Consider the following 56546-nt stretch of genomic DNA (forward strand, 5'->3'; position numbering starts at 1 on the left):
GGCGCCTGCGGGGGCTCGCGGGCCGTGGGAACCACCCGGGAAATGGCTTTGCGCCGCGAAGCCCGGCGATGACAGGGTGCTCGGCGTGCCGCCGCAGCATCAGGTCCGCGCCGACTACGACGCCGAGACGATCGTGGTCTATCAGGCGTACCCGGCCGGCGTGGCGGACCCGGCACTGAGCGCCAGGCGGTTCGTGCCGCCCTTCTCGTTCACCCGCATGACATGGATCAAGCCGTCGTTCCTGTGGCTGATGCACCGCAGCAACTGGGGGCGCAAGGCCGGGCAGGAACGCGTCCTGTCGGTACGGATCACGCGGCAGGGATGGCACGAAGCCCTCTCCCGGGCGGTGCTGACGACCGCGGACCCCCTGACGGTCGGCCGGGCGCCGGTGCACGTCCAGTGGGACCCCGAGCGCTCGTTGCGCGGGGCGCCGCTCAACCACTACAGCATCCAGGTCGGCATCGGCCGTGAGCTGATCCGTACGTTCGCGGACGAGTGGGTCGTGGACCTGGCAGACCTCACCCCACGGGTCCGCAGGATCGCGAGCCTGGTGCAGAGCGGGCAGGCGGCGAAGGCCCAGCGGCTGCTGCCGCCGGAACGGGTCTACCCGGTGCCCCAGGAAATCGGACGGCGGCTGCTCATCCACCCGTGAGGACGGACCTCACGGCCGCTCCCGTCCCCCGCGACCGCGTGTGAGCGCGCGCACGTAGGCTCTGGGCATGGCGAACGCGATCATCACGGCCCGCGGGGTGGGGCTGGACCTGGGCGGAGTGCCCGTGCTGCGCGGCGTCGATCTCACCGCGGCTCCGGGTGAGATCGTCGCCGTCATGGGGGAGAACGGCGTCGGGAAGTCCACGCTGCTGCGATGCCTGGCCGGCCTGCACCCCTCGCCGCGCGGCGAGATCGACGTCCTCGGCGGGCCGCCGGCGGACCTGCCGGACTTCTGGCGGCACGTCGTGCAGGCCGGCGACGAGCCCGCCTGGTATCCGGGCCTGAGCGTCCGCGAACACCTCGAGCTGATGGAGGCCGTGCACCGGGACGCCCGCCTGACGGTCGGCGAGGCGCTGGAGACATTCGAGCTGACCGCCAGGGCCGATCTCGCCCCGTTGTCGCTGTCCACCGGCCAGCGGCAGCGGCTGTCGCTGGCGATGGCGCTGCTCCGGCCGAGCCGCCTGCTCCTGCTCGACGAGCCGGAGCGCGGCCTGGACGCCGGGTTCAGACGGCGGCTCGCGGCGATCCTGCGCGGCTACGCCGCCGCGGGCGGCACGGTCGTGATGGCCACCCACGACGCGCTGCTCGCGCGGGACACGGCAGCCCGAGTGATCACGCTGCGAGCGGCGTCGTGATCCCGGCGACCGCACGGACGCATCCCGCCTTCGCCTACCTGCGCGCTCACCGTGGGCGGCCGGCGACCTGGTCGGACCGGTACACCAGCGTTTTCGGCCTGCTCGTCGCCGCCGCGGTGCTCGGCCGCCCGGTCGCCGAGGCGCTCGCCGGGCTGGCCCGGCACGCCGATCCGGCGCGGCTCGGCGCCGGGCTCGCGCTGGTCGCGGCGGCGTACGCGGGGTTCCTCGCTCTGGCGCGGGCGTTCGGCCCCGTCATGCTGCCCGCCGCCGACGCCGCATGGCTGGTGACCTCGCCGCTGCCCCGCCGGGCCGTGCTGAGCCGTACGGCGCTGCTCCTGCTGTCGGCGGCGGTGCTCGCCGGGGCGGCGCTCGGGCTCGCGGCGCTGTCGGTCTTCGGAGCTCCCGGCGAGCTCGGCGTGCGCCTCGCGGCGGCGCTGGCGCTCGGCGTCGCCGCGGGCGTGGGCGGCATGGCCACGGCGGTGCTCGGCCAGCAGTCCCCGGCGGCGGACACCCGGCTGCAGTTCCTGATCGCCGGAATGTTCTCGGTGGCCGTGCTCGCGGCCGTGTCCGGCTCGGGCCCCGGCCGGCGGATCCTCGCCGCCGTCGCCGAGGCGCCCGCGTCTCTGGGCGCGGCGGTCGCGGGCGTCGCCTCCGTGGTGGCCGCCTTCCTGGCACGGCGGGCCTGGGCGGCGCTCGACCGCATCCCCGCCCGCCGGATCCTGGCCTCCTCCACCCGGACGGCGCGGGTGACCTCGGCTGCGACCATGCTGGATCCCGGGATGCTCACCTGGGTCGCGGAGGACGTCCACTGGCGCGGCCGGGCGCTGCGCTCCCGCCCCTGGCCCCGTCTGGTGTCGCGGCTCGGCCCGGCGGCCGCGCTGGCGTGGCAGGAGTGGCTGCGGGTGGGCAGGCGACCGGGCCGGCTGGCGGCGCTGTTCGGTGTGGCGGCGCTGCCCGCCGTCTGCGCGGACGCCGTCGGCGGCTCGGCGCCGGCCGCCGGGGTGCTGCTGTGCGGGGCGCTGACCGCCGCCGCGATGTGCACCGGAGGGGCCCGGCGCGATGGTGGCGACCCCGCCCTGGCCCGGATGCTGGCCGTGGACGGCAGAGCCGCGACAGCCGCCCGGGCGGTGCTGCCCGCGCTGCTGGCCGCGGCCTGGTCGGCGCTCGCCCTGGCGGGCCTCCAGGCCGCGGGCGCACTGCCCGCCGGGGCATGGTGGGCGCTCGGCCCGGCGGCCGCGCCCGCGCTGGCGGCGGGGGCGCTGCGGATGGCCCGGCGCCGGCCCGTCGACCATTCCATGCCGGTCATCGACACTCCCGGCGGCGCGGTGCCGACCGGCCCTCTCATCTGGGCGGCGACGGGGCCGGACGTCGCCCTGCTGGGGTCCCTGCCCGCGCTGGCGGCGCTGGTCACGCGGCCCGCCGACGTCGTGCCGTACGTCGCGGCGCAGGCCGTCGCCGGGGCCGCGGTGCTCGCCGCCTTCGTCCTGCGGTCCGTCAGGAGAGCCCGAGAGTAGCTACCGTCGCCGGCCCACCAGGCCGGACTCGTACGCGGCGATCACCGCAGGCGCGCGGGTGCGGGCGCCGAGCTCGGCGAGCAGGTGGCCGACCGCCGCGATCGGGCGTCAGTCGGGAAGTGACAGCGGACCGCCGTGACCGGGCACGCCCCGGTCGGCCGGGATCGTCTCCTCGACCGCCCCGTCGGCGGTGATGCCCTGGCCGCGGGTCTGCTCGGCGAGGCGCTGGTAGTAGGACGAGACCGCGGCGAGCGCCTCGCCCGCCGCGTTCAGCAGCGTGGCGCCCGCCTGCTCGACGACGTCGGCCTCGTGGATCTCGAACGCCCGGATTCCCTCCAGCAGAGCGGTTTTCAGGTCGCGCAGCAGTTGGACGTCGACGTGCGCGTAGGTGTGGCACAGCGCCGTGACCCGCCGGAAGTCGTCCCCGGCGAGTAGTAGCTCCTTGACGGCGGACACGGAACGCCGGACCAGCTCGACCTCCGGTCGCGCGGACATGGCGGCGAGATCGTTGTCGAAGGACCGGATGTCCATATGCGGGTCGCAGAAGCCGACGGTGAGCCGCCACAGGGTGCGCAGGTCCTCGTGCACCAGCCCGTCCAGATAACTGACCAGGAACCGCCAGTGCGCCTCGAGGACGTACTGCGCCTTGAAGGGCGTCAGCTCCCGGGGATCTTCGTCAGACGTGGTGACCGAGGTGGTGAACCCGTAGTCGGCGGTCAACGCGTTCTCCATGCCGACCAGCAGGTACACAAGGCGTACCCAGGTCCGGAACAGTTCTTCCAGCGGCAGCGCGCGCAGACCGTCCTCGGTGAGCACCACGCCCCACCGGGCGCCGAACCGCAGCCGGCGCAGGTGGCCGATCTGGTACATCGCGAGTTGCGCGTCGATCTCGGCGTGCGAGTGGTGCAGCACCTTCCGGTACGCCGCGGTCGCGTCGAGCCCCACGTGATTGCGGACGATGTGCGGCCCGCCGATGTGCAGGTGCAGGAATTCACCGACGTCGAAAACGGCGCCGCCGATCGCCATCCAGTAGCCGGCCTCGGAGGTGTTGTGCCGCGCCAGATCCGACACCTCGAAGCGGGGACCCTGCTGCGCGTGGCCCAGGTAGGTGGTGAAGACGTCCTGGCCGAGACGTCCTTCGGCCACCAGCCGGCGGAGGAACTCGCGGCCGTCGCCGGGCATGATGTCGGTCAACGCCTGGAGTACGGAGACGGCGAACGGCGCGCTGCCGCACACGTAGACGAACGCGCCGCGGCCACCGTCTTCGGTGGGGCGCAACAGCTCCCAGAGCGCGTCCGCCTCGGCGCGGATCACGTCGTCCACCCGGCGCCGCTGTCCGGCCTGGACGACGTGGCGCCGGCCGTCGAAGCCGATCGCGGCGTCGGCGCGCGAGAACGCGACGGAGAGCTTCAGCCGGCCCGCGGCCGCGGCTGCGTCCAGGTCTGCGTGCTCGACGAACTCCTCCGGCGTCCGGATCCCCAGGTAGAGCCGGTTCTCGCCCGGCGCCCTGTTCCCGGCGGGCCCTGTGTTCCCGGCGGGCCCTGTGTTCCCGGCGGGCCCAGTGTTCCCGGCAGGCCCTGTGTTCTCAGCGGGACCGGTGTTCTCGGCCGGCCGCGTGCGCGCGGCCACGAAACCCAGGAACGGGGCGATGCCGGAACCGGCCGCGAACATGACGATGGGCCGGGTGGGATCGGCCGGCAGCCGGAACCGGGGCGTGGGGACGATCTGCAGCGACAGCCGGTGCCGGCCCTCGGCGCTCGCCCGGCGCAGGAAGTGCGATGCCGTGCCCTGCCGTTCCCGGGGGTACGACCACGGCGTCTGAGCGGAGGTGTAGCCGAGGCCGGCGACCACCAGTCGCAGCGTGGTGGCCGGTTGGCCGGGCGGCGGCGCCGAGGCGATCGAATACAACCGGAACGGCTCGGGCGGAACCACGGTGCAGAACGCGTCGTCCTCGTGCGGATCGGCCTTCCACAGCCGGGTGACGTCATACCCTCCCGCGTACAGCAGGTTCAGGACGTCCCACAGCTCCCACTGGTCCTCCATCCGGGCGTCCACCACCCGCTGCCACGAGCCCACGGCTGTCAGTTTCACCAGCCGTTTCGCCACCTCCCGTCCGATCGGCCGGAGCCGGGCGAAGCGCAGCAGTGTCCGCAGCGGCAGCACGTCGACCTCGCCGTAGCCTGCCCGGCAGGCCACCGCCGCTCGCCACTTCGGGGTCAGCCGCACCAGCTCGTCGCCGGTCGCCTGCAGGGCGGCGACGGTCCGGCGCACCAGATCGTCGTCGTTCTCGGCCAGCACGCCGACCCGGTCGCCGGGCAGGTGGTGGACGCCCTGCCCGGTGACGTCGACATCCAGGTAACAGGTCCAGGCGCCGGACTCGCCGGTGACGGCACGACCCCGGCGGGCGGTCCCGAACACCACCGGCGGACCCACCGGTGGGCGGCGCTCGTCGCGGACGACGGCCAGCTGGTCGTCCACCTTGTCCCAGGTCCGGTCCTTGAACAGTCCGGTGAACCGGGCGCCGGTCGTCACCTGCCGGCCGACCTTGAACGCCACCTCCAGGAAGCCGTATGCCTTGATGCGGTGCAGGCCCATCCAGCCGCGGTCGCCCAGGTAGGCGTCGAGCACGGCGTTGTAGACGCCGCGCAAGGTGCTGTTGCGGGTGTCCTCGATGTACTGGCGCACCGACACCTCGCGCAAGGCGGCCACCAGCTCCCGCCAGTGCCGAGGGAAGAAACCGGCGAGGTAGACGCTCTGCCGCCCGACCAGCGAGCCGTAGTCCCGGCGTTCGAGAAACGCGTCCAGCGCGTGGATCTGCGGTTGCGCGGTGCCGCTCGGGCTGGGCGCGCCGTCGAAGATCGGGACGCCCGCGGTGCCGACCGTCTTGGCCCACAGCACCTGGTCGAGCGGATGCCGGGCGCGGGGGTTCGGGTCGATCTGCGGATAGATGGCCTGGGTGACGTGCTGCAGCCGGTCGAGGATCACCAGTAGCGCGCTTTCCAGGGCGGCCGGGTCGTCCGCGACGACGGCCTCCTGAGCGTCCAGCATGGCGCCGAGAACGGGCGTGAGCCCCATCGCGAATTCGGTGGTGACCAGGTAGAACACCCGCTCCGCCGCGTTGTTCCAGGTCGGCACGAGCAGGTCCATGTTGTCCAGTGCCCGCGGCCCGGCGGGATCGCGCAGCCGCCAGTTGTAGAAGAACAGATCGATGTAGGAGACGGCCGGCATCTGCTTGCCCAGCCGGCGCGAGACCGTGGTCCACGGTCGCAGCAGCGACTCGGGCAGAGCGGTCGGCGGATCGATCGCCATGTACTGATAGGCGTGGGCGTAGACGCCGAGCAGAGTCGAGGCGCGTAACAGGTATCGGTCGGGCAACGCCTCGGGCCGCGCGTCGAGCACCGGCATCGCGTCGAACGCCCGGCGCAGCGACAGGCGCCGGAACAGCTCCGGGAGCCGGTCCGACATCTCGTCCCAGGCTCGGTGTGATTCCGGGAAGGCCCGCAGCGGCGGCTCGGCCGGCAGGAACCCGTGCGCGAGCGACAGGAAGCCGTCGAGCTCGTGCCCGACCCGCCGGTTGTGCGCCTCGGCGGCCTCCACCACGCGTCGTGCGGCGATGCGCGGCGGCGCGACCGGCCGCAGCACGGTCAGCTGGCTCGGATCGATGAGGCCCGTCGCCTCCGGGTCGAGGAACGTCCACGTGAATTCGTATCGGCCGATGCGCACGCGATCCCCGGGGACGAGCACCCGGCGTGTCGCCCGCGTGTCGTTCACGTAGGTTCCGTTGGAGCTGCCGAGATCGGTGAGCACCAGCTGGTCGTCGACGATCTCCAGCCGCGCGTGGCGCCGGGAGACGGTGCCGTCGTCCAGCACCACCGCCGCCGCACCGCTGTCCCGGCCGAGAGTCGCCGGCAGCGCGCACACCCGCTCGCTGGTCTCCCGGGTGTGCCGATCGGTGAGGATCAGCCGGAGTTCATGAATGGTAGATCACCGCCCGGCACAGATCGGCTCGGGACAGCGTGCCCACGAGGGTCCCGTCGTCGACCACGGGAAGCCTTCGGATCCCGCGGTCGAGCATCACGATCGCCGCCCGGGCGAGTTCGTCGGCCGATCGAACCGTCACCGCGTCGCGCACGACGAGGGGGTCGATGACACGGTCGGCGAGGGCGTGCCCCCGTTCCAGGAAGATCCGGAACGCGTCGGCGAGCGTGCCGCCGGCCGCGGTCACGTCGTCGAAGCCGGGCAGCATGGCCCGCACCAGGTCTTCCTCGGACAGTGACCCGACGAACCGGCCGTCGTGGTCCACGACCATCAGCTGGCCGACCTCGGACACGCTGACCAGTTCAGCCGCGCGCCGGATGGTCGCGCCGAGCCGCACGTAGGCCGGGAACGCCGTCATGACGTCGCTGACCAGCACAGCGCCTCCCAGGTCCACCCTGCGGTCGTCCCGCGCGGTCGTCCCGCGCAAATTGGGTCAGCTGGCCGCCTACCCGAAACGATTTTCCGCGAGTATAAATCCCGCAATATGTGCTGTACAGCCCACCGCATGCGGACGGCACGGAGATCGGACCGCCGCCCGACGCAGGTCCGGCCCCGGCGTCGGAATCGGATCAGAGGCGGGTGAGGCCGGTGACGTGGAGGACGGCGTGGCCCTCCTCGTCGGAGGCGGCCAGGTCGACCTCCGCGCTGATGCCCCAGTCGTGGTTGCCGGCCGGGTCGTCGACGATCTGACGCACCCGCCACAGCTCCTTCTCCTCCTCGATGAGCAGGAGGGCGGGGCCGCGGGCGGCCGGGCCGGTGAGGACCTCGTCGTGCTCCTCGTAGTAGGCGTCCATGGCCGCGCCCCAGTCGACGTCCGGGTAGAGCTCGACCAGCTCCTCCTCCCGGTCCAGCGCTATGAGCTCCACCATGCGGAACATCGCGTTGCGGACCAGCACCCGGAAGGCGCGCGCGTTGGCGGTGACCGGACGGGCCCTGGTCTCCAGCTCCTCCCCGGCCGCCAGCGCCTCGGCGGGGTTGGCCAGCTTCTCCCACTCGTCGATGAGGCTGGAGTCGACCTGGCGCACCAGCTCGCCGAGCCATTCGATGAGGTCCACCAGGTCGTCGGTCTTCAGGTGCTCGGGCACCGTCTTCGACAGTGTGCGGTAGGCGTCGGCCAGGTAGCGCAGCACCGTCCCCTCCGAGCGGGCCAGCTCGTAGAACTGGATGTACTCGGTGAAGGTCATGGCCCGCTCGAACATGTCGCGCACGATCGTCTTGGGGCTGACTACATGGTCGCCGACCCACGGGTGGCCGCGCCGGTAGGTCTCGTACGCGCCGAAGAGCAGGTCGGCCAGCGGCATCGGGTGGGTGATCTCGGCGAGGCGCTCCATCCGCTCCTCGTACTCGATGCCGTCGGCCTTCATCTGCGCGACCGCCTCGGCCCTGGCCTTGTTGAGCTGGGCGTGCAGGATCTGGCGGGGGTCGTCCAGCGTGGACTCGACGATCGAGACCATGTCCAGCGCGTACGTCGGGGAGCCGGGGTCGAGCAGCTCGAAGGACGCCAGCGCGAAGGTGGACAGCGCCTGGTTGAGCGCGAAGTCCTCCTGCAGGTCGACGGTGAGCCGGGCCATCCGGCCGTGCTCGTCGGGCTCGGCGAGCTTCTCCACGATGCCGCCGGCCAGCAGCGAGCGGTAGATCGCGATGGCGTGGCTGATGTGGCGGCGCTGCGCCTTGTGGTCCTCGTGGTTGTCGGTGAGCAGCCGCTTCATCGCCTGAAAGCAGTCGCCGGGCCGGTTGATGATCGACAGCAGCATGGCGTTGCTGACCTTGAAGCGGGAGGTCAACGGCTCGGGCTCGGCCGTCTGGAGCTTCTCGAACGTGTCCTCGCTCCAGCCGACGAACCCCTCCGGCGGCTTCTTGCGCGCGTAGCCGCGGCGCCGCTTGGGGTCGTCACCGATCTTCGCGAGCGCCCGCTCGTTCTCGATGACGTGGTCAGGCGCCTGGCAGACAACGTATCCGACCGTGTCGAAGCCGGCCCGGCCGGCCCGCCCGGCGATCTGGTGGAACTCCCGCGCCCGCAGGCGCCGCACCTTGGTGCCGTCGAACTTCGACAGCGCCGTGAACAGCACGGTGCGGATCGGGACGTTCACTCCCACGCCGAGCGTGTCGGTGCCGCAGATCACCTTCAGCAGGCCCGCCTGGGCCAGCCGTTCCACCAGGCGGCGGTATTTCGGCAGCATCCCGGCGTGGTGCACGCCGATGCCGTGCCGTACGAGCCGGGACAGGGCCCGGCCGAAGCGGGTGGTGAAGCGGAAGTTGCCGATGAGGGCGGCGATGGCCTCCTTCTCGGCCTTGGTGCACATGTTGATGCTCATCAGGGCCTGGGCGCGCTCCATCGCCGCGGCCTGGGTGAAGTGCACGACGTAGACCGGGGCCTGCTGGGTGGACAGCAGCTCCTCCAGCGTCTCGTGCAGGGGAGTGGTCCGGTAGGAGTAGATCAGCGGCACCGGCCGCTCGGCGTGCTTGACGACGCTGGTGGGGCGGCCGGTGCGGCGGGTGAGGTCGGTCTGGAACCGCTCGACGTCGCCGAGCGTGGCCGACATCAGCACGAACTGCGCCTGCGGCAGCTCCAGCAGCGGCACCTGCCAGGCCCAGCCGCGGTCGGGCTCGGCGTAGAAGTGGAACTCGTCCATGATCACGGTGCCGACGTCGGCGTCGGCGCCGTCGCGCAGCGCGATCTGGGCGAGGATCTCGGCGGTGCAGCAGATGACGGGCGCGTCGGCGTTCACGGTGGCGTCGCCGGTCATCATGCCGACGTTCTCGGTGCCGAACAACGCGCACAGGTCGAAGAACTTCTCCGACACCAGCGCCTTGATCGGCGCGGTGTAGAAGCTGATCTCGTCTCGGGCCAGCGCCGCGAAGTGCGCCCCGGCGGCGACGAGGCTCTTGCCCGAGCCCGTCGGCGTGGACACGATCACGTTGTTGCCGGAGACGACCTCGATCAGCGCCTCCTCCTGGGCCGGGTAGAGCGTGAGCCCCCGATCGGCGTTCCACGACGCGAACGCGTCGAACAGCGCGTCGGGTGCGGAGTCGGACGGAAGACGGCGGAGGAGGCTCATGCTTTCGCTCACGCCTCTTATCCTGCCCAAGACGCATGACTGTTTCGACCGCCCCGTCGTACGGCAAGGTGTGGCACAGCTACGTCAAAGGGGTGTGGCGCTGCACGAAGCCGCAGGTCAAACCCACAAACTAGCGGTATGGGGGAGAAGTGGGCCGGGCTCGCCGCGCGCCGGGAGGCGGCGGCCGACGTGCTGCTCGCCGTCGCCGTGCTCGCCTTCGCGGTTCCGGCGGTCGTGTTCGGCCGCTCCTTCCCGGCCCTGCCGTTCCTCGCCGTGCCGTGGTGGGCGCAGATCGCTGCGGCGGTCGCGGCGGCCGTGTCCATGCTGGTGCGGCGCAGTGTGGCCTGGCCGATGCTCTCGGCCACCGCCGCCTGTGCCCTGCTCGCGGGCCAGACGATGCCGCTGATGCTGGCGGCGTACTCGATGACGGCGCAGAACACGGTGCGCCGATGGCCGTGGGTGACCGCCGTCCTCACGGGGATCTACGCGCTGGCCGACTACACGAGCCCCTACACGGACCGGCTGCCCGTCGTCGTGGCGGTGCGGGCGGTCACACTGATCTTCCTGCCCGCACTGGTGGGCACCTGGGTGTGGCGCTACCGCTCGATGATCCGGGAACTGCGGGCGGGCGTGCGGGCGCGGGAGGAGCGCGCCGCCGCCCAGGAACGCCGCCGCATCGCGGGCGAGCTGCACGACACGGTGACGCACGCGGTCACCGTGATGGTCCTCAACGCCGGTCTCATCCAGGACGCCGACGAGCTCGACGAGATCCGCAAGCTGGCCAGGAACATCGAGGACAAGGGCGTGCGGGCGCTGACCGAGCTGCGCGAGCTGCTCACGGCGCTGCGGCGCAAGGACCTGCCGCCCTCGGCGGAGAGCGTCGAGGGGATACCACGCCTGGTCGAGGAGGGCAGGGCCACCGGCCTGCGCGTCGCCCTGCACTACGACGTGCCGGAGGCGGCGCTGCCGCGGCAGGCCGGCCACGCCTGCTACCGCGTGGTCCAGGAGGGCCTCAACAACGTGCGCAAACACGCGCCCGGGGCCGACGTGCAGGTGGTCTGCGAGGCCCACGGGGACGTGCTGAACGTGTCGGTGGTCAACAGCGGCAAGAGCCGGGCCGTGCCGGTCCGGGTGCCCGCCGGCGCGGGGGGCGGCTACGGGCTGCCCGGCCTTCGCGAGCGCGTCGCGCTGGTGGGCGGACGGCTCACGTACGGGCCGACCGCCGAGGGCGGGTTCGCGCTCACCGCCAGCGTCCCCTTCCACCCGCCCGACCCCGGCGAGCCCTGATCCCGTCGCCCGGCAGCGGCGCCGGCGCCGCGAGCACCGGGCCGCGCTTCCAGGGGCACGGCCGGGAGGGGGCGGTCACTGCTGCATCCTCGGGTCCTGGGTGGGGTCGGCATACATACGCGGGCAACCACGGTCGATCGCATCGGTGCGCAGTTCGTAGTGCCAGGGTTCGTTCCTGTAGATCTGACACAAGCCGTACTCGGCGCCATGGCCGGACAGCCACGCCGTCGCATCGGAGGGCCCGATGTCGACCGCGTCGCCCGTCACGTGAGAAGACGTCGCCGGGGTGGCCACCCATCGCGCGGCCTCGTCTTCGGACCCGTACTTGGAGACCGCCTCGCGAAGAAGCCGGTTCTGGTACTCCGGAGAACGCCAGCCGCTGTTGACGTGGAACTCGACTCCGTCGTCCGCGGCGTCCGTCGCCGCCTGGCGGAGGGCCTTGAGCAGATCTCGGTCGAGGTTGGCCACGCCCGGGATTCGGTCGTCGAAGACCGTCACGCCGTCCGGGACGACACCGTCGGCTTCGTCAGGCGCACCGCGGCGCTCATCGTGACAAGCGTTCGATGACGATGCCGGGGAGGTCGTGGCAGGCGGTGGCGCCGGGGAGCGCTTCCGGAGTGGTGCGGCCGTGGAGGACTTCGCGAGCGGTGCCGCCGAGGGGTGCTCCGCTGGGGATCCGGCCGAGAGGGACGAGCAACACTGCGAGCGGTGGCCGAGGACGGTGATGACGGCCGCTGCGACGACTATCAGGCCGGTGACCAGGAGCCGGCGCGTCCGGCGGGTCTTCGTCGCTGACGGTGGGGTTTGAGCCATGCGGCCAGTCAAGGCAGTGAGCCGTTGCCGGCACGTATGGGGTTTTCGATATGCCGACGACATGCGCCGGCTCTAGAGATCAGGGATCAGAGACCGAGGTCCTCGATCTCCTTGAGCAGAGCCGACCGCGAATCGGGCGGGGCGGCCCTGTCGGGGGCGGCAGCGCTCCCGGTCGTGCCCTTGGCCCGCCGGTCGCGGAACAGGTAGCCGCCGAGGATGCCGCCCGCGAAACCGAAGACGTGGGCCTGCCAGCCGATGCCCTCGGCCGGCAGCAGCCCGGCGAACTGGTAGGCGAAGCACAGTCCCATGACCAGGCCGATGACGATGTCGATCAGGTGCCGGTCGAAGGCTCCGCGCACGAGGACGTACCCGAAGTAGCCGAACACCAGCCCGCTCGCGCCCGCGCCGACCGTGGAGGAGTCGGCGGTGAACCACGAACCGAGCCCGCTGGCGACGGCGATCAGCCCGGTCACGCCGAGGAAGCGCCGCACGCCCCGGTAGGCAGCGAGGAACCCGAAGATGAACAGCGGACCGGAGTTGCCCTCGATGTGGGCCCAGCTCCAGTGCAGAAGTGGCGCGGAGACGACCCCGGGGAGCCGCTCGAGGTCCCACGGCCTGATGCCGTAGCTGTAGCTGAGCGAGTAGTCCGCGGCCCAGTTGGCCACCTGCACGACCCAGATCAACCCCAGGAAACCGACCATGACCCAGAAGGCCTTGCGGGCCTCGGCGATCATGATTTCGGCGGTGCGGCCGTCGCTCACGGGACCTCCCTGTGCCTGAAGGCCACGCGGTCGCCGAAGACGGCGCGGCTCCTGAGGATCACCCGGGAAAGATACCGCCGACGGCCGCACGAGTCACTGAGCGCCGGCGCCAGGAGCGCGGCACCGCGGTGGTGCCGCGCGGCGGGACCGGGCTTCAGGGGCGGCGAGCCGGCCGGCGGCGGGGTGAACCGGGCGCCGGGCGGCTCCTGACCGCCGGCGCCCGGCATCCTCACGCGGCGCGGCGCCCTACACGCGTTCGATGACGACGACCGGGATCTCCCGGTCGGTCTTGGTGACGTACTCGTCGTAGGCGGGCCAGGTGGCGGCCATCGTCCGCCACATGTCCGGACGCTCCTCCGGGCTCGCCGTACGGGCCCTCGCCTTGAACCTGTCCCCCCTGATCTGGAACTCCACCTCGGGGTCCGCCTGGAGGTTGAGGTACCACAGCGGGTGCTCGTCGGCCCCGCCCTTGGAAGCCACCACCAGATAGGCGTCGCCGTACGGCTGGTAGATCAGCGGGGTGCTGCGGGGCTGTCCCGACTTGCGGCCCCGGGTCGTGAGGATGGCCACGGTGGTGCCCTGCCAGTCGTGGCCCTCCTCGCCGTCGGTCTCGATATAGCGCTTGACGTGTTCCTGTCCGAAAAGCATGTCGATCACCTTCCCATCAGAGGGGGATCAACCGCCTGAACCCTCGGCCAATTCCAGGGCGACCTGCAGCCCCGCCGCGGCCCGCTCCTCCTCGGACGTCGACTCGTCCCTGACGAAGAACCACGCCGCGTGCATCGCGAACAGGGCCATGGACCGCCTGAGCTTGACCGGCAGCGGATCGTCCGGCTCGTACAGCGCCCGCATCAGCTCGCTCATGCGCTCACGCATGAGGTCCACCTTGGCGTGGCCGCGCAGCGCCGTCTTGTTGCGGTCCATGAAGTGCATGACCTCGTGGGCGCGCCCGCGGGTCATCAGGGCGGAGTAGCGGGTGATCAGCTCCCCGCGGGTCTCGGCGTCGCGGGGGTGCCGGTTCGCCCACGCGATCAGCTCGTCCAGCGCCTTGATGCGGTCCTCGACCAGGCTGGCGACGATGTCCTCTTTCGTCCGGAAGTGGTAGTAGAGGGCCGCCTTGGTGACGCCGAGGGCCTCGGCTATCTCCCGGAGCGACGTCGCCTCGTACCCCTGCTCGGTGAAGAGCCTGATCGCGACCTCCTGGATGCGGCTGCGCGTGTCGGTATGAGCACCCATTTCCAGCTGTTTCCTAATTGACTTGACGGCCGGCAAGTAAGGACAATACCGTGCCCCGGGCACTAGCCTGTCGGCAAGTAAGTAAATTCCTTCAAGGGGGCACCCATGACTACGGAGACCGCGGCCGCGCCCGGCCGGTCCCGGGAAGTGATGATCGTCTTACCCGGTCTGATGCTCGCCATGATGCTGGCGATGCTGGACAACATGATCGTCGGCACGGCCATGCCGAGGATCGTCGGGGAACTCCAGGGCCTGGACTACTTCACCTGGGTCACGACCTCGTACGTGCTGGGCACGACGGTCTCCACGCCGATCTGGGGGAAGCTCGGCGACCTCTACGGCCGCAAGAACATCTTCCTCGGCTCGATCGTCATCTTCCTGGTCGGCTCCGCGCTGTGCGGCATGGCGGGCTCGTCGCTGTTCGGCGGCACCGGCGACGGCATGATCGAGCTGATCGCCTTCCGCGCGCTGCAGGGCCTCGGCGCCGGCGGGCTCATCGTCGGCGTGATGGCGATCATCGGGGACCTCGTCCCGCCGCGTGAGCGTGGTCAGTACCAGGGCATCATGGCCGCGATCATGTCGCTCGCCATGATCGCGGGACCTCTGGTCGGCGGGTTCATCACCGACAACCTGAACTGGCGCTGGGCCTTCTACGTGAACCTCCCGCTCGGCGGCGTGGCGCTGATCTGGCTGATCCTCAAGCTGCACCTGCCGAAGAACCGGACCCAGCACCGCATCGACTGGCTCGGCGCGGCCGTTCTCACCGTGGCCATCACCGCGATCGTGCTGATCACCTCGTGGGGCGGCCAGAAGCACGGCTACCCCTGGGACTCCTGGCAGATCCTGGGGCTGGCCGCCCTGGCGGTCGTCGCGCTGGCCGTGTTCATCCCCATCGAGCGGCGGGCCGCCGAGCCGATCCTGCCGCTGCACGTGTTCGCCAACCGCAACTTCACGCTGATCAACGTGCTCGGCTTCCTTCTCGGCTTCGCGATGTTCGGCGCGATCACCTTCCTGCCGATGTTCCAGCAGTTCGTCCAGGGCTCCACGGCCACGAACTCCGGGCTGCTCCTGCTCCCGATGATGGCCTCGTCCATGGTCGTGTCGCTGTTCGTCGGCAAGGCGATCACCCAGACGGGTAAGTACAAGAGCTTCCCGGTGATCGGCGGCGTGATCATGGCCATCGCCATGTGGCTGCTGTCGACGCAGGACGTGCACACCCCCGCCTGGCGGACCGGCGTCTACATCGCCGTCCTCGGCCTCGGCATGGGCTTCCTGATGCAGACGACCATGCTGATCGCGCAGAACAGCGTCGAGCAGAAGGACATCGGCGTGGCCAGCAGCGCCTCGACGTTCTTCCGCTCCATCGGCGGTTCGTTCGGCATCTCGCTGTTCGGCGCGATCTTCAACAGCCGGCTCGGAGACGAGCTCGCCGCCAAGTTCGGCCCGAAGTCGGCCGAGATGGTCGGCTCCGGCGGCGCTCAGATCAACCGGGAGATGCTCAGCCAGCTCCCGCCGGCGGTCAAGGGGGGCTTGCTGGAGGCGCTCGCCACCGCGATCGGCTCCGTCTTCCTGTGGTCCGTCGTGTTCGCCGCGATCGTCCCGGTGATCGCCGCCTTCATCAAGCACGTCCCGCTGCGCGGCGGCGCTCCCGGCGCCGCCGGCGGCGAGAAGGCGGAGCCGGTGGCCGCCGCCCTCGAGTAGCCGTAGTAGCCGAACCCACGGCCGGTACGGCGCACGCCCCCGCGCGGGCGTGCGCCGTACCGCGTTTCCGGGAGGTCAGGCGGGCCGCTCGGCCCGGTCCGCCGACCAGTCGGTGTGGAAGGAGCCCTCCCGGTCGACCCTCCGGTAGGTGTGGGCGCCGAAGAAGTCGCGCAGCCCCTGCAGCAGCGCGGCCGGCAGCCGGTCGCGCCGCAGCCCGTCGTAGTAGGCGAGCGCCGAGGAGAAGCCCGGCGTGGGCACCCCGATCGTCGCCGCCGTCGCCACGACCCGGCGCCACGACTCCTGGGCCTCCTCCAGCGCCTGGGCGAAGGTGGGGTCGACCAGCAGCGTCGGCAGGTTCGGGTCGGCGTCGTAGGCCGCCCTGATCCGGTCGAGGAAGCGCGCCCTGATGATGCAGCCGCCGCGCCAGATCGTGGCCATCGAGCCCAGCTTCAGGTTCCAGCCGTACTCCGCGCTCGCGGCGGCCATCTGGTCGAATCCCTGGGCGTAGGCGACGATCTTCGAGGCGTACAGCGCCCGCCGCACGTCCTCGACGAGGCCGGAGTCGCCGGCCGTGCCGGACGGCCCGGCGAGCGAACGGGCGGCGGCCCGCTGCTCCGGGTGGCCCGACAGCGCCCGGGCGAACACCGCCTCGGCGATGCCGGTGACCGGAACGCCGAGGTCGAGGGCGCTCTGCACGGTCCAGCGACCGGTGCCCTTCTGCTCGGCCTGGTCCACCACCACGTCCACGAACGGCCTGCCGGTGGCGGCGTCGGTGTGGCCCAGCACCTCCGCGGTGATCTCGATGAGGTACGACTCCAGGTCGCCCCGGTTCCACTCGCGGAAGATCTCGGACAGTTCCTTCGGGTCCAGCCCGAGGGCCTGCCGGAGCAGGTCGTACGACTCCGCGATGAGCTGCATGTCGGCGTACTCGATGCCGTTGTGCACCATCTTGACGAAGTGGCCGGCGCCGTCGGGGCCCACATGGACGCAGCAGGGCACCCCGTCGACCTTCGCCGCGATGTCCTCGAGCAGGGGGCCGAGCGTCTCGTACGCCTCGGGGTCGCCGCCGGGCATGATGCTCGGGCCGTTGAGCGCGCCCTCCTCGCCGCCGGAGATGCCGGTGCCGACAAAGTGGATGCCCCGCTCACGGAGCGCGGCCTCGCGGCGGCGGGTGTCCGCGTAAAGGGCGTTTCCGCCGTCAATGATCATGTCGCCGGGTTCCATGACGGCGGCGAGCTCCTCGATCACCGCGTCGGTCGGTGCCCCGGCCTTGACCATGATGATCGCCTTGCGGGGACGTTCGAGGGAGGCCACGAACTCCTCGATCGTGCTCGCCGGCAGGAACGCGCCCTCGTCGCGGTGCTCCTCCATGAATCGGGTCGTACGGCTTTCCGAGCGGTTGTGCACCGCGACCACATGGCCGTGGTGGGCGAAGTTCCGGGCGAGGTTGCGTCCCATGACGGCCAGGCCCGTCACTCCGATGTCTGCCTTATCCATGTGCACAGTCATACCGCTTCCCGGGAACCGGCGACCGGCCGAGGGTGGGTGTTTCGGCGGCCGGTCGCGCTGAGCCGCGCGTTCAGTAGTCGTGGCCGCCGGCAGGGCGGGAGGCAGGGTGCGAGGCAGGATGCGAGTTCGACGGCGCCGGCCTGGCCGAAGCCGCGGGTGTGGGCGTGGCGGTACCCGTGGCCGTGGCCGGGCGGATCAGGCCGTGCCGGGCGCCGGAGACGCCGGCCGAGAATCACACGGCGTCGGTGCCGCCGTTGGCGGCCGTGCCGGGTTCGAGGTCCCACAGGCCCTCGACGGCGATCGCCCTGCCGTCCGCCCCGCGCAGCGGGCCGAGTGACGCCCGGTCCGCGGGTCGTAGGCGTTGATCCATCCGTCGCCGGACCTCGGCGAACCGGGCGGCCGTGCGCGCCGTGTCCGCGGACCGGTGGAGCCGGTGGCAGGAGCCCTGCCCGGAGAGGGAGGCGTGGGGGGACGAGGCGGGGTGGGCCGGTGCCGCGCTGCTCCGGGTTCGGCCCACTTCTCCGCAGGTACGGGAGGCGAGCACGGCCCATCTGCCTTATCCTGACAAAACCCGCAAAGCAAGCGGGTTTTATATAGACATGGTCGCCTGATGGCGAGGACGCTTGGCCTCCCGCCGGGCCGCTGATAAGTCACTACAGCCAAGAAGTGCCGGCACCCAGCCGGCAGCCCACCGTCGTCGCGCACCTACGGAGAAGAGACGTGTTCGCACCGAAGCCGGAACGGTCAGTCGTCGCGGTTCCTCCGCCCGGAGACGGGCCCGGATGCTGGGCGGGCGCGCCCAGCGCCGTGAGCCGGGACGGATGGATCTACCTGGCCTACCGGCTGCGCCGGCCGCTCGACGAGGGGCGCGGGTACGCCGTGGAGATCGCCCGCTCGGCCGACGGCGAGCGGTTCGAGAGGATTCTCACGATCACCAAGGAGGAGATGAAGACCGAGTCGCTGGAGCGCCCCACGCTCGTGGTGACTCCGGAGGGCAGGTGGCGCCTGTACCTGAGCTGCGCCACCTACGGCACCAAGCACTGGCGGGTGGAGATGATCGAGGCCGCCGGACCGGCGGAGTTCGACCCCGCTGACGCGCAGGTCGTGCTGCCCGGCGACCTCAAGACCGGCGTCAAGGACCCGGTGATCCTCCACCACGGCGGCGTCTGGCACCTGTGGGCGTCGTGCCACCCCCTGGAGGACCCCGACGAGGCCGACCAGATGGTGACCGACTACGCCACCAGCGCCGACGGCGTCGAGTGGGCCTGGCAGGGGACCGCGCTCGACCGGCGGCCGGGCGAGTGGGACTCGCGCGGCGTGCGGGTGAGCGCGGTCACGTTCAGCGGCGAGACCGTCATCGCCTACTACGACGGCCGCGCGTCGGCGGAGGAGAACTACGAGGAGCGCACGGGCGTGGCCATCGGCCCCGGCCCGTCCACGCTCACCGCCACCGGGACCGCCCCCGTCGCCCGATCGCCGTACGCCGGGGGAGGGCTGCGCTACCTGTCGATCGTGCCCGTGCCGGGGGGCCACCGCCTGTACTACGAGCTGACCCGCGCGGACGGGTCCCACGAGTTGCGTACCGAGCTGCGCTGACCTCGGCCCGGCCGGGCGGCGCCGGGCCTTCGCGGGGGACGGCCGACAGGGGAACGCCTGGCCGGGAGGCGAGGGACCGGAGGGCGAGGGGCCGGAGGGCGAGGGCTGGGCGACGCGTTCAGGTGGCGTCGGGCGTCAGGTCGTCGTCGTCCGCCGCCCGGCTCCGCGAGGCCGCCCGGAGACGGGCTCCGTCGCGGGAACGGCCGTTGCGGGCCTGCCGCTGGCCGGACGGCCGGGCGCCTACCAGGCCGCCGGACCGCTCCCGGGGGCGCAGCCAGTCGCCGAAGTCCTCGCCGAAGGAGTCGCGGTCCAGCACGTCGCGCAGCAACGCGATGTCGGCGGCGAAGTAGGCCAGCAGCTCCTGGCGCTGCTCCCAGGTGAGCGGCCGCCGGGGCTGCGCGTCGCGCTGCAGCAGCCGCTGGAGCGGCGCGGTGAGCCGCTGGCCCAGCACCGGGTCGCCGAGCCGGACGAGCCGGGCCAGGACGCGGTGCGTGCGGCTGTGCGGCGGATGGGCGGTGACGTTCTCCCTCGGCACCTCGCCGACGAGCCCCTGCTCCACCCCGAGGAACGCGCAGATGCGGTCGAGCGTGGCCGCGGGGCGGTCGACCAGGTCCCGGTAGCGGAAGACCAGCACCTGCTCGCGGGGGAACAGTGTGAACAGGTGCGCCAGCTGCTCGCCGTACCGGCCGAGGCCCACGTAGTGCCAGAACGGCGACCAGCCCTCGGCGACCCGGCGCTTCTCGGCCGCGCAGGCCTCGATGACGTCCCCGATCGGCTCGAGGCCGGCCGACCACAGGTGGGTCCAGTTCGAGTGCGCGCGCTCCACGGGGTCGCGCAGCGAGACGATGAGTTTCGCGTGCGGGATCGCCTCCCGGATCCGCCGCTGGGCGTCCCGGTCGTACAGGTAGAAGGGGGTCGACTCGCCGCGCAGCGCCCCCGGCGGGGCGTCCGCGAACAGCGCCTCGTAGTCGGCGCGCCGCCACACGTGCTCACGGTAGGTCTCGGCGTCCCCCGGCCCGCCCCTGTCGGGCGGCGGGCCGTCGGTGAGGAAGAACTTCGGCTCCTTGACGGGCGACATGAAGAGCCGGGGGTGGCGGGCCAGTGCCGCGTGCAGGGCCGTGGTGCCGGCCTTCGGCACTCCGATCACCAGGAAGTCGGGCAGGGCCATGCGGGAGTCCTCCTACTTTCCCGATTTATTTAATAGGTTTTGCCCCTTCCGTGCGAGAAATCACCCGTAGGTGGTGTACCACTCATCACGCTTGTGTCACTTCGCGGCGTGGCTCGCGGATGTGGCCCCCGGCCGGACCCACGCGGCCGTTCGCGAGCGGGCGAGCGCCGCGCGGCGGCGGTCGCCTTCGGACCAGATCTCGAACCACACCTCGTTGCGGCCGCCCTCGCGGACCAGCCCCCAGCGGTCGGCCAGCAGGTCCAGCAGCGGCAGGCCGCGACCGCCCTGGCTCGACCCGTTCGGCAGCGGATGACCGGCGCACGGCGGTCCGGCCGAGCCGTCGTCCTCGACGCAGACCCGCACGCGGTCGGGCAGGCACGAGACGGTGACGGTGAACGTGCCGCCGTTCCCCGAACGGGAGTGCACGACCGCGTTCGTCGCGATCTCGCTGGTCAGCAGCACGCAGTCGTCGTGGCGGGGATGGTCTCGCCCGAGCGCGGCCGACACGAGCCTGCGCGCCCGCCCCACCTGGTCGCGTCCCCCCGCGAGGCGGGCCACGCGGTTCCCCGCGCCGTCCCCCGAGATCTCCATGAGCCCTCCCGTGCCTGAGCGGTGTGGCCGTCCAGGAGAGGACGTCCGCCCCCGCGCCCGCGATGTCACGGGAAAGTAGGAGTGTCCTTGCCCCGCTATGTCAGGAAAAACGAACCGCGTCGAAGGGCGGAGTCCGGCGCCGGGTACGCGCGTGCGGCGGTGCGACGTGAGCGGGCGCTTGCGGAGCGCGGAGCGCGGCCGGATGCCGGCGGAGGAACGCGAGCACGACCGGGGGCGGGCGCCGGAGAAGGCACGCAGGCACGACGGGGGCGGCGGGTCCGGTCCGTCCGGGCCCGCCGCCCCCGTTCGTCCCGCCGTCGGCCGGGCGGGGCCGCCTCGGTCAGGAGTCGTGCGCGGCCGCTCCCGCAGCGGAACCGTTCACGACGAGCACGCGCTCACGCTCGGGCACCTCGATGGCCGGGAACGTGCCGGTGTCGACGATGCCGTGCTCCCGGTACGCCGCCTCGATCAGCGCGTACGCCTGGGGTTCGAGCTTCCACAGCGCCCGCCACTCCCTCGCCACGAGGAGCGGGATGCCCACCTCCTGGGCGATGTCGGCGGCCCGGGGGACGTACTTGCGCGCGATCTGCTGGTCCCAGTACTGCCGGGCGGTCCGCAACTGGGCCGCGCGCTGGGCGGTGTCGACGACGGGCGCGGGCTCGGCCGCGACGTCCTCCTCCTCGTCGTCGATCAGCTCGGCGATGGTCGCGGCGGGCAGCGCCGCGGCAGCCGGGGGCTGCTCGGGCTCGGGCGCCCAGGGCACCGGCGGAGCGAGGTCGATCAGCGCGGAGGTGTTGTAGAGCGCGCCGATCTGGGACAGCAGGGCCTCCTGCCGCTTCTCGTCCACCGCGAGGCCGGTGTACTCCACGGCCTGGTCCATCGCCTTGTCGAGCCTGGCCATCGCGGTCCGCAGCTTGCGGCCGGACGCCCCCGCCTCGCGCAGCGCGCGGACCCGCTTGGCGGCCAGCGCCACCTTGGTCAGCCTGCGGTGGGCGTCCACCTCGCTCGCCGTACGGTCGCTCGCCTCGGCCAGGCCGACCCGGACCAGCACCCGCTCGGGGGTGAGCCGCCAGTTGATGCGGCCCCTGCCGGTGATGCGGACCCGCTCGATGGCCATGCCGCGCTCCCACAGCCAGGCGGCCACGAGCGGGGCGGCGAGACGGAAGACGGCCTCGGCGACGCTGCGGGCGTCCATGCTCGACAGGACGGCCGACAGGGAGGTGAAGACCCACACGGCGATGCCGTCGATGCCGGCCGAGTAGTTCTCCCGCATGTTGCGGCGCGCCCGTACGGCGCTCGTGATGACGGCGACCTCGATGAAGGCGAACAGCAGCAGCCGCAGCGGCCCGTCGAACCCGAGGACGTCGCCGGAGAAGCGCCACATGCCCTGGGCGGAGACGCCCGTGGCGATGCTGGCGGCGACGATGGTGAGGATGTCCTCGGTGGGCCGGCCTGCCGCCCAGCGGCGGAACAGGCGGATCAGGGCGCGCAGGGCGAAGAAGGTCAGGACCAGCAAGACCAGGGCGATGACGCTGATGATGACTGTTCCGACCGGATGGGCCGACGCAAAGGCGGTTATTTGGTCAATGGGGGGCATCAGTCACGGTCTCTCGACGTCCGATGGTTTTCCTCGGGATCATCCCAGAACCGCGTCGTCCTGTGGTGCCAAACACCCCTCCCCGTGAGCAGTCCGCGTCACTACGGTCACACCCGCTCGTCATCGCGCGGGGGCGGCGAGCCAGGCGGCCACCTCCTGCCGCAGCGCGCGCTTGGTCTCCTCGGGGGCGAACGACGCGTCGATCGAGGCGCGGGCGAGCCCGGCCAGCACCGCGTCGTCGTAGCCGAAGGCGTCCCCGGCCCGGGCGTACTCCTCGGAGAGGGTGACCCCGGTGATCGACGGGATGTCGGTGTTGAGCGTGACGGTCAGGCCCGCCTCGATCAGCCGGGGGAGCGGATGGGCGGCCAGGCCGTCCACGACGCCGAGCGCGACGTTGGACGACGGGCACACCTCCAGCGGGATGCCCCGATCGCGGACCTCGGCGGTCAGGTCCGGGTCCTCCAGCACCCGGACGCCGTGGCCCAGACGCTCGGTGCGTCCCGTCGTGATCGCCTCGCGGACGCTGGCCGGGCCCTCGCACTCGCCCGCGTGGTGCACGACGTGGACGCCGGCGCCGGCCGCGGCGGCGAAGACCTCGGCGAACGGCGCCAGCGGGTAGGACTCCTCCCCGGCCAGGCCGACACCGATCACGCCGTCCTCCGCGTACCGGGTGGCGAGCTCCACCGTGCGCCGGGCGCGCTCGACCGAGCGCCGCCGCGAATGATCGAGCAGCACCCGGCACTCGACGCCGTACGCCGCGCCGCCCTCGGCGAGCCCGGCCAGCACGGCCTCCAGCGGCATCTCGATGTCGCCGAGCCGCTCCCCGTGCGCGGCCGCGGTGAAGGTCACCTCCGCCCACCGGGTGCCCTGGGCCGCCTCGTCCGCGCAGAACTCCACCGCGATCCGGTGGAAGTCCTCCGGCCTGATCAGGCACTCCCGTACGAGCGCGTTGTGGTCGGCGAACTGGCGGAAGCCGTCGAAGGGGGCTCCGGGGGCCGAGTCCGGGACCGGCCTGCCGTTGGCCGCCGCGATCTGCGCCAGCGTGTCCGGCCGCACCGTGCTCTCCAGGTGGACGTGCAGATGGGCCTTGGGCAGCAGGGTGAGATCGCGCACGGCCGCGAGCCTAGAAGCGAGCCGCGGGCCGGCGCACCCGATTATCGGGCTCAGATGTCCAGGTTGAGGCGGGCGATGGGCTCCACGAGCTCCTCCTCCTCGTAGCTCAGGTGCGACAGCAGCACGTCCGACAGCAGGTCCACCTGGTCGCGTACGCCGTCGAGCCGGTCCGGGTCCTCGATCATGGCGACGAGGGCGGCGTCCAGCTCCGTCAGCACCCCGGCGATGACCTCGTGCTCCTGCTCCAGCCGGGCCACGACCGGCGCCAGCGACTCCTGCGCCGAGGCCAGCATCGGGAACATGTGCTCGTCCTCGATCGTGTGGTGGGTGGTCAGCAGCCGGCAGTACGACGCGCAGAACGTGCCGAGGGTCCAGTAGTTCTGCCGCATGGTGAGCTCGTTGATCATCGAGCGGAGGGCGGCGGCGTCGGAGCGGCCCGCGGCGACCTGCTCCAGGGCGTCCTTGATCTGGGTCAGCTCCCGGCGCAGGTGGTCGTGGATGAGGACGAGCCGCCGGCCGTTGGCCTGCTGCTGGGGCGTGAGCGCGGCGATGTCCCGCTTGGGCAGCCGGGGCCGGGTGGACTCGTCGAGCACCGCCCCCGCCGGTGTCCCGCCCGCGACCCGGATCGGAGCCTCGGCGCCCGCCTCCGGCGGCCGCCCGCGCTCCCGCGTCACGGCCTCGCGTACGGCGGGGGCGACCTCCTCGGCGAAGACCTTGAGGTCCCTGTCGTCGTCCACGGCGAGCACGAACACGCTCATGCCGTGGCGGAGCGCGAGCTCGGTCAGCTGTTCGGCCCAGACGGCCGGCGGCCCGTCGAGGAAGCCCTCCCTGGCGGCGGCGGAGAAGCGGCCGTCGATGTTGTAGACGCGGCGGATCTCGCCGGGGTCGCGCCCGGCCCGCTCGGCCGCGGCGTCCAGGATCTCGCTCATCGCGCCCAGCTCGCCCGGCGCGGCGTACCCGGACGAGGGCACCCACCCGTCGCCGAGCCGCCCGGTCAGCTCCAGCATGCGCCGCTTGTACGCGCCGATCCACAGCCCGATCGGATGCGGGGGGAACGGCCCGGGACGCGCGCCGTCCAGCCGGTAGTGCCTGCCGTCGAGCCGTACGCGCTCGCCCGGCGTCCACAGCGCGCGAAGGACCGCGACGGCCTCCTCCAGCGCGTCCACGGCCTCGCCGGGGCTGCGGCGCGGGCCGCCCATGGCGGCGATGCCGTCCCAGAACGCGCCGGAGCCGAGGCCCAGCTCGACCCGGCCACCGCTCAGGATGTCGAGGGACGCGGCGGCCCGGGCGAGCACCGCCGGCGGCCGCAGCGGCAGGTTCACCACGTCGGGGAACAGCCGCACCCGCTCGGTACGCCCCGCGAGCGTGGCCAGCAGCGTCCAGGTGTCCAGGAACGACGGCTGGTACGGGTGGTCCTGGACGCCGATGACGTCGAGCCCGATCTCGTCGGCCAGCACGGCCTGCCGGACGATCCGGTGGTGTCCCGCCGCGTCCGGCGTGAGAAACGCCCCGAACCACAGCTCATGTCCGAAGTCGGCCATTAATTCGCTACCTTTCCGCGTCCCGGACCGGGAGCCTACCTTCGTGACGAGATCTGGCGACGTGACCCTGGCGGCCCCCGCCGGCACCGTCCTGTCGGTCGTGATCGGCTCGCGCGCGTACGGGTTGGAGACCGACGAGTCGGACGTCGACAGGCGGGGTGTGTTCGTGACGCCCACCCCGATGTTCTGGCGGCTCGACAAGCCGCCGGATCACGTGGAGGGGCCGCTGCCCGAGCAGTTCTCGTGGGAGGTCGAGCGGTTCTGCGTGCTCGCGCTGGAGGGCAACCCGGTCGTGCTGGAGTGCCTGTGGTCACCGCTGGTGGAGCTGGCCACCCCGCAGGGCGAGCGGCTGCTGGCGCTGCGCCGCGCGTTCCTGTCCGGGAAGGCGGAGCGGGCGTTCGCGGGGTCGGCCGAGCGGCAGTTCCGCCGTCTCGGGCCGCAGGACCCGCCCCCGCCGGGCGGCGACGTCAGGCGGTGGAAGCTGGCGATGCACATGATCCGGCTGCTGCTCGGCGCCGTCCACCTGGCCCGGCACGGGGAGCCGCTGGTCGACGCGAGCGCCTGCCGCGACCGGCTGCTCGCCGTACGGCGGGGCGAGACGCCCTGGCGGGAGGTGCTGGAGTGGCGCGGGCGGCTGCTGGCCGAGCTGGACGAGCGGGCCGGGAGTGCGCTGCCCGACCGGCCGGACCGGACGGCCGTCGAGGAGTTCCTGATCGACGTGCGGCGGTCGGCCCTGTGACCGCGCGTGCGCGGCGTGCACGTGCTGCCCGCCGAGGAGGTCGCCGGCCCGCGAGGCCCTGCACGACCTCGTCGTACGCGCCCGCCTGACGGGCCGCTGATCCGGTCAAACGGGACGGGACACGCGAACAACGCGGGTGCCGCCCCACGTCGCGACGCCATCGCGGATAATGGTGCGACGCCGCCACATCCCAGGAGAACGCTTTGACCACTCAATTCGGCAAAGACAACCTCGACCTGGCCGCGAGCGCGCAGGCACTGGCCGACAGCGCGCCCACCGGATCGCTGCGCCACGCGGCCGCCAAGTCGGTCGCGATCACCTTCGCCACGACCCGCGACGCCGCCCAGGCCCGCAGCACCCTGAACGGCATCTCGCCCGACGACGTGCGCCGGGCCGCGCTGGAGCTCTTCGACGAGCTCTCCACCCGCGCCGACTGACCCGCGCGCCGTCCAGGAGACGGCCGCTCCGGGTGCCCGGACGGCCGTCCCGCCGCCGTGTCTTCACCGGGCCGACGAGGATCACCCCGGGAAGGAGCGCGGGATGAGCGGGCCGGTGCCTGAGGGCGTCGCCGAGGGCGAGAGCGGCGATAACGCCGATGCCCGCGTGACGCTGCTGACGTTCGGGCACGGCACCGCGCCGCGCGGGCACCTGATCCCGCTGCTGCACGCTGCCGATGTGCGGGAGGTGGTCGACGTCCGGACCGCTCCGGGCAGCAGGCGCAACCCCGACGCCGGCCGCGCGGCGCTGACGGCCTGGCTGCCCGAGGCGGGGATCGGCTATCGATGGGACAGGCGCCTGGGCGGGTTCCGCAGGGCGGCTCCCGACTCGCCCGACGTCTTCTGGGAGAACGCCTCGTTCCGGGGATACGCCGGTTACACCCGGCATCCCGACTTCCTGACGGCCATGGACGAACTGCTCGCGCAGGCGCGCGCCGCCCGGACCGCCGTGATGTGCGCGGAGGCCGTGTGGTGGCGCTGCCACAGGCGGATCATCGCCGACTTCGCCGTCCTCGCGCGGGGAGCGCGCGTGCTGCACCTGTCGCACGACGGAAGGCTCGCAGAACACGCGCCGACCTCCGGCGCCCGCCTGCGCGACGACGGGCTCCTCGTCTACGACCGGCTGTGAACCTGGCGGGCCGGACGAGCGAAAGGCCGGACCCGTGATCTCGGGCCCGGCCTTCCGGTGGTGCGTGGTGGGCGATACTGGGATTGAACCAGTGACCTCTTCCGTGTCAGGGAAGCGCTCTCCCGCTGAGCTAATCGCCCTTGGACGAGCCAAGAGGTGGAGACGGGATTTGAACCCGTGTACGCGGCTTTGCAGGCCGCTGCCTCGCCTCTCGGCCACTCCACCGTGTCACCTGCACAGTGACAAGCTGCACAGTGTCAAGCTCCGAGCGGAAGACGGGATTCGAACCCGCGACCCTCACCTTGGCAAGGTGATGCTCTACCACTGAGCCACTTCCGCGTCCCGGCTCTCGGCCGGACTCACGTGGAGCACTTTATCCAATCTCCCGCGACTCCCCAAATCAGCGGCGTTCTCCCTGCTCACGTCGCGAGTCGCGGCCGATGCTTCCAGCTCCGTCGAACCGTCCCCGGGTTAGCGTCGGAACATGTCCGTGACGCACGACCGCACCCACGCCGCGATTCCCGGCGCCGCCGGGGGCACTCCGCAGCCCACCACGGCCGAGATCGAGGGCGACGCCGACATCGCCCCCGTCGCGGCCCTGATCGCGGACGGCGCCCGCGCCGCCATGCTCACCGCGCTGCTCGACGGCAGGGCGCTGGCGGCCGGGGAACTGGCCAGGATCGCCGGCGTGAGCGCCCCCACCGCGAGCTCCCATCTGGCCAGGCTCCTCGACGGGGGCCTGGTGACCGTGGCCAAACAGGGACGGCATCGCTATTACCGCCTCGCCCGGCCCGACGTGGCCGGCGTCATCGAGGTGCTGGCCCGGGTCAGCGGGCGCGTCGCCGTACGGTCCCTTCGGCAGTCGCGGCGGGCCGGGCTGCTGCGGGAGGCCCGCAGCTGTTACGACCACCTCGCCGGACGGGTGGGTGTCCAGCTGTACGACGCGCTGGTGCGCGAGGGGCGTCTGGTCGAGGCCGACGGCGGCTGCCTGCTCACCGCGAGCGGCGCCGAGGCGCTGACGGAGCTGGGCGTGGACGTGGAGCGGGTGCGCCGCGCCCGCCGCAGGTTCGCCCCCGACTGCCTCGACTGGCTGGAACGCCGGCCGCACCTGGGCGGGGCGCTCGGCGCCGCGGTCCTGGACCGGCTCCTGGCCCGGGAGTGGCTGGTGCGCGGCACGGTGCCCCGGGCTCTCCGGGTGACCGCCGTGGGGCGCGAGGGACTGGAGAGGACCTTTGGATGTAAGGACCTAAGCTGAGATACGCTGGTTACCCACTATGCGCGTGCACGCGCGTACCGACGTGAAAGAGTGGGACGATGCACGACAACGAGGTCGTGGCCGTCGGCCCCGGGCCGCTCGCCTTCGGCGACGTGGTCCGGGTCGCGAGGCACGGCGCACCGGTCCGCCTGACGGACGACGCGATCGCCGAGATGGCGGCCTCCCGGGGGCGGATCGAGGAGCTCGCGGAGGCCGACACCCCCGCCTACGGCGTCTCCACCGGTTTCGGCGCCCTCGCCACCCGGCACATCGACCCCTCGCTGCGCGCTCAGCTCCAGCGCAGTCTCGTCCGCTCGCACGCGGCCGGTTCCGGACCCGAGGTGGAGACCGAGGTCGTGCGGGCCATGATGCTGCTGCGCCTGCGCACGCTCGCCACCGGGCACACCGGTGTGCGCCCGGCCACAGCCCGGGTGCTGGAGTCCCTGCTCAACGCCCGGCTCACCCCGGTCGTCCACGAGTACGGCAGCCTCGGCTGCTCGGGAGACCTCGCCCCGCTCGCCCACGTCGCCCTGACGGTCATGGGCGAGGGCGTCGTGCGGGACGCCGAGGGACGCCTGCGTCCCGCCGCCGAGGCGCTCAAGGAATGCGGCGTCGAGCCCGTCGAACTGGCCGCCAAGGAGGGGCTCGCGCTCATCAACGGCACCGACGGCATGCTCGGCATGCTGGTGCTCGCGCTGCACGACCTGTCCCGGCTCCTCACGACCGCCGACATCAGCGCCGCGATGAGCGTGGAGGCGCTGCTCGGTACCGACTACGTGTTCGCGGCGGACCTGCAGGCGCTGCGGCCCCATCCCGGCCAGGCCCTGGCGGCGGCCAACATGCGGACGCTGCTGGCCGGCTCGGGCGTGATGGCCTCGCACCGCGACGGCTCCTGCACCCGCGTCCAGGACGCCTACTCCCTGCGCTGCGCCCCCCAGGTCGCCGGGGCCGCCAGGGACACCCTCGCCCACGCGTCCGCCGTCGCCGCCCGCGAGATCGTCAGTGCCGTCGACAACCCCGTCGTGCTCGCCGACGGGCGCGTGGAGTCCAACGGCAACTTCCACGGCGCCCCGGTGGCGTACGTCCTGGACTTCCTGGCCATCGCCGTCGCCGACCTCGCCTCGATCGCCGAACGGCGCACCGACCGCATGCTCGACGTGGCGCGCAGCCACGGGCTCCCGGCCTTCCTCGCCGACGACCCGGGGGTGGACTCCGGGCACATGATCGCGCAGTACACCCAGGCCGCGATCGTCTCCGAGCTCAAGCGGCTGGCGGTGCCGGCGAGCGTCGACTCGATCCCCAGCTCCGCCATGCAGGAGGACCACGTCTCGATGGGCTGGTCGGCCGGCCGCAAGCTGCGCCGCGCCGTCGACGGGCTCACCCGCGTGCTCGCGATCGAGCTGCTGACCGCCGCCCGGGCGCTCGACCTGCGCGCGCCGTACGCACCGGCGCCGGGGACCGGCGCGGTCGTGGCGGCGCTGCGCGAGTCCGTCGAGGGGCCGGGGCAGGACCGCTTCCTCGCCCCGGAGATCGAGGCGGTCGTCCGGCTCGTCGGGAGCGGCGCCGTGGTCGCCGCCGCCGAGTCCGCCGCCGGCCCCCTGGCGTAGGGCTTCAGCGGGCTTCAGAGGGCGGCGACCACCTCGACCTCGATCATCAGTCCCGGCTGGAACAGCCGTTCGACCTCCACGGTCGTGCTGGCGGGCGGCTCGCCGGTGATGAAGCGGCCGCGGACCTCGCCGTACTCGCGCAGCCGGTCCATGTCGGTCAGGAACGTCCTGATGTGCAGGATCCGGCCGAACGAGGAGCCCTGGTAGGCCAGGATGCGGCCCAGGTTCTCCATGACGACCTCGGACTGCCGGGCCAGATCGCCCTCGCCGACGACCTTCCCGTCCTCGTCCAGCGCCACCTGCCCGGACACGAACAGCAGATCCCCGAAGCGCACGGCGTGGGAGTAGTAGCCGTTGGTGGCCGGCACCGAGGGCGGGTTCACCGCGCGCACGTCCTTCGAACCGGGTGTCCGCGCCGCCCGGGACGCCGCGAACGGGACGACGGCGGTGAGATCGTGCCCCGCCAGCCCGGCCGCGACCGCCCCCGTGAGCAGGTCGCGGGCGGCGGCGGTCACCGTCTGGCGACTCCCCGGCCCCTCGGTGGCCAGCCGCAGGTCCTTGGCGGCCAGGCCGAGGGCGTACCGCGTCTGCGACGGGCCCGACTCGGCCACGGGCCGCAGGCGCTCCGCCAGCCCGGCCAGCGGTGTGGCCCCGAGGACGTCCAGGAGGGCGGTGCGGCCCACCCCGAGCGCGTCCGCGTAGGCCAGCGTCTCCGCCAGCCCCACCTGGGCGGTCACCATCGCGCTCATCACGGCGAGCTTGGTCGCGGCGCCCGCTCCCGGCCCGCCCGCCTCGTGGACCGTCCCGAAGACGCGCAGCACGTCCGACACCCGGTCGAGGTCCTCCCTGCGGCCCCCGGCGAGCACGACCAGCGTGCCCTCGGCGGCCGGGCCCACGCTGCCAAGCACGGGCGCGTCGACCAGGCCTGCGCCCGCGGGGAGCAGGCCGCGCAGCCGCCGCACCGCGTCGGGGCCGATCGTGGACATCTCCACCAGCACCGACTCCGGCCGCAGCCCCGGCAGCGCCGCCCGCACCACCCCGGACACCGCGTCGGGATCGCTGAGCATGGTGATCACGATGTCCGCACCGGCGACGGCCGCGGCGGGGGAGGGGGCCGCCTCCGCGCCCGGCACGTCCCGTGGCGTACGGTTCCACACGGCCACCTTGTGGCCGGCGGCGACGAGGCGGCCGGCCATCGGAACGCCCATGCGCCCCAGGCCAAGAAAAGCAATCATGTCCCTGGACGTTATGGGAGGAAAAAACCATTCCACCAGCGACTAGATTGCATGACACTCATTCCCCTCGCTCATGGATCGGAGCATGTTCGACACCGACGCGCTTGTGCTGCTCGACGTCGTGGCCCGTACGGGGTCGTTCACGGCCGCCGCGGTGCAGCTCAACTACACCCAGTCGGCGGTCTCCCGGCGCATCGCGTCCCTGGAGGCCCAGGCGGGCGGCCCGCTGTTCGCACGGCTGCCCAGGGGGGTGCGGCTGACGCCCGCGGGCCGGACGCTGCACCGCTACGCCCGCGAGGTGCTGGAGCGGCTCGGCCGGGCGGGGGAGGAGCTCGCCGCCATCCACCAGGGCACCGGCGGGCGGCTGCGGGTCGGCGCGTTCGCCACGGCCAACGCCGTGCTTGTCCCGGCCGCCCTGCGCGAGCTGCGGGCGACCCGCCCGGAGGTGGCGGTCAGCATGGTGGAGGGCCTCAGCACGGCGCTGATGGACGGCCTCGGCCGGGCCGAGATCGACATCGCGGTGGTGAGCGACTACCCCTCCGGCCTGGGAGCGGGCCCGGAGGTGGAGGTCACCCCCCTGCTGGAGGACGAACTGCTCGTCGCCCTCCCCGCCGACCACCCGCTGGCGGGGTGCGAGAAGGTTGACCTGCGCGACCTGCGCGACGAGAGCTGGATCGAGGGTGCCCCTCCCGGCACGGTGACCATGCTCGGCGCCGCCTGCGCCCGGGCCGGTTTCGCGCCCAGGGTCGACCTGCGGATCGGGGAGTGGACCGGCAAGCTCGGCTACGTGGCCGCCGGGCTCGGGGTGACGCTGGTGCCCGCCATGGCCGCGCCCGCCGTACGCGGGGACGTGGCGCTGCGGTCGCTCGGCGAGTTCGCGCCGCGCCGCACGGTCTACGCGGCCCTGCCGCGCACGGCGCCGCTCCCGGCCGCCCGCGCGCTGCTCGGCCTGCTGTCCCGATCCGTCCCCGGCTGACCTTCCGGCCCCGGCGGGGGAGCGACAATGGACACGTGTACGACGCCTTCGCCCACATCGGGGGCCGCCTGGCCACGGGCCTGAGAGAGGTGACCACCGACCTGGCCGCCCTCGACGGCTCCGGCTGGTGGGCGGTGGTCGTGTCGTACGAGGGAAAGGTGGTCTGCGCGCGGTTCGACCGGGTGCGGCCCGCTCCGCTGCCCCCGTCGCGCGGCCCGTGGCGGGGACCCGCCCGCGACGCCTGGGCCACGTCCCTGGACCGGGAGGGCTACGAGCGGGGCGTCCGGCGGATCAGGGACTACATCGAGCGGGGGGAGGTCTACCAGGCCAACCTCTGCCGTGTCCTGTCCGCGCCGCTGCCCTCCCCGGACGTGGACCCCCTCGCGCTCGCCGTACGGCTGGCCGAGGGCAACCCCGCGCCGTACGCGGCGGTGGTCGGCGTGCCCGGGCTGACCGTCGTGTCGGCCTCGCCGGAGCTGTACCTGTCCAGAAGCGGCGAGGTGGTCGAGTCCCGGCCGATCAAGGGCACCGGCGTGACGGCGGACGATCTCCTCGACAAGGACTACGCCGAGAACCTCATGATCGTCGACCTCGTTCGCAACGACCTCGGCCGCGTGGCGGAGGTAGGCTCGGTGACCGTGCCCTCGCTGTTCGCGGTCGAGGAGCATCCCGGGCTCGTGCACCTGGTGTCCACGGTGCGGGCACGGCTCGCCGGCGGCGCCGGCTGGCCGGAGCTCTTCGCCGCCACCTTCCCCCCGGGTTCGGTGACCGGAGCGCCGAAGTCGTCGGCGCTGCGGATCATCAACGAGCTCGAACCAGAGCCCCGGGGGCCGTACTGTGGGGCCGTGGGCTGGGTCGACGCCGACCGGCGCGAGGGGGCGCTGGCGGTCGGCATCCGCACCTTCTGGATCGAGCACGACACGATCCGGTTCGGTACGGGAGCGGGCATCACCTGGGGGTCCGACCCCCGGAGGGAATGGCACGAGACCGAGCTCAAGGCCGCCAGGCTCATCGGCCTCGCGTCCGGGGACGGCCCGCGACATCGGTAACGAACGGAGCAGGAGATGTCTGTACCCATCTGGGTGAACGGGGAGCTGTACGAGCCCGACAGGGCCGTGGTCTCGGTGTACGACCACGGGCTCATGGTCGGCGACGGCGTGTTCGAGACGGTCAAGGCGGTGAACGGGGAGTCCTTCGCGCTGACCCGCCACCTCGACCGGCTGGCGCTGTCGGCCAAGCGGATGGACCTGCCCGAGCCCGACCTCGCCGCGATCACCGACGGGGTGGGCCGCTGCCTGGCGGCCGCGCCGAAGTGGCCGCTGGCGCGCGTCAGGATCACCTACACCAGCGGCCCCGGCCCGCTCGGCTCCGACCGGGGGTCGGCCGGCACGAACGCGATCGTCATCGTGGGCGAGCAGGCGCCGTTCCCCGCCACCGCCGACGTCGTCGTGGTGCCCTGGCCGCGCAACGAGCGCGGCGCGCTGGCCGGCGTCAAGAGCACCTCCTACGGCGACAACGCCAAGGCCCTGGCGTACGCCAAGGAGCGCGGGGGCGCCGAGGCGATCTTCGAGAACCTGGCCGGGCACCTGTGCGAAGGCACGGGGAGCAACATCTTCATCGTCACCGGCGGGCGCCTGATCACCCCGACGCTCGCCTCCGGCTGCCTGGCCGGCGTCACCCGCGCGCTCACCCTCGAATGGTGCGGCGGCGATGAGGCCGACGTGTCGATCTCGGCGCTGTACGAGGCCGAGGAGGCCTTCCTCACCTCCACGACCCGTGACATCCAGCCGATCAGGGCCGTGGACGGGAAGGTGCTGCCCCAGGCGCCCGGGCCGGTCACGCTGGAGGCCATGAAGGTCTTCGCCGAGCGTTCGGCGGCCGACGTCGACCCGTGATCCTCAGTAGGAGCGCTGGCTCTGGGCGTTGAGCTCCTTCATGCGTACGGCCTTGGCGGGATCGGTGCGGGGGTCGTCCACGCGCAGCACGTCGAGTCCCTTGGTGATGTCGCTGGAGTAGATGTAGCCGTTGTAGTAGTAGGCCGACCAGGAGCCGCCGAGGTGGAGCTCCGGCGCCAGCGGCCCGCGCTCGAAGTAGGCGATCTCCTGCGGGTGGGCGGAGTCGGTGAAGTCCCAGACCGAGACTCCGCCCATGTACCACCCCTGGACCATCACGTCGCGGCCCGGGACGGGCACCAGCGCGCCGTTGTGGGCCACGCAGTTCTCCTCGGCGTCCTGGGCCCGGGGAATCTTGAAGTAGCCCTGCCGCACGAGCCTGCGCTCCGGCGTCAGCGTGTAGATCGCGTCCGCGCCCTTGGTCGCGCTCACCGAGGGCAGGCAGGTGGCGGCCACCCCGCCGCCCATCTCGTCGCTGAAGACGACCTTGGTGCCCTCGTTGTTGAACGTGGCCGAGTGCCAGATGGAGAAGTTCTCCTCGTCGCGCACGGTCTGCAGCAGCTTCGGGCGCACCGGGTCGGAGATGTCCAGCAGGACGCCGTCGCCGAAGCAGGCGCCGGCGGCCAGGTCCTTCTCGGGGTAGACGGTGATGTCGTGGCAGCCGCCCAGGCCGTCCTCGCCCGCCGCCCTGCCCGCGAACAGCTCGGGCTTGGCCACGACCCGTGCCTTGCCGGGGTCGCCGACGGGAACCTCCACGATCGAGATGTTCTGGTGGGGCGGTCCGCAGTTCGTCGTGTCCGGCTCCGGGCCGGGGGAGGACACGTACAGGTAGACCGTCCCGGCGTCCTTCCCCGGCACGACCGCGTGCGTGTGCGAGCCGCACTCCGTGCGTACGGACTTCAGATAGCGCGGGTGGGCCTTGTCGGAGACGTCGAAGACGCGGATGCCCTCCCACGCGCCCGCGGCCGCCGGGTCCCCGGCCTCGCTCGCACAGGTGTCGTCCGTACGGGGCTCGTCGACGGACAGGAACAGCAGGTCGCCGGAGACCGAGATGTCGTTCTGCCCGCCGGGGCACTCCACCCGCGCGACGGCCTTCGGATGCTCGGGGTCGCCGATGTCGTGCACCGTGAAGCCCCCGTAGTTGCCCACGAACGCGTAACGGCCCTGGAAGGCCATGTCGGTGCCCCAGTCGTCCGGGCCGTCGAACGGCGCCGCCAGAGGGACGTTGGCGACCACCTTCATGTTGGGGCTGTGCCTGATCTGGTCCTGGGCCGGAATGCCCTCCGCGGCGGCCGTCGGCGACGGCGCGGGCTCGGCGGGGGCACATGCCGGGGCCAGGAGGACAACCGTCGCCACCAGCGCGCCCTTCAGCCTCGGTCTGCTCACATCGCCCCCATGTCCGCGGATCATCGCCCACTATGGAAGTTATGTCGAGCCCGCGGCCGGTGCGGACCGGTTTGGTAACGGTTGTGCTGGCAGTTGCGCCCGCGCTGGCCGCCTGCTCGTCCGGCGCCGCTCCACCGGCGCGCGCCGACGCCCCGGTGATCGCGCCCGGCGCCCCCGGGCAGTCCGGTTCCCCTACGGCCCCTGCAGCCGCGCGGACAGGGCCGGTGGCCGCGGACGTCCGGTTCGCCGAGGCGATGATCCCGCATCACCGGCAGGCGCTGGAGATGGCCGGGCTGGCCGCGGCGCGTACTGATGATCCGCTGGTGACCGCGGTGGCGAACCGCGTGATGGACGGGCAACGCCCGGAGATCGCGGTGATGGAGTCGTGGCTGCGAGGGCTGGGCCGTACGCCGCCGTCCGGCCACGACCACGGCACGAGTGATCTCGGGATGGGCGGCTACGGCATGGCCGGTGAGGAGGAGCTCAGCCGGCTGCGCACGGCGCGGGGGCGCGGCTTCGACAGGCTCTTTCTGGCGCTGATGATCCGGCACCACGAGGGCGCGGTGAGCATGGCGGCGGAGGAGCTGCGCCGGGGACGGGACCGCACCATGCGGACGATGGCCCAGGACGTCGTCTCCGGCCAGCAGATCGAGATCGCGCGTATGAGAGGGATCCAGCGGAAGCTGGGCTGATCCCTAGGAACTCCAGAGCATGTTGGTGAGCTCCTCGTCCAGGTCCATGAAGTCGGTCTCACGGCCGGCGGAGACGAGCTCGTAGGTCCGGTGCAGGAACTCGGTGAGAGGGGCCAGCGGCACCTCGAACAGGGCCTGGCCGAAGGGTGAGGTGAGGCTGATGTTGAGCGTGCGCTCGCCGTCCGACCGGGCCGGCCACACCTGGACGTCGCCGTCCCCGACGCGCCGCACGATGCCGACGGTCAGCAGCTCACGGGCGAAGATCCACTCGACCGGCTCGTCATTCCCCACGTGGAAGGCCATCCGGATGGCGTACGGATCCTCGGCCGTGTAACTCAGGCCGGCGAGCAAGGGGACGGTCGTACGGTCGGGGACCACAAGCCGAAGGCCTAGCTCGGCAGAGACGGTGGTGCTGTTCATCGTCAGCCAAACCTTTTCGTCGTCGGGTCCCCTGTCAGGGGCTTTCACTGCGTCTTCACTGTCCGGTCGGGCCTCGCCGGGCTCTCGCGCTACGAGACGAACGAAGAGACCCGTAGGAAAGATTCCGCCTCCAGGCCCTTCTGTAACGCACATCACAGCTTGACATTCGGTCATCTACCAGCTCAAACATCACCAACAGGCTTGTCCTTACCTCTGCTTTGCGTGTCGGCGGGGCCGCGCCGGGCGATGCCATTGCGGGCGAATGATCTCAGGTCGTGCGTATAGGTCGAGCATGGAGCATCACGATGCTATGACACCACACCCCCACGCCGGGGACGGTCTGGCGAACCTTTCGAAGGTGTTGACGAAGGCGGGACGATCGAGCCGACCGGGCCGTGCTTTCGCCATCACCCCCTCGGGTGCGGTATGGTTTTCCCCGTCGGCGCCGCGAGGCGCAGACGATCCCGGGCGATTAGCTCAGCGGGAGAGCGCTTCGTTCACACCGAAGAGGTCACTGGTTCGATCCCAGTATCGCCCACACGATCAAGGCCCGTCGGAGACCACCACTCCAACGGGCCTTTTCGCTGTTCAAAGCTTTGGCTCTAGCTGTCGTCCTCCTGTCGGCCGAGGTCAGCGGCGCTGACCGCGTCCGGCTCCTGGGGCCGATCGGGAACAGGAGTCAGCGAAAAGTCAGCGAATGCCGCCCGAGCCCTGCCGTAGCGGTCGCGCGAGGAGTGTGTGTAACGGTTGAGCGTCGTGGACATCTGCTCGTGCCCGAGGAGGCGCGCCACGTCGTTCACGGGAACGCCGTCGGAGACGAGCCACGTGGCGTAGCAGTGCCGCAGATCGTGGAACCGCAGCCCCTCGGCGGCATGCTTGGCGACGTGCGCCACGGCCTCCCGGTGGGTCGGGAACTCCTGGCGGTGCTCCAGGCCCTCCTTGTCCTGCCAGACGCCGAGGAAGACACCCGGCCCGGCCTCCACGACCTTGCCCAGCAGTCCGGCCCGGACGAGGGATGGGCGCCAGTCCCGAGACCGGAAGAGCGTCCGGCGGAGCGGACCGCCTGCCGCGTTGGTGAACACCTCTCCGACCGGTCCGGCCGGGTAGCGCTCGCGGTGCGCGGCGAGCAGCTCGACGACGAAGGGCGGAAGGGGCACCTCCCGCCGTCCGGCCTTGGACTTGGGGTAGGGCTTGTGCGTCACCGTGCCCGCCACCTCGACGGCCACCCGCTCCACCCTTACGGTATCGGCGTCGAGGTCGACGGCGTCCCAGCGCAGGCCCACGCATTCACCCCAGCGGAGGCCGGTGCCGGCGGCGAGGCCGACGAGCGCCCGGTAGCGGCCAGGGACGTGGGGGAGCAGCACGGCCAGGTCCTCACGGCTGATGATCCGGTCGTCGCCCGCCTTGCGCCGTCGCTTGGGCAGCCGTACGCCCTCGCACGGGTTGGCACCAACGATCCGGTCACGTACGGCCGACTTGAGCACGGTTGACAGCAGCCGGTGGCACTCGGCCACGGTCGCGGGGGCGAGCCGCTTGCTCAGGTCGCTGACCCACGTCTGCACCGCGCTGTGGTCGATGCGCCCGAGGGGGACATCTCGCCAGCGCGGCAGCACGTGCGTCCGCATGATCGAGTCGTCACGGGCCACGGTGGTGATCTCGTGGTTGCGCGACAGCATCCACTTGGTCGCGTACGGCCCGAACTTGGTCTTGCCCGCGTGGGGGTCGACGTAGGTGCCGCGGTTAAGCGAGCTGCTGATCTCGGCGAGGAAGGCGGTGGCCTCCTTCTTCGTGGCGAAGGTCTTGGACCGCTGGCGGTCGGTGTGGTCGCGCCAGTTGGCCCGGTAGGTGCCCGCCTTGGTCTTCACGATGTGCCCCATCTCAGCGGCGCCCTTCCTCAGTCAGGCCGTCCAGCCAGGCGTGGAACCGCCGCTTGGGGATGATCCACCGGCCGCCCATCCGCAGGGCCGGGATGGTGCCCTCCCGGACGAGGGCGTAGGCGCTGCCCCGCGAGAGCGACAGCAGCCGTGCGACCTCTGGCACCGTGTAGACGGCCCGGTCGTCCTCTGCGGCCTAGGCGGCAGGAGTGCCCTGCCGGGGAACGAGCGAGATCACGTTGTTCATGACGAGTTACCTCCTGCTGTGTCGTCAGTGAGCTGCATGGCGAGCGCCGCCTCCCCGGAGGTGAAGCCTTGGCCGGCATAAGCCCAGGAGCCGACGACGAGAGTGCTCTCGGGCTCGTAGGGCAGCCGGGCGAAGGTCATGCGCAGGCGGAAATCGGCCCGGGCCTGGCGCAACCGGGTCAGGGTGGTCGAGTAGGTGCGGCTCTTGGTGGAGAAATGGCCGCGGAAGCCGAGCATGTGCGCCCAGTCCCGCAGCCGCAGCCCCGTGAGCACCGGGTACGTGTCGGGGTCACCCAGCGTCCAGGCGGTACGGATGAGCCGGGCCGCGTGCTCGGAGACGCCCTGCTCGTGGAGCCTGGAGCAGGTCCCGCAGCTTAACCCGCCGGTCGAGGGTGCCGGAGGTCTCCGCCGCCTTCGTGGCGTACTTGGCGACGTAGGCCGCCACGGCCCGTTCGGACAGGTGCTGTCCGTCGTGGAGGTCGCCGGGGTCGATCGGCCGTACGTCGACCTGCTCGCCCCACACCAGGTGCCGGGTCGGCTGGCCGAGGTCGGGGGCATCGAGCCGTACGGCCGTGACGGCGGTGCGGATGGCGTCGGTGAGCAGGTCGACGGTGGCCCAGGCCGGAGGCGGGATGACGCCTTCGTCGCTGCGGCCGTCGAGCCGGATCACGGCGTGGAAGTGGACGACCCCGCGCGCCTGGAACTCGGCGACCTTGGCGAAGGACACCCGGACCATACGGTCGAAGTCCTTGCGGGTGAGCCCGGCCGAGGCCGCCAGGTGGCGGCGCAGGTAGATGGTGAAGCGGCGCCACAGGTTCCCGGCGTGGGCGTTCCACAGCACGTGGCCCACGTAGTCGTAGGTGCCCGGGTCGAGGGGTTGGCCGATGCACGGGTCGCCCGCAGCGTGTCGTTCGAAGCAGGCCGGGCCGGTGCGGCGTGGGTGGCAGATGACGGCCTGGCCGTCTTTGCCGGGGCCGCGATGCACCGGGCCGAAGGACGGCGCGGTCAGCGTGGCGAACACGCGCGGATGAGTGCGGACCGTTTCGGGGACGCCCTTGTCGCCGCCGAGCAGGCCGGAGCGGATGAGGTGGAAGGTGTCGCGGCGGTAGACCTCGGCGCAGGCGGGGCAGCGGGTGGCGCGGCGGTTGCCGCAGCGGAAGAGCAACTGTCCGTGTGGTTCGGCGTAGGTGGTGTAGTGGCCGAGGATCTCGCCGGTGTGGGTGTCGAGGGTGTGGGTGTGTCCGGTCAGGCGGATGGGTTCGCGGCAGCCGCCGAGGCGGTGGACTTGCTGGAGCCACCGGGTGAGGTCGTGGCCGGAGCGGCGGGTCAGGTCGCGGATGACGGGGCCGACCAGGTCGCCGATGCGGGCGGGAAGCTCGGGGGCTTGGGTCACCGGGCCTCCGTTCCGGTGCCGGAGCAGGCGGGGCAGGTGACGGTGGTCAGGGTGTAGGTGCCGGTGCGGTTGTCGGCCTGGCGGACGACGACGGAGCCGCAGCCGCCGCAGTTGCGGCAGCAGGGGAGGTCGTTCTTGGACATGACGGGGTCTCCTGGTGAGCGGTACGGGATGAGCGAGCAGGCGGGTGGGGCGGTGGAGCTGGCAGGCGTGGACCGCCCCGCGCCGGGGTTCAGGTCAGGGGGAGTGGCCGGCGGTTAGTTGAGGTAGCCGGAGCCGTTGCAGACGCCGCAGGTGCCGCGGGTCGTGCCGTAGGCGATGGTTCCGTGGCCGCCGCACATGTGGCAGGGGCGGCGTCGCAGCAGGCGGAAGCGCTTCATCGTGGTTCTCCTCGTGGTGAGCGATACGGGTTGCGATGGGTGGCGGCCAGGAGGCGGCAGGCGGGGCCGCGCCGGGTGGCGTCTATGCGCCGGGGATCGCGGCGGGTGGCCTGCAAGGTGATCCGGCCGGGCCGCCAATCGAGCACCCGCACGGAGTGGACCCGCCGGGCGTGGGCGAGGTTGGGCAGCTTGGCCGTGTAGTCCTCCGGCGTCTGCCCGTCCGCCAGGCCCACCGTGACGCGGAACCCGTTCGGCAGGGGGCGGATGAACCCCAGGTGGGGCGGCTTGTCGACCGCCACCCGCCGCAGCTTGCGGTTGTGGGACAGGGCGGCGCCGGCATGCAGGGCTGCCCCGAGCGCGGGGACGCCGTCGAAGGTCCACCGCCAGCGGCGCCGCTGCGTCGTGAGCCCGCATCCGGCCGCGACGTTCCCCCACGTCAGGTAGACCGAGACGGCTTTACGCGGGTAGCCGACCAGCAGCCAGAACGAGACCGGGTGCAGCCGGTTCCAGGCCACCAGGCCCAGGATCACGGTGAGGGTGAACAGGCACGGGATGATGTAGACGAGCGCGTCAGCGGTCATACTGGAGACCTCTCTTCGGTGAGCGAAGGGAACGCCCCGGGAGCGGCGGAGCTGGCAGGCTTAGGGCCACTCCCGGGGCACCAGACGCGACCGCCGATCAGGCGGCCTTGACGGCGGCGGGGACGATCGCCTCGGCCCGAAAGCCGAGCCCGGACCGGCCGTTCATCTGCCAGAAGAACGCCGACAGGCCCACCGGCCGGACCTGCACCCCCTCGGGGATGGTGGGGAAGTCGATCGAGGGGAACGTGACGTTGATGACCGGGTTACGCCGGTCGTCGTTCGGCTTGGGCAGCAGCGGGATCGTGTACAGGTCCCGCCCCTCCGCGTCCTTCTTGATCTCGCCCGTCGCCCGGTCCACGATCTTCGGCTCGGGCTCGCCCGCGACGGTGAACGACAGGGCCGACAGGTCCACGGGGATGTTGCGCATCTCGAACCTCTTCCTTCCGGCCATCTCGGCCAGCTAGCCTCTAGCTGTCTACTCGTCTAGAGGAGTTGAGCAAGACCGAGGGAAGGCATGTCAAGTCAGTGAGCAGGAAGCTCGTAAGAAAGTTGGTACGCGTCACCGGACATCACGGTGTCGCACACCTCCACGGCCCGCCCGTTGACGTCGAACGCAGTGCGCACGAGGCGGAACACCGGGATGCCAGGACCGAGCAGCAGCAAACGGGCCTCCTCGCGCGTGGGCATCCGCGTGAACACGTCCTCCACGAACCGCTCCAACGTATGGCCCTGCTCTTCCAAACGGGCGTAGATGCCACCAAGCCCGGGGTTGGCGTCCATGATCTGCGTACCCCGCGCCAGCTCGGCGGGTATGTAGGACGTGGCAGTCTCCACCGGCCGCCCGTCCAGCGAATACCGCCGGCTGCGAACCACCACGACCTCACCAGGAGCGACCTTGAGACGCTCGGCGATATCGGCCGGGGCCGCAGCCTCCGTAACTTGGATCATGTCGACGGCCGGAGCGGCTCCAGCGGCCTCAGACTCCGCGATGAAGGCCGCCTTGCCCTCCTTACGGTGACGACGCGCGAAGCGATCAGACGCAAGACGCTTCACTTGAGGACGCGGCCGGACGAAGACGCCGCGGCCGTGTTCGGACACGACGAGTCCCTCAGTCTGCAGCTCCTGGATCGCGTTGCGGACCGTCATCCGGGCCACCGCATAGTGATCCATCAGCTTCGCCTCGGAGGGCAGCTTGTCACCCGGGCTCAGGCGCCCTCGTTCGATTGCCTCACGGAGGTGGTCGGCTATCTGCCGGAAGACGGCACGATCACTTGCCGGGTCCAACTGACCCACAAGGATCTCGTCACCGGCCATGCCCCACTCCTCGACTCGTCTGCACGTCTACTACCCTCAAGGCTATCGGCTGGAGGTGACATATGACCGGGCGCGACGAACGCCACTCGGTGAGCGTTGCCGGCGTAATCGTCGACGACCATGACCGCGTCCTGCTCACCCGACGAGCCGACAACGGCGATTGGCAAGCGCCGGGCGGAGTCCTCGAGCTGGGGGAGGCCATCAGCGATGGCCTACGTCGAGAAGTCCTCGAAGAAACGGGTCTCATCATTGAGCCCATCGCTCTGACCGGCGTCTACAAGAACATGGTCCGCGGAATCGTCGCCCTCGTCTTCCGCTGCAAAGCAATAGGCGGCAAGCTCACCACCAACGACGAGGTCACCGCCTTCCATTGGGCCACCCCCGCAGAGGTCAAGCAAATGGTCAGCGAGGCCTTCGCCGTGAGGATCCTCGACGGCCTGCACGACGGAGCACCCGCCATCCGCGAGCACGACGGCGTGCACCTCGTGTAGGTGGGCCGCACCCGCAGGCCCAGGTGTGGTTACAAGTTGCCTTACGGGTTCAAGCCGCCGCCCGTGCCGGGCGGCGGTGGCGCGGCGCGTCCGGACGCGGCCGGGCGTGCGGCCTCTTCGGGCCGGTCCCGGCCGCACCGCCGCCAACCGCGCCCGATGGGCACGAGGCTGATCACCATAGCGATCGACCGCACTGTAGGGGATTGAGTTCTTTCTTCGCCTCCGGCGGGGATCTCCGGCCCCGAGGTAATCGCGGCAACTTCGAGGTTCGTGAGTGGCTGGGGAGCCCTGATCGCCTCGCCCGCCATCGACCCAGGCATAGCCCAGCAGCCCGACTCCTACGGCTCAAGCCCAGCCGTGACCGATGGCATCCGATGATCGAGGAACGGCGACCGGTGAACGGACACGCGAGGCCGGGCTTGCCCCTTCGTCGCCGGCCCGCTGCCGCTCCGCGGTGGGTCGACGGCGTACGAGGTGATCAGTGCAGGGTGAGAACGTGCGGGGCTGCACAGGGCGATGTGCGAGAGAACCGGTGCACAACCGTTTCGGTGGGAAACTGCAGCTATGCCTGAGCAAGAGCCGATCGCGCTGGAGGATCGCCTGATCGGCAACATTCGTGACGAGCTGGTTGCTCAGAAGGTCCTGCACGATTTAGACCTGGATGATGCGGCCCTTGATGGGCTGGCATGGGGAATTGCGGCAAACCTCCAGTACGCCTTTGATGTGACCTGGGCACCTAAGTGGGCGCGTGAGGTGCACTCCTGGGTGGAGGCCGACGCAGGCATGCCAACGGGAGAGAATCACTGCACCGAGTGCCTGCGATGCGGTTGGCTAACCGGTCAAAACCCGACCAAGGAGCAGGCGCAAGCTGAGTATGCGGAGCATGTCTCTACGCGTCACTCATGACCTTCTGCGTGACGAACTGCGTGACGATGTTGATGAACGACCATGGACACTGGCGGACGGCAGTGGGCTGTCTCCGCAGGTAACAGCCCTAAAAGACCAGCTCGAACAACTGTCGCCATTGCCTGATAAGGAAGCGAGCGGCAGGGCACACCCAGGGCACATGGGCGCGAAAAGCAACGCGAAACAGTGAGAAGCGGCGAACACTGAAAGCCCAGCTCAGCGCATGAGCTGGGCATAGACATAGGGGAGGCCGACGAGCTTGGCAGCCCCTACGCCGGCGAAGGCAGACGGGGTGGTCATCAGGCAATTGCCTCTATTGGGCGGCAAACGTGGGGCTCGGATTGGTTGCGCAGGAGTGTCGTCGCCCACGACAATGTGCGACATGTTCGGAAAATCGCGCCACAAGCGCGGTGAGCATGACGACCGGCGGGCTCCGGTCCTGCCGTCGGATGCCGTCCTGATCGTCGAACGGCCCTCCGGGGTGGTCGAAGGTTACTGCCCGCAGCAGGTCGAGGTCTGGTACGTCGCGCTGCGTGACGCGCCGCGTCGGCGGCGGAACGACTTCGAGCCGTACTTCGTCGCCCGCTGTGCGTGCGAATGGGTCGGCACAGCGCACGATGCCCAGGTTGCGGGGGCGCTGGAGGCAGCGTCCGCGGAGGCCTTCGGCCACGGCCGAGTGGTCGCGCCGAATGTGGTGCGGATGCTGGATTAATCAGCAGGGCTGAAGCGTTCTCAGCTCGGCCAGACTGGCCAGCACGGGCTCAGGCCACGCCCGGAAAGGCTGCTCGGGTGCAAGAGCGGAGCCATGGTGCCTGAACCGCGCCGTTGCCTGTCGCCTGCACACGCCAGCACGATCTTCGAGCGCATGGCCAGGACTTGTGACGATCTAGCCCGCCGTGCCCATCGTTGCAATGTCACGCGTTCAGCGTCGGTCACCGTCGACACCGCCTCCATGAAAGGCCGACCGGGGCACTTTGGGGGCACATGGCATCGGAAAGTGCTGGCAAGCGATGGCAACGAACGGAAGTGTTATCGCAGGTCGATTGTAGTGCAGAGCGATTCGCCGCAGGTAGAGAGCGTGCGGAATTTAACCGGCCTACAGGCCGGCTCGTCCGCCCGCCAACCCGCGACCTAGGGTTTGTCCCCGCTAGCCAAGATCGGGCACATTCAGGGCACATGGTCCTTGATAGCGAGGTAGGGCACCCGACTGCGTGGTCACTGTGCCGAGGCGTGCCCCGCGTCGGTCATTCGCTTCTCCAGAAGATCCTGCGGCAGCGCGTATACGTGGGCCAACTGCCGTAGTTCGTCCACCGTCGGCGCCGACGCCGCACCGTCCTCGATCGCTACCAGACGCTCTTCCGATATGTGGGCCAGCTTGGCGGCTTCCTCCACCGTCTGCTGTCCGAACTCCCGGTCGGCCCGCAGATCCTGGCCCAGCCGTACTAGCTGTTCGAGCGAGACCGTTGCCGACGCTGATGGCCGAGGCGATTGCCCATCAGAGGGCGCAGTCAGTAACTGGCCAAGGACATACAGGCCCACCAGTACGATAATCGCCAGCCCGCCGCCTGCTCCAGCCTTTCGAGTGAAGCGACCACGCGCGTCCCTGGGGTGCTTGCTGGGATTCCACGACATACCCGGACGTTACAAATTGTCATCGCGCAGCTCCAGAAACATTCACTAGGCGACCTAGTGACGGCTTGAATACCGCGCCGCGACTGGTGATGGGCCGCAATTTGTTCTGCTCCGGCCATACCGGCGCGGCTCCTTCTTCGGAGACGCGGGACCGTAGCACAGCTCTGAGGGCTGTTTGGGGCTGATCTGCGCCGCCGCGCGGCCAGCCGCGCATGGTCTGCGCCACCGGCGGGGGCACCCACGCTTAGGGGGTCGAGCCCTTTGGGGGCACGTAGCTACGGAAAGCGCTGGCAAACGATGACAATGAACGTAAGCGTTTGCGCAGGTTGCCCGTAGGTCGGAACGGATACGTGCAGGTGGGGAGCGTGCGGAATTTGAACCCGGCCTTCTGTACCAGTCGGTGGACGGGGCGAGAGCCATCCGGGGTTCGTCGGACTGGTTCTTGAAGCGAATGAAGTCAGTGGAAAGTCAGCGAACTGGCTGAGACCGTGTTGCATCGAGCGGCAGTGCATGGTGAATGCAGCGTGCTGGACAGCGTGCGTTGACATCCGCCGACACAGGTTGGGACGCTGAACCCGGGTTCACACCAAAGAGGTCACTGGTTCGATCCCAGCATCGCCCACACAGCTCAGAGGCCATTCGCCACCACGCGGGTGGCCTCTTCTGGTCTTCCCCGCGTCCGCTACTTCGTCGGGTGAGCGTTTCGTGAAGGGGTACGGCGTGCTCGTGCCGGGCGCATCGCTGATCTACGCTCGGGCGCGACCACCATGGAGCGATCACCACGGTCACCGATGAAGGCGCGTCGTCCTCGGCCTCAGCATCGAGGCTCCGGACGATTTAGCGCTGGCGGTTCGCCGCGCCGAGGAACTTGTCGATCATCTTCGCGCGGTTCTCCTTTCCGGCCGGATTGGCGGGCGTGGAGCTGCCGCCACCGCGGAATCGTTCCGAATGGGACGACGACGGTTTGGTGTTGCTCCGCGTGGGTGCGCCGCACCTGCGCCCATCGCCGTCTGTGGAGATCCCAGGAGACGGATGACTTTCGAGCCCGACGGATGTTGTGGAAGAGCCCTGGGACGCACGCTCTCTACAAGGCCGAGCCTGAATTCCGCATGACCACACATGGGGAGAGGGGTCCACGGGGTTGACCTCGCTGGAGAGGCGGGCCGCCCAGAGCCCGCGGCCTCGTCCGGTGCCGGGCATGCTGCGACTCCGGCAAGCATCAGCAGGGCCGCGACCGTGCTTGAGGCAGCGCCGGTCTCATTCGCCGTACTTCTTCGCCCACAGCACGACCAGGGTGTCGGTCGGCACCCTCTTGCCCGCCGGTGGTTCCTGCCTCGTCACCACCCAGTTCCGGTCGAACACCTGCAGGCGGTGCTGCCCTGTGTCGTCCTGGTCGTCCAAAACGTTGAAGCCGACGGCCTGCACGGTGTCCTGCGCGGCCTGGAGGTTCATGCCGACCACGTCGGGGAGAACCGCCTTCTCCACGGCAGGGGGCTTCGTGGGCTGCTCTGTCGGCTGGTCGGCCGGTGCCTGCGTGGCCGCCTCGGTGGTCGCGTCGCCAGCGACCGGCTGCTCCGCCTGCTGCTCGGTGGGCTCCTCACCCGACACGATCGGCGTGGTATCCACCGCGGTCGGGACGGTGAGGGGCGGCGCCGGGTGAAGCGCGGTCCGCTGCGGTTCCGCCGGCGGCCTCACCACGGCCGCGATCAGGACCAGGACGAAGAAGCCAACGCCGACGCCTACCCACAGCGCCGGGTTTTGCTTGCGCTGCGGCGGCGGGGGAGGGGGCGGCGGTTGGTAGCCGTACCCCGGCGGCGGGGGGCGGGTATGGGGGCCGGCCCGGCGGGGGGCCGTAGGGCGGTTTGCTGTGTGGTTCTTGCTGGTACGCCATCGTCCGGACTCCGGGGTGGTCAACGTAGGGGCGTCCCCGTGGACGGATGGCGCGCCCGGAGGGGCTACCTGGTGCACGGGTGAGATGTGGCCGTTAGCAGGTACCAGCCGCCCACGAGGAGGGGCGGCCAACAAGACCCGCAAACTGGAATACCTGATCCCGGACGCGCCGAAGCAGGGCGCGGACACCCTCGTGAGCATCGGCGGTGTGCGGTCCAACCACACCCGTCAGGTGGCCGCGGTCGCGGCACGGCTCGGGCTGAAGCCGTTTTGGTGCAGGAGAGCTGGGTCGACTGGCCGGGCGCCTTCAACTACAAGGTGGGCAACATCCTGCTGTCGCGTGTCATGGGCGCCGAAGTCCGGCTGGTGCAGGCGGAGTTCGGCATCGGGTTCAAGGACAGCTGGAACCGGGCGATCGACCACGTCCGCGCCGTCGGCGGCACGCCGTATCCCCGCCGGTGCCTCCGACCATCCGCTCGGCGGCCTGGGATTCGCCAACTGGGCCTACGAGGTGGAGCAGCAGGAACGCGAGGTCGGGTGTTCTTCGACACCGTCGTGGTGTGCAGCGTCACCGGCAGCCCCCAGGGCGGGATGATCGCCGGTTTCGCCGGCCAGGACCGCCCGCGCAGGGTGCTGGGCATCGACGTCTCCGCCGACGCGGCGGCCTGGCCGGGCCGATCGGCCTCGTCCGTAATGGCGACATCCTCAAGGGCTCCAAAGTGCTGTACGCCCACCTCGGCGGCCAGCCTGCTCTAAACGCCTACAGCGGCGTGTTCCGCTGACCGGCTGCCGAGGGCAGGGCCATCGGCGACGCCCTCGGCGCTCCCGTCGATCTGGGCCTGTACGAGCCGGGGCGCAGATGTTAAAACACGGTTAATTGGTCTCGAAGAGACGAAAGTCGGAAATCCAGCGACGAAAGGCGCCGTGCGGAGCGACGTAAGGCCGAGGCGGCACGCCTCTGGCCGGTCCCTGCCGCAGCACCCCCGGCAGTACCCGCAACACCGCAACACCGGCAACAGCGCGGCGGCGCGCGCCTTGCCTGACTGCACCCCCCAAGTCAGGAAGGACCCCGATGTCATCACGTCATCGGCCGTGGCTCAGGCTGCTCACCACGATGTCGCTGGTCGCCAGCGGAGTGGCGGTCGCTGCGGCGACCGGCCCGGCGGCCCGGGCCTCGACCATTCCCGCCTCCGACTACCAGCAGATCTCTCTCGCCAGTGGCGGCGCGGCGCTCGGCGAGCCCATGTCCCTCGCTGTGCTGCCCGACCGCTCGGTCATCCACACCGCCCGTGACGGCACGGTCCGGGTCACGAGCGCGGCCGGCAGTACGAAGCAGGCCGGCAAGCTCAACGTCTACACCCACGACGAAGAGGGCCTCCAGGGCGTCGCCGTCGACCCGGGCTTTGCGACCAACCGCTATGTCTGGCTGTACTACTCGCCCGCGCTGAACACCCCTGGAGGCGACGCGCCGACCACCGGCACCCAGGCGCAGTTCGACCAGTGGAAGGGCAACCTGAACCTATCCCGGTTCACCCTGAACGCCGACAACACGCTCAACATGGCGAGCGAGAAGGTCGTTCTCCAGGTCCCCAACGACCGTGGGCAGTGCTGCCACGTCGGCGGGGACATCGACTTCGACGCACAGGGCAACCTGTACCTCACCACCGGAGATGACACCAACCCGTTCGACTCCGCCGGGTACGCGCCGCTGGACGAGCGGACCGACCGCAACCCGCAGTTCGACGCGCAGCGGTCCTCCGCCAACACCAACGACCTGCGGGGAAAGCTTCTGCGGATTCACCCGGAGGCCAACGGCACCTACACCATCCCCTCGGGCAACCTGTTCGCCCCCGGCACGGCGAAAACCCGCCCCGAGATCTACGCCATGGGCTTCCGCAACCCGTTCCGCATGTCGGTCGACAAGGCCACCGGCATCGTCTATCTGGGCGACTACGGCCCGGACGCCGGAGGCACGGACGCCAATCGCGGTCCCGGCGGCCAGGTCGAATTCAACCGGATCACCGGTCCGGGCAACTACGGCTGGCCGTACTGCACCGGCACCAACACCGCCTCCGAGACCTACGGCGAGTGGACCTTCCCCAACGGTCCCTCCCTCGGCAAGTACAACTGCGCGGGCGGCCCGACCAACAACTCCTTCCGCAACAATGGTCTGACCACGCTGCCCGCAGCCAAGCCGAGCTGGATCAAGTACGGCGGCGACGCCGGCTCCCCGCCGGAGTTCGGCAGCGGCTCGGAGTCGCCGATGGGCGGCCCGGTCTACCGGTACAACGCCTCGCTCAACTCCAGCGTCAAGTTCCCGCAGTCGCTCGACGGCCGCTACTTCGCCGGTGAGTACGGCCGCAAGTGGATCAAGGCGATCGAGGTGAAGTCCGACGGCGGCTACGGCGACATCGGTGCGTTCCCCTGGACGGGTACGCAGGTCATGGACATGGCCTTCGGCCCCGACGGCGCCCTATACGTGCTCGACTACGGCACAGGGAGCAACAACCAGGCCCTCTGGAGAATCGAGTACATCGGCGCGGCCAACCGCAACCCGATCGCCAAGGCGTCGGTCAGCAAGACGTCCGGACCGGCCCCGCTGGCGGTGACGTTCTCCTCGGCGGGCAGCTCCGACCCCGAGGGCGGGGCGCTGACCTACTCGTGGAACTTCGGCGACGGCACCACCTCCACGGCGGCCAACCCGAACAAGACCTACACCACCAACGGCACCTACACGGCGACGCTGACCGTCAAGGATCCCCAGGGGCTGACCGGGTCCGCGAGCGTCATCATCACCGTGGGAAACACCGCGCCGACGGTGACGCTGAACCAGCCGGCGGACGGCCAGTTGTTCTCCTTCGGTGACACCGTGCCCTTCCAGGTCAACGTCAGCGACCCGGAGGACGGCACGATCGACTGCTCGAAGGTGACGGTCACCTACTTCCTGGGGCACGACAGCCACCGCCACCAGATCACCTCCAAGACCGGCTGCTCGGGCTCCATCGCGGTGCCGGTCGACGGCGAGCACGACGCGGCGGCCAACATCTACGGCGTGTTCGAGGCGTCCTACACCGACAAGGGCGGCCTGACCTCCACCAGCGCCCGCACACTCCAGCCGCGGCACCGGCAGGCCGAGCACTTCTCGGCGCAGTCGGGCATCCAGCTGGCCGACCACACCCCGGCCGAGGGCGCCAAGACGGTCGGCTACATCGACAACGGCGACTGGATCTCCTTCACGCCGTACAACCTGAGCAACGCCACCAGTGTGACGGCCAGGGTCTCCTCGGCGGGCTCCGGCGGCACGATCGAGGTGCGAGCCGGGTCGGCAACCGGCACGCTGCTGGGATCGGCGGCCGTCGCCAACACCGGCAGCTGGGACACCTTCGTCAACGTCACCGCGCCCATCAGCAACGCGCCGAGCGGCACAACCACGCTCTACTTCGTGTTCAAGGGCGGTGCGGGCAACCTGTTCGACCTCGACGCGTTCACCTTCAACACCGGCACAAGCCAGACGGTCGAGGGTGAGGCGTACACCTCGCAGTCCGGCGTGCAGCCGGCCGCCCACGCGGGGGCCAGCGGCGGGTACACGCTCGGCTACATCGACAACGGTGACTGGGCCGCGTACTCGCAGGTGAACACCCAGGGCGCGAAATCCTTCTCGGCTCGGGTGTCCTCGGGCGGAGCCGGCGGGACCATCCAGATCCGCTCCGGCTCGCAGACCGGGACCCTGCTGGGTTCGGTCAACGTGGCCAACACCGGGAGCTGGGACACCTTCACGACGGTTTCGACGACGCTGACCGGCTCGGCGTCCGGAACGCTGTTCCTCACCTTCACCGGCGGCTCGGGCTCCCTGCTCGACGTCGACACCTTCACCATCACCCGTTAGCGGCAGGCCGCGGTGCGGAGGCCGGCAGGCAACCGCACCGCGGCCGGGCACGCCCAGACGAACGGCGTGCCGTACACGGAAGGACCAGCCATGCTCCCAGTCTTCCGGAAGGTGTTCCGGAGCGCCGCGTTACGATGCGGCGTGGCGGCCGCCGCCGCGCTCACCGCGACCGTGTCACTCCCCACGGCCGCGCACGCGGCCGACCCGGCCTACAAGGTGCTCGTCTTCTCCAAGACGGCCGGTTTCCGGCACGACTCCATTCCCGCGGGTATCCAGGCGATCCGCGACCTGGGCGCCGCGAACAACTTCACCGTCACCGCCACCGAGGACTCGACGGCCTTCACCACATCCAACCTCGCCCAGTTCAAGGCGGTGGTCTTCCTCAGCACGACAGGGGACGTGCTCAACGACGCCCAGCAGACGGCCTTCGCCTCCTACGTCGACGGGGGCGGCGGCTACGTCGGCGTGCACGCGGCGGCCGACACCGAGTACGACTGGCCGTACTACGGGCGGCTGGTGGGCGCCTGGTTCAACAGCCACCCGGCGATCCAGCAGGCGAGGGTCAAGACCGAGGACGCCACGCATCCCGCGACCACCGGCCTGCCGGCGACGTGGACGCGGACCGACGAGTGGTACAACTACCGCACCAACCCCCGGTCCACCACGCACGTGCTGCAGACCCTGGACGAGACCAGCTACAGCGGCGGGAACATGGGCGGCGACCACCCGATCACCTGGTGCCACCCCCAGGCCTCCGGACGGTCGTTCTACACGGGCCTCGGCCACACGATCGAGTCCTACGCAGAGGCGAACTTCCGCACCCTGCTGCTCGGAGCCATCCGGTACGCCGCCGGAATGGTGCAGGCCAACTGCGCTCCTCCCACCGGTGACGGCACGATCGAGGCCGAGTCCTACACCTCGCAGTTCGGCGTCCAGCAGGCGGCCCACGCCACGGCGAGCGGGGGCAAGACCGTCGGCTACATCGACAACGGTGACTGGGTGGGCTACTCCTCAGTGAGCACAGCGGGCGCGACCGGGTTCACCGCCCGGGTCTCCTCGGCGGGGGCCGGTGGCACCATCCAGATTCGGTCCGGCTCGCAGACCGGAACCGTGCTCGGATCGGTTTCCGTCCCGGTGACCGGCAGTTGGGACACCTTCACGACCGTGTCCACCACGCTGACCGGGTCGGCCTCCGGGTCGCTCTTCCTGGTCTTCACCGGGGGAGCAGGCAACCTGTTCGACCTCGACACGTTCTCGCTGACCAAGTCCGCCGCGACCACGGTGGAGGCGGAGTCGTACACGTCGCAGTTCGGCGTCCAGCAGGCGGCCCACGCCACGGCGAGCGGGGGCAAGACCGTCGGCTACATCGACAACGGTGACTGGGTGGGCTACTCCTCGGTCAACACCCAGGGGGCGAAGGGCTTCTCCGCCCGGGTCTCCTCGGCGGGGGCCGGTGGCACCATCCAGGTCCGGTCCGGCTCGCAGACCGGAACCGTGCTCGGATCGGTTTCCGTCCCGGTGACCGGCAGTTGGGACACCTTCACGACCGTGTCCACCACGCTGACCGCGTCGGCCTCCGGATCGCTCTTCCTGGTCTTCACCGGGGGAGCAGGCTCACTGTTCGACGTCGACACCATAACCATCACCAAGTAACCCAAACCGCGGTGGTGCCCGCCCGGGGCATCGGGCGGGCACACGCGATCTCCTGGTGACGGGTCGGGCGCAGCAGGAACTTGTAGGACCTACGCACGGCCGCTCCCCTTGGGGGCGCGCTCGTACTGCGTCTCGATCGCCACTTGGCCGCGTCCGCCGGCCGTCTCGCGGCGGCCCAGCAGGTGTCGCCCGTAACAAGCGCGGGTCCAAGCGGCGACGCAAAGCCGTCTCCGCTCCCTGAAGGGAGCGGCTTCTCGCTAAGCCGCTTCCGCCACGCCTCGGCGACCCACCTGTGACGGGTGCGGCGGTCGGGCTGCACCGCGCACGGGAGAACTGCGTCACCCAGGCCGAGTTCGCCTGTACGGCGTGCGGTCACGAGGCGCACGCCGACGCGAACGCGGCCGTCAACATCCTCAGGGCAGGGCTTGCCCTTCGCGGCGCACATGCAGCTCAGGCGTCGGGCTGTCGGCGTGCCTCGCTGAGCAGTCGGTCGCCGAGTTCGGTCCGCGAGTAGAGCACCTGCCGGCCCGCACGGCGCGAGGTGAGCAGCCCGGCGGCGCGCAGCGCCTGGAGGTGCACGCTGAGCGTCGGCGCGGAGAGCGCCATCTGAGTGGCGGCCTGGCTGGTCGACATCGGCAGGTCGAGCTGGGCCAGCAGGGCGGCCCGGGTCTGCCCGAGCACGCCGGCAAGCGCCGAGCCGGTCTGCTCGGGGTGCTCCTCCCAGAGCCGGCCGAGGCCGCGCGGGGAGTAGGAGACGCTGGGTGCCTCCGGCTGCGCGGTCCGCAGCAGGACGTCCGGCCAGGCGAAGGCGCACGGCACGAGGAACAGGCCGCGCCCGGCGCAGTCGGCGTGGCCCTCGTAGTACTTGACGATCTTTAGCGTCTGGTCGGCGAAGGTTACCGACGGATGCAGGTCGCTCATCATCCGGTCGACGCCGCCGTCGGCCAGGGTGTCGAGCCGGTAGGCGATGTCGTCGTTGAGTAACGCATCGATCCGCGGCCAGTCTGGGGCGATCGCGACCCGGTGGTACGCCTCGAGCGCCTCCGTGACGGGGCCGATGCCCGCATCCGGCCGGTCCACCAGCGCCTGGAGCAGGGCTCGCCGTCCTTCGCGGCCGGGCCCCTGCTGGGCGACCGGATGGGCCGCCAGGTGCGCCAACTCCTGCGCCACGATCTCCGGATCGGCGTCGGCGATCTGCGCCAGCGCGTCCGCGAAGGTCGAGGACCGGCGACCGGGCGGCGGCACCAGGAAGTCGGGGATGTAGCCCTCCGGACGCACCAGCGCCCGAAGTAGGTCGAGGTCGCGCTCGCGCAGCCGGCCCGCTCGCTCGGCGAACCTGTCGATCCAGGGACGGTGCAGGTGCCGCCCTTGCCTGCGGGCGGCCAGCGTACGCAGGCTGGCGACGGTCTCCATGAGGGGCGAGGCGGCGAAGCGCACGCGGGTCAAGTCCGTCGCCGTGAAGTGCAGGTGGATCACGCGGCGCCCCTTCCGATTAGATCCGAGCCTAATCGTGGCCGTGCGCGTGAGGTCACCGCAGACTGAGGACATCCACCCCGACCACGGATAGGACATCGAAGATGCGCACGCTGATCTACACCGCCTTCGTCTCGCTGGACGGTGTCGTCGACTCTCCCGGCGGCGGCAGCCGCTCCGAGGCCCACCGCAGCGGCGGCTGGACCTTCAAGGACATCGAGTTCCTGCCCGAGGCGTACGAGCTCAAGGGTCGGGAGACCGAGGAGGCCACCGCGCTGATGTTCGGCCGGACCAGCTACGAGGTGTTCTCGCCGGTGTGGCCGGACATGGAGGAGTTCGCCGCTCTCAAGGAACTGCCGAAGTACGTCGTCTCGACCACCCTCGGCCAGGACGCCCTCGTCGACAACTGGGGTGACATCACGATCCTGCGCTCCCTCGAGGACGTCGTGAAGGTCAAGGAGACCGACGGCGGCTCCATCTTCATCCACGGCAGCGCCACCCTCGCCCGCAACCTCTCCGACGCCGGTCTGATCGACCGCTACCACCTGCTGGTCTTTCCCGTGCTGCTCGGAGCGGGCAAGCGGATGTTCAGCGACACCGACAAGGACAAGCAGATGCTGAAGGTGGTCGAGTCCGAGACGTACGCCAACGGCATCACCAAGCTCGTCTACGACGTCGTCCGCTGAGGTGGCCGTCATGACCCGCGAATCGATGACGGAGGCCCTGCCCGCAGCGTACGAACGACTGCACGCGTACGGGCCGGAGTTCGGCGGTGACGAGGAGGGCAACCACGGGCTGACCAACCACGGTCCGATGGCCGTGGAGGTCATGGTCCGGCGGGGACTCGACATCGACGTCGAGGGCTGGCTCGACCGCTACGTACGCCGCCTGGCGGAGCTGCCCGGCACGAGCGCGGCCATCCAGCCCGGCGAGTGGGGCGCGGCGCTGGGCCAGGCGCGACGACTGCCCGACTGGACCGCGTACTTCCGGCACGAGCTGACCGAGCGCCCGTGGCAGGAAGTGCTCGCCGTGTGGTGGCCCCGGCTGCTACCGGGCATCGTGGCCGGCTCGACCCACGGCGTGATCCGGGTCAGCCACGCGGTGCGTACACTGCGCGGCACCGCTTGCGCCCCAGCACGCCAGACCCTCGACGAGCTGGCCCACGGGCTGGCGTTCTGGGCGGCGCGCTACCGCGAGCTCGCCGGGGTGGTCGCGCCGGAGGGCGCCCTCACACCGCAACAGGCCCTGACAGCCGTCACCCGGCTCAACGACCAAAGCGGCTTCATCGCCCACCGGCTCGACCGGCTCGAGCGCAGCCCGGGCTGGACTGCGAGCCTGCGCGCGCTGAAACCCGCCGCGTCCGCCGAGGAGGTCCCCGCGCGGCTGGAGTCGCTCGTCGACAGCGCCGCCAGGGCCTACCTCAGGCTCGGCCACGGCTCGCCGGTCCTGCTGGTCCACGCCGCTACCGCGCCCAACGCCGTGCGGCACGTGCTCCCGGTCCTGCCGGCCGAGCAGTGGCTGCCGAGCCTGACGGCGGCCTGGGCGGCCGTGGCGGCGGTCATCGCGACGTACGCCCCGGCCCGGCCGGCCCCGCACGCGGAGATCGTCCGGCGCTATCCCGAGCTGACCCGCGAGGACACGCTCCAACGGGCGGCTGAGCACGGCGACGAGCACGTCCTGAAGTTCGCCGACACCGCCGTCGAGTCCTACGACCGCACCGGCGACCCCGAGCTGCTCGCCGCGACCCTGCACGTCGGCGAGCTGATCGACCGTCCCTGACGGGAGAAAGGTCAGATCCCCACGACGACCTTGGCGCGGACGTGCGCGACCTCGAGGTGATGGGTACTCCGGCTCCGCCCACTCCTACGTCTGGCAGGAAGCTCGGAAACCCGCCCTCACGCCGGCCCAGGTCGCGTCTCCGCGCATCCGCATAGACACGCCGTGCCGATGCAGGTGTCGGCTGACCGTCTGCCGCGCGATTCCGAACCGCTCGGCCAGCTCGTATACCGTCGCGCCGGCTTCATAGGCCGCGATGAGCTCCTGCACCTGGGTCTTGTTGAGCCCGATCTCATCCTTCGGTGAGCCGTCACTCCCCGTCCCAGACCGACACCGAGCGGCCCGCGCCGGCCCGACATGCTTGGCTGGAAGTCGGGCCGTGGCGGAGCAGGCAGGCCAAACGGAGGCACCCGCCGAGCCGCAGATCGGATCGCTTAGCGCAGCCGATCGGCGCGGCCGATGGTCGCGGCATCGCGCTGGGATCACTGCGGGGCGCGGCGGGGTAGGTCGCTGATCTGGGCCTGGGTCAGCTCGACGGCCTCGCGTAGCGAGGCCACGTACGCCGAGACGCCGGAGCGATCGAACCGGACCGAGGGAACGGCGACGGTGAAGGCGGCGACGGCCTTGCCCGCCGGGTCGCGGATGGCCACGCCGACGCCGCTCACTCCCTGCTCGGTTTCCTCGTTGTTCATGCCGTAGCCGCGCCTGCGGACGGTCATGAGCTGGGTCTTCAGCGCGGCCAGCGTGGCGATCCTGGCGGTGGGCCAAGGCGGTAGGCCGCCCCTGTGCAGCACCTCCAGGTCGGTGTTGCTCAACTCGGCAAGCAGGGCCTTGCCCCCGGCCGAGCAGTACGC

51 protein-coding genes, 4 tRNA genes and 2 pseudogenes (1 of these 57 running past the window's edge) are annotated in these 56546 nt (G+C 71.1%); 25 read left to right on the top strand and 32 right to left on the bottom strand.

The genetic code is table 11. From position 1 onward, the window contains the following. The first annotated feature begins 85 nt into the window (after positions 1–85). The 3 genes from HHX41_RS10850 (at position 86) to HHX41_RS10860 (ending at position 2860) form a co-directional block, all read left to right on the top strand. Positions 86–652, top strand: a complete 567-nt coding sequence (locus tag HHX41_RS10850) for a DUF4291 domain-containing protein (protein WP_182905844.1) — start codon at positions 86–88, stop codon at positions 650–652. Positions 653–719: 67 nt separating this feature from the next. Continuing rightward, positions 720–1346, top strand: coding sequence for a heme ABC exporter ATP-binding protein CcmA (gene ccmA, locus HHX41_RS10855; RefSeq protein ID WP_169983266.1), 627 nt, complete (start codon positions 720–722; stop codon positions 1344–1346). After that, positions 1343–2860 (top strand): DUF6297 family protein, encoded by a 1518-nt coding sequence (locus HHX41_RS10860; RefSeq protein ID WP_310741921.1) that lies wholly within the window; start codon positions 1343–1345, stop codon positions 2858–2860. Before ccmA ends, HHX41_RS10860 begins: the two co-directional genes overlap by 4 nt. 108 nt (positions 2861–2968) lie before the next feature. Here HHX41_RS10860 and HHX41_RS10865 read toward each other — a convergent pair whose 3' ends face one another. The 3 genes from HHX41_RS10865 to HHX41_RS10875 form a co-directional block, all read right to left on the bottom strand. After that, complete coding sequence (locus HHX41_RS10865) at positions 2969–6781, bottom strand: FHA domain-containing protein (protein ID WP_182905845.1); 3813 nt, start codon at positions 6779–6781, stop codon at positions 2969–2971. 49 nt (positions 6782–6830) lie between these two features. Continuing rightward, positions 6831–7274: an HPP family protein gene (locus tag HHX41_RS10870; protein ID WP_182905846.1), complete on the bottom strand. Its 444-nt coding sequence runs from the start codon at positions 7272–7274 to the stop codon at positions 6831–6833. 193 nt (positions 7275–7467) lie between these two features. Further along, entirely contained in the window at positions 7468–9957 is a 2490-nt protein-coding gene (locus tag HHX41_RS10875) for an RNA helicase (RefSeq protein WP_182906001.1), read from the bottom strand. A 138-nt stretch (positions 9958–10095) separates the two neighbouring features. Between HHX41_RS10875 and HHX41_RS10880 the strand changes: the two genes are divergently transcribed. Next, a complete protein-coding gene (locus tag HHX41_RS10880; protein ID WP_182905847.1) occupies positions 10096–11244 on the top strand; it encodes a sensor histidine kinase in 1149 nt (382 codons plus the stop codon). 75 nt (positions 11245–11319) lie between these two features. On the opposite strand, the gene HHX41_RS41685 is transcribed toward HHX41_RS10880, so the two are convergent. From HHX41_RS41685 to HHX41_RS10900, 4 genes are all read right to left on the bottom strand, one after another. After that, positions 11320–11742, bottom strand: coding sequence for a M15 family metallopeptidase (locus HHX41_RS41685; RefSeq protein WP_310741922.1), 423 nt, complete (start codon positions 11740–11742; stop codon positions 11320–11322). A 401-nt stretch (positions 11743–12143) separates the two neighbouring features. Then, complete coding sequence (locus HHX41_RS10890; RefSeq protein ID WP_220503930.1) at positions 12144–12818, bottom strand: rhomboid family intramembrane serine protease; 675 nt, start codon at positions 12816–12818, stop codon at positions 12144–12146. A gap of 246 nt (positions 12819–13064) precedes the next feature. Continuing rightward, entirely contained in the window at positions 13065–13466 is a 402-nt protein-coding gene (locus tag HHX41_RS10895; protein ID WP_169983262.1) for a nitroreductase family deazaflavin-dependent oxidoreductase, read from the bottom strand. A gap of 27 nt (positions 13467–13493) precedes the next feature. Beyond that, on the bottom strand, positions 13494–14054 hold the full coding sequence (locus tag HHX41_RS10900) for a TetR/AcrR family transcriptional regulator (RefSeq protein WP_169983261.1): 561 nt from the start codon (positions 14052–14054) through the stop codon (positions 13494–13496). Positions 14055–14159: 105 nt separating this feature from the next. On the opposite strand from HHX41_RS10900, the gene HHX41_RS10905 reads away from it, so the two are divergent. Continuing rightward, complete coding sequence (locus tag HHX41_RS10905) at positions 14160–15755, top strand: MDR family MFS transporter (protein ID WP_182905849.1); 1596 nt, start codon at positions 14160–14162, stop codon at positions 15753–15755. 75 nt (positions 15756–15830) lie between these two features. On the opposite strand, the gene gndA is transcribed toward HHX41_RS10905, so the two are convergent. Both gndA and HHX41_RS10915 read right to left on the bottom strand, forming a co-directional pair. Next, on the bottom strand, positions 15831–17252 hold the full coding sequence (gene gndA / locus HHX41_RS10910) for an NADP-dependent phosphogluconate dehydrogenase (RefSeq protein ID WP_169983259.1): 1422 nt from the start codon (positions 17250–17252) through the stop codon (positions 15831–15833). A gap of 244 nt (positions 17253–17496) precedes the next feature. Continuing rightward, positions 17497–17634, bottom strand: coding sequence for a hypothetical protein (locus HHX41_RS10915; RefSeq protein WP_182905850.1), 138 nt, complete (start codon positions 17632–17634; stop codon positions 17497–17499). 350 nt (positions 17635–17984) lie between these two features. Here HHX41_RS10915 and HHX41_RS10920 point away from each other — a divergent pair, with 350 nt between their 5' ends. Next, complete coding sequence (locus HHX41_RS10920; protein ID WP_169983258.1) at positions 17985–18860, top strand: hypothetical protein; 876 nt, start codon at positions 17985–17987, stop codon at positions 18858–18860. Between the two features lie 118 nt (positions 18861–18978). Here HHX41_RS10920 and HHX41_RS10925 read toward each other — a convergent pair whose 3' ends face one another. The 5 genes from HHX41_RS10925 to HHX41_RS10945 form a co-directional block, all read right to left on the bottom strand. Continuing rightward, a complete protein-coding gene (locus tag HHX41_RS10925; RefSeq protein WP_169983257.1) occupies positions 18979–20028 on the bottom strand; it encodes a sulfotransferase in 1050 nt (349 codons plus the stop codon). A gap of 96 nt (positions 20029–20124) precedes the next feature. After that, on the bottom strand, positions 20125–20619 hold the full coding sequence (locus HHX41_RS10930; RefSeq protein ID WP_169983256.1) for an ATP-binding protein: 495 nt from the start codon (positions 20617–20619) through the stop codon (positions 20125–20127). A 340-nt stretch (positions 20620–20959) separates the two neighbouring features. Then, positions 20960–22135 (bottom strand): hypothetical protein, encoded by a 1176-nt coding sequence (locus HHX41_RS10935; protein WP_249350182.1) that lies wholly within the window; start codon positions 22133–22135, stop codon positions 20960–20962. 201 nt (positions 22136–22336) lie between these two features. After that, positions 22337–23329, bottom strand: coding sequence for an adenosine deaminase (gene add / locus HHX41_RS10940; RefSeq protein ID WP_182905851.1), 993 nt, complete (start codon positions 23327–23329; stop codon positions 22337–22339). 50 nt (positions 23330–23379) lie between these two features. Next, a complete protein-coding gene (locus tag HHX41_RS10945; protein WP_169983253.1) occupies positions 23380–24870 on the bottom strand; it encodes an LLM class flavin-dependent oxidoreductase in 1491 nt (496 codons plus the stop codon). Between the two features lie 43 nt (positions 24871–24913). On the opposite strand from HHX41_RS10945, the gene HHX41_RS10950 reads away from it, so the two are divergent. From HHX41_RS10950 to HHX41_RS10960, 3 genes are all read left to right on the top strand, one after another. Continuing rightward, positions 24914–25609 carry a DNA polymerase beta superfamily protein gene (locus tag HHX41_RS10950; RefSeq protein WP_310741923.1) on the top strand — a complete coding sequence of 232 codons (696 nt, stop codon included), beginning with the start codon at positions 24914–24916 and terminating at the stop codon, positions 25607–25609. Positions 25610–25812: 203 nt separating this feature from the next. Further along, entirely contained in the window at positions 25813–26046 is a 234-nt protein-coding gene (locus tag HHX41_RS10955; protein WP_169983252.1) for a hypothetical protein, read from the top strand. A gap of 103 nt (positions 26047–26149) precedes the next feature. After that, positions 26150–26734, top strand: a complete 585-nt coding sequence (locus HHX41_RS10960; protein ID WP_182905853.1) for a DUF488 family protein — start codon at positions 26150–26152, stop codon at positions 26732–26734. 65 nt (positions 26735–26799) lie between these two features. On the opposite strand, the gene HHX41_RS10965 is transcribed toward HHX41_RS10960, so the two are convergent. The 3 genes from HHX41_RS10965 to HHX41_RS10975 form a co-directional block, all read right to left on the bottom strand. Beyond that, positions 26800–26874, bottom strand: a tRNA-Val gene (locus HHX41_RS10965). A gap of 14 nt (positions 26875–26888) precedes the next feature. Next, positions 26889–26959 (bottom strand) — tRNA-Cys (locus HHX41_RS10970). A gap of 42 nt (positions 26960–27001) precedes the next feature. Continuing rightward, positions 27002–27073 (bottom strand) — tRNA-Gly (locus HHX41_RS10975). Positions 27074–27218: 145 nt separating this feature from the next. On the opposite strand from HHX41_RS10975, the gene HHX41_RS10980 reads away from it, so the two are divergent. Both HHX41_RS10980 and hutH read left to right on the top strand, forming a co-directional pair. Beyond that, the gene (locus HHX41_RS10980; protein ID WP_182905854.1) at positions 27219–27989 is read left to right on the top strand and encodes a helix-turn-helix transcriptional regulator; all 771 of its coding nucleotides are present in this window, start codon (positions 27219–27221) and stop codon (positions 27987–27989) included. 59 nt (positions 27990–28048) lie between these two features. After that, on the top strand, positions 28049–29596 hold the full coding sequence (gene hutH, locus HHX41_RS10985; protein ID WP_182905855.1) for a histidine ammonia-lyase: 1548 nt from the start codon (positions 28049–28051) through the stop codon (positions 29594–29596). 14 nt (positions 29597–29610) lie between these two features. Here hutH and HHX41_RS10990 read toward each other — a convergent pair whose 3' ends face one another. Then, a complete protein-coding gene (locus tag HHX41_RS10990; protein ID WP_182905856.1) occupies positions 29611–30831 on the bottom strand; it encodes an NAD(P)-binding domain-containing protein in 1221 nt (406 codons plus the stop codon). 85 nt (positions 30832–30916) lie between these two features. Here HHX41_RS10990 and HHX41_RS10995 point away from each other — a divergent pair, with 85 nt between their 5' ends. Genes HHX41_RS10995 through HHX41_RS11005 form a run of 3 tightly spaced genes read left to right on the top strand, consistent with a single transcriptional unit; the run spans position 30917 to position 33702 of the window. Beyond that, positions 30917–31807 carry a LysR family transcriptional regulator gene (locus HHX41_RS10995; RefSeq protein WP_182905857.1) on the top strand — a complete coding sequence of 297 codons (891 nt, stop codon included), beginning with the start codon at positions 30917–30919 and terminating at the stop codon, positions 31805–31807. A 35-nt stretch (positions 31808–31842) separates the two neighbouring features. Continuing rightward, positions 31843–32856 (top strand): chorismate-binding protein, encoded by a 1014-nt coding sequence (locus tag HHX41_RS11000; protein WP_182905858.1) that lies wholly within the window; start codon positions 31843–31845, stop codon positions 32854–32856. Between the two features lie 15 nt (positions 32857–32871). Beyond that, the gene (locus HHX41_RS11005; RefSeq protein ID WP_182905859.1) at positions 32872–33702 is read left to right on the top strand and encodes an aminotransferase class IV; all 831 of its coding nucleotides are present in this window, start codon (positions 32872–32874) and stop codon (positions 33700–33702) included. A gap of 3 nt (positions 33703–33705) precedes the next feature. Here HHX41_RS11005 and HHX41_RS11010 read toward each other — a convergent pair whose 3' ends face one another. Beyond that, the gene (locus HHX41_RS11010; RefSeq protein ID WP_182905860.1) at positions 33706–35085 is read right to left on the bottom strand and encodes an LVIVD repeat-containing protein; all 1380 of its coding nucleotides are present in this window, start codon (positions 35083–35085) and stop codon (positions 33706–33708) included. 83 nt (positions 35086–35168) lie between these two features. On the opposite strand from HHX41_RS11010, the gene HHX41_RS11015 reads away from it, so the two are divergent. Next, positions 35169–35777 (top strand): DUF305 domain-containing protein, encoded by a 609-nt coding sequence (locus HHX41_RS11015; protein WP_310741924.1) that lies wholly within the window; start codon positions 35169–35171, stop codon positions 35775–35777. 3 nt (positions 35778–35780) lie between these two features. Here HHX41_RS11015 and HHX41_RS11020 read toward each other — a convergent pair whose 3' ends face one another. After that, complete coding sequence (locus tag HHX41_RS11020; RefSeq protein ID WP_139575157.1) at positions 35781–36197, bottom strand: SsgA family sporulation/cell division regulator; 417 nt, start codon at positions 36195–36197, stop codon at positions 35781–35783. A gap of 466 nt (positions 36198–36663) precedes the next feature. Between HHX41_RS11020 and HHX41_RS11025 the strand changes: the two genes are divergently transcribed. Further along, a tRNA-Val gene (locus tag HHX41_RS11025) sits at positions 36664–36735 on the top strand. Between the two features lie 64 nt (positions 36736–36799). On the opposite strand, the gene HHX41_RS11030 is transcribed toward HHX41_RS11025, so the two are convergent. The 8 genes and pseudogenes from HHX41_RS11030 to HHX41_RS11060 form a co-directional block, all read right to left on the bottom strand. Further along, complete coding sequence (locus HHX41_RS11030) at positions 36800–38074, bottom strand: site-specific integrase (protein ID WP_182905862.1); 1275 nt, start codon at positions 38072–38074, stop codon at positions 36800–36802. 1 nt (position 38075) lies between these two features. Next, positions 38076–38246: pseudogene (locus tag HHX41_RS11035) on the bottom strand (helix-turn-helix domain-containing protein); the annotation flags it as partial. 68 nt (positions 38247–38314) lie between these two features. Further along, positions 38315–39710 (bottom strand): annotated as a pseudogene (locus HHX41_RS11040) (replication initiator). After that, positions 39707–39853 (bottom strand): hypothetical protein, encoded by a 147-nt coding sequence (locus HHX41_RS11045; protein WP_182905864.1) that lies wholly within the window; start codon positions 39851–39853, stop codon positions 39707–39709. The pseudogene HHX41_RS11040 and the gene HHX41_RS11045 overlap by 4 nt, the downstream one beginning before the upstream one ends. A 114-nt stretch (positions 39854–39967) precedes the next feature. Then, complete coding sequence (locus HHX41_RS40435; RefSeq protein ID WP_259400865.1) at positions 39968–40090, bottom strand: hypothetical protein; 123 nt, start codon at positions 40088–40090, stop codon at positions 39968–39970. After that, positions 40087–40671, bottom strand: coding sequence for a hypothetical protein (locus HHX41_RS11050; protein ID WP_182905865.1), 585 nt, complete (start codon positions 40669–40671; stop codon positions 40087–40089). The genes HHX41_RS40435 and HHX41_RS11050 overlap by 4 nt, the downstream gene beginning before the upstream one ends. 97 nt (positions 40672–40768) lie before the next feature. Next, positions 40769–41098 carry a hypothetical protein gene (locus HHX41_RS11055; RefSeq protein WP_182905866.1) on the bottom strand — a complete coding sequence of 110 codons (330 nt, stop codon included), beginning with the start codon at positions 41096–41098 and terminating at the stop codon, positions 40769–40771. Between the two features lie 95 nt (positions 41099–41193). Next, positions 41194–41985 carry a GntR family transcriptional regulator gene (locus HHX41_RS11060; protein WP_182905867.1) on the bottom strand — a complete coding sequence of 264 codons (792 nt, stop codon included), beginning with the start codon at positions 41983–41985 and terminating at the stop codon, positions 41194–41196. Positions 41986–42047: 62 nt separating this feature from the next. On the opposite strand from HHX41_RS11060, the gene HHX41_RS11065 reads away from it, so the two are divergent. The 3 genes from HHX41_RS11065 (at position 42048) to HHX41_RS11075 (ending at position 44094) form a co-directional block, all read left to right on the top strand. Beyond that, positions 42048–42476, top strand: a complete 429-nt coding sequence (locus tag HHX41_RS11065; RefSeq protein WP_182905868.1) for an NUDIX hydrolase — start codon at positions 42048–42050, stop codon at positions 42474–42476. A 564-nt stretch (positions 42477–43040) separates the two neighbouring features. Continuing rightward, on the top strand, positions 43041–43382 hold the full coding sequence (locus HHX41_RS11070; protein WP_182905869.1) for a hypothetical protein: 342 nt from the start codon (positions 43041–43043) through the stop codon (positions 43380–43382). Between the two features lie 382 nt (positions 43383–43764). After that, entirely contained in the window at positions 43765–44094 is a 330-nt protein-coding gene (locus HHX41_RS11075; protein ID WP_182905870.1) for a hypothetical protein, read from the top strand. 503 nt (positions 44095–44597) lie between these two features. Here the strand turns inward: HHX41_RS11075 and HHX41_RS11080 are convergent. Together HHX41_RS11080 and HHX41_RS41690 are read right to left on the bottom strand one after the other, a co-directional pair. Beyond that, positions 44598–45014, bottom strand: coding sequence for a helix-turn-helix domain-containing protein (locus tag HHX41_RS11080; protein ID WP_182905871.1), 417 nt, complete (start codon positions 45012–45014; stop codon positions 44598–44600). A gap of 1257 nt (positions 45015–46271) precedes the next feature. Then, positions 46272–46640 carry a PASTA domain-containing protein gene (locus HHX41_RS41690; protein ID WP_220503932.1) on the bottom strand — a complete coding sequence of 123 codons (369 nt, stop codon included), beginning with the start codon at positions 46638–46640 and terminating at the stop codon, positions 46272–46274. Positions 46641–47174: 534 nt separating this feature from the next. Between HHX41_RS41690 and HHX41_RS11090 the strand changes: the two genes are divergently transcribed. From HHX41_RS11090 to HHX41_RS11105, 4 genes are all read left to right on the top strand, one after another. Continuing rightward, positions 47175–47660: a hypothetical protein gene (locus tag HHX41_RS11090; protein ID WP_220503933.1), complete on the top strand. Its 486-nt coding sequence runs from the start codon at positions 47175–47177 to the stop codon at positions 47658–47660. 316 nt (positions 47661–47976) lie between these two features. Continuing rightward, positions 47977–50790, top strand: a complete 2814-nt coding sequence (locus tag HHX41_RS11095; protein WP_182905873.1) for a carbohydrate-binding protein — start codon at positions 47977–47979, stop codon at positions 50788–50790. A gap of 90 nt (positions 50791–50880) precedes the next feature. Further along, entirely contained in the window at positions 50881–52443 is a 1563-nt protein-coding gene (locus tag HHX41_RS11100; RefSeq protein WP_220503934.1) for a ThuA domain-containing protein, read from the top strand. A 292-nt stretch (positions 52444–52735) separates the two neighbouring features. Continuing rightward, on the top strand, positions 52736–52957 hold the full coding sequence (locus HHX41_RS11105) for a zinc ribbon domain-containing protein (RefSeq protein ID WP_310741925.1): 222 nt from the start codon (positions 52736–52738) through the stop codon (positions 52955–52957). Here the strand turns inward: HHX41_RS11105 and HHX41_RS11110 are convergent. Further along, complete coding sequence (locus HHX41_RS11110) at positions 52894–53919, bottom strand: DUF5937 family protein (RefSeq protein ID WP_220503935.1); 1026 nt, start codon at positions 53917–53919, stop codon at positions 52894–52896. The genes HHX41_RS11105 and HHX41_RS11110 overlap by 64 nt on opposite strands. 101 nt (positions 53920–54020) lie before the next feature. Here HHX41_RS11110 and HHX41_RS11115 point away from each other — a divergent pair, with 101 nt between their 5' ends. Next, on the top strand, positions 54021–54602 hold the full coding sequence (locus tag HHX41_RS11115) for a dihydrofolate reductase family protein (RefSeq protein ID WP_169988071.1): 582 nt from the start codon (positions 54021–54023) through the stop codon (positions 54600–54602). A 10-nt stretch (positions 54603–54612) separates the two neighbouring features. Continuing rightward, complete coding sequence (locus HHX41_RS11120) at positions 54613–55695, top strand: questin oxidase family protein (protein WP_182905875.1); 1083 nt, start codon at positions 54613–54615, stop codon at positions 55693–55695. Between the two features lie 479 nt (positions 55696–56174). Here the strand turns inward: HHX41_RS11120 and HHX41_RS11125 are convergent, their stop codons facing one another. Next, a protein-coding gene (locus HHX41_RS11125) for an IclR family transcriptional regulator (protein ID WP_182905876.1) crosses the window boundary here: on the bottom strand, positions 56175–56546 show its 3' portion. Its footprint extends 411 nt past the window's final position; the window shows 372 of its 783 coding nt (coding positions 412–783); its start codon lies beyond the right edge, outside the window; its stop codon occupies positions 56175–56177.

Source organism: Microbispora sp. H13382, from assembly GCF_014161445.1.
Taxonomy (GTDB): Bacteria; Actinomycetota; Actinomycetes; order Streptosporangiales; family Streptosporangiaceae; genus Microbispora.

Excerpts from the sequence above, each read along its gene's own strand:
- HHX41_RS10990 (WP_182905856.1), bottom strand. The coding sequence starts at position 30,831 with ATGATTGCTTTTCTTGGCCTGGGGCGCATGGGCGTTCCGATGGCCGGC.
- HHX41_RS10930 (WP_169983256.1), bottom strand. The coding sequence starts at position 20,619 with ATGGAGATCTCGGGGGACGGCGCGGGGAACCGCGTGGCCCGCCTCGCG.
- HHX41_RS10900 (WP_169983261.1), bottom strand. The coding sequence starts at position 14,054 with ATGGGTGCTCATACCGACACGCGCAGCCGCATCCAGGAGGTCGCGATC.
- HHX41_RS11005 (WP_182905859.1), top strand. The coding sequence starts at position 32,872 with ATGTCTGTACCCATCTGGGTGAACGGGGAGCTGTACGAGCCCGACAGG.
- HHX41_RS10925 (WP_169983257.1), bottom strand. The coding sequence starts at position 20,028 with ATGGCCCTGCCCGACTTCCTGGTGATCGGAGTGCCGAAGGCCGGCACC.
- HHX41_RS10915 (WP_182905850.1), bottom strand. The coding sequence starts at position 17,634 with ATGGATCAACGCCTACGACCCGCGGACCGGGCGTCACTCGGCCCGCTG.
- HHX41_RS11065 (WP_182905868.1), top strand. The coding sequence starts at position 42,048 with ATGACCGGGCGCGACGAACGCCACTCGGTGAGCGTTGCCGGCGTAATC.
- HHX41_RS11055 (WP_182905866.1), bottom strand. The coding sequence starts at position 41,098 with ATGCGCAACATCCCCGTGGACCTGTCGGCCCTGTCGTTCACCGTCGCG.
- HHX41_RS11060 (WP_182905867.1), bottom strand. The coding sequence starts at position 41,985 with ATGGCCGGTGACGAGATCCTTGTGGGTCAGTTGGACCCGGCAAGTGAT.
- HHX41_RS10980 (WP_182905854.1), top strand. The coding sequence starts at position 27,219 with ATGTCCGTGACGCACGACCGCACCCACGCCGCGATTCCCGGCGCCGCC.
- HHX41_RS11020 (WP_139575157.1), bottom strand. The coding sequence starts at position 36,197 with ATGAACAGCACCACCGTCTCTGCCGAGCTAGGCCTTCGGCTTGTGGTC.
- hutH (WP_182905855.1), top strand. The coding sequence starts at position 28,049 with ATGCACGACAACGAGGTCGTGGCCGTCGGCCCCGGGCCGCTCGCCTTC.
- ccmA (WP_169983266.1), top strand. The coding sequence starts at position 720 with ATGGCGAACGCGATCATCACGGCCCGCGGGGTGGGGCTGGACCTGGGC.
- HHX41_RS10995 (WP_182905857.1), top strand. The coding sequence starts at position 30,917 with ATGTTCGACACCGACGCGCTTGTGCTGCTCGACGTCGTGGCCCGTACG.
- HHX41_RS11115 (WP_169988071.1), top strand. The coding sequence starts at position 54,021 with ATGCGCACGCTGATCTACACCGCCTTCGTCTCGCTGGACGGTGTCGTC.
- HHX41_RS11050 (WP_182905865.1), bottom strand. The coding sequence starts at position 40,671 with ATGACCGCTGACGCGCTCGTCTACATCATCCCGTGCCTGTTCACCCTC.
- HHX41_RS10960 (WP_182905853.1), top strand. The coding sequence starts at position 26,150 with ATGAGCGGGCCGGTGCCTGAGGGCGTCGCCGAGGGCGAGAGCGGCGAT.
- HHX41_RS10875 (WP_182906001.1), bottom strand. The coding sequence starts at position 9,957 with ATGAGCCTCCTCCGCCGTCTTCCGTCCGACTCCGCACCCGACGCGCTG.
- HHX41_RS11080 (WP_182905871.1), bottom strand. The coding sequence starts at position 45,014 with ATGTCGTGGAATCCCAGCAAGCACCCCAGGGACGCGCGTGGTCGCTTC.
- HHX41_RS10905 (WP_182905849.1), top strand. The coding sequence starts at position 14,160 with ATGACTACGGAGACCGCGGCCGCGCCCGGCCGGTCCCGGGAAGTGATG.
- HHX41_RS11045 (WP_182905864.1), bottom strand. The coding sequence starts at position 39,853 with ATGTCCAAGAACGACCTCCCCTGCTGCCGCAACTGCGGCGGCTGCGGC.
- HHX41_RS10895 (WP_169983262.1), bottom strand. The coding sequence starts at position 13,466 with ATGCTTTTCGGACAGGAACACGTCAAGCGCTATATCGAGACCGACGGC.
- HHX41_RS11095 (WP_182905873.1), top strand. The coding sequence starts at position 47,977 with ATGTCATCACGTCATCGGCCGTGGCTCAGGCTGCTCACCACGATGTCG.
- HHX41_RS11075 (WP_182905870.1), top strand. The coding sequence starts at position 43,765 with ATGTTCGGAAAATCGCGCCACAAGCGCGGTGAGCATGACGACCGGCGG.
- HHX41_RS11030 (WP_182905862.1), bottom strand. The coding sequence starts at position 38,074 with ATGGGGCACATCGTGAAGACCAAGGCGGGCACCTACCGGGCCAACTGG.
- HHX41_RS10880 (WP_182905847.1), top strand. The coding sequence starts at position 10,096 with ATGGGGGAGAAGTGGGCCGGGCTCGCCGCGCGCCGGGAGGCGGCGGCC.
- HHX41_RS40435 (WP_259400865.1), bottom strand. The coding sequence starts at position 40,090 with ATGAAGCGCTTCCGCCTGCTGCGACGCCGCCCCTGCCACATGTGCGGC.
- gndA (WP_169983259.1), bottom strand. The coding sequence starts at position 17,252 with ATGGATAAGGCAGACATCGGAGTGACGGGCCTGGCCGTCATGGGACGC.
- HHX41_RS11100 (WP_220503934.1), top strand. The coding sequence starts at position 50,881 with ATGCTCCCAGTCTTCCGGAAGGTGTTCCGGAGCGCCGCGTTACGATGC.
- HHX41_RS11070 (WP_182905869.1), top strand. The coding sequence starts at position 43,041 with ATGCCTGAGCAAGAGCCGATCGCGCTGGAGGATCGCCTGATCGGCAAC.
- HHX41_RS11120 (WP_182905875.1), top strand. The coding sequence starts at position 54,613 with ATGACCCGCGAATCGATGACGGAGGCCCTGCCCGCAGCGTACGAACGA.
- HHX41_RS10945 (WP_169983253.1), bottom strand. The coding sequence starts at position 24,870 with ATGGCCGACTTCGGACATGAGCTGTGGTTCGGGGCGTTTCTCACGCCG.